The sequence below is a fragment of the Clostridium sp. OM05-9 genome (assembly GCF_003481465.1).
GTDB classification, from domain to species: Bacteria; Bacillota; Clostridia; order Lachnospirales; family Lachnospiraceae; genus Coprococcus; species Coprococcus ammoniilyticus.
In genome coordinates this window covers 1-57,671 of record NZ_QULF01000005.1, presented here as the reverse complement: position 1 = coordinate 57,671, position 57,671 = coordinate 1, and the positions used below count along the sequence as shown (strand labels likewise).

The 57,671-nt window shown below is 42.7% G+C and carries 48 protein-coding genes and 1 tRNA gene (1 of these 49 running past the window's edge); 29 read left to right on the top strand and 20 right to left on the bottom strand.

The window, feature by feature from the left end; translation table 11 throughout:
* Positions 1 to 32: the 3' end of an acyltransferase gene (locus DXB77_RS09195; protein WP_182439469.1), read on the top strand. Its footprint begins 1,213 nt before the window's first position; 32 of the gene's 1,245 nt are visible here — the last part of the coding sequence; its start codon lies beyond the left edge, outside the window; its stop codon occupies positions 30 to 32.
* A gap of 79 nt (positions 33 to 111) precedes the next feature.
* Here the strand turns inward: DXB77_RS09195 and DXB77_RS09190 are convergent, their stop codons facing one another.
* Complete coding sequence (locus DXB77_RS09190; protein WP_117807881.1) at positions 112 to 2,595, bottom strand: glycosyl transferase; 2,484 nt, start codon at positions 2,593 to 2,595, stop codon at positions 112 to 114.
* A gap of 288 nt (positions 2,596 to 2,883) precedes the next feature.
* On the opposite strand from DXB77_RS09190, the gene DXB77_RS09185 reads away from it, so the two are divergent.
* On the top strand, positions 2,884 to 3,669 hold the full coding sequence (locus tag DXB77_RS09185; protein WP_118482900.1) for a hypothetical protein: 786 nt from the start codon (positions 2,884 to 2,886) through the stop codon (positions 3,667 to 3,669).
* Positions 3,670 to 3,971: 302 nt separating this feature from the next.
* Here DXB77_RS09185 and DXB77_RS09180 read toward each other — a convergent pair whose 3' ends face one another.
* Complete coding sequence (locus DXB77_RS09180; RefSeq protein ID WP_118663081.1) at positions 3,972 to 4,973, bottom strand: aldose 1-epimerase; 1,002 nt, start codon at positions 4,971 to 4,973, stop codon at positions 3,972 to 3,974.
* A gap of 336 nt (positions 4,974 to 5,309) precedes the next feature.
* On the opposite strand from DXB77_RS09180, the gene DXB77_RS09175 reads away from it, so the two are divergent.
* Both DXB77_RS09175 and DXB77_RS09170 read left to right on the top strand, forming a co-directional pair.
* Positions 5,310 to 6,326: a GDSL-type esterase/lipase family protein gene (locus DXB77_RS09175; protein WP_182427497.1), complete on the top strand. Its 1,017-nt coding sequence runs from the start codon at positions 5,310 to 5,312 to the stop codon at positions 6,324 to 6,326.
* A gap of 69 nt (positions 6,327 to 6,395) precedes the next feature.
* Positions 6,396 to 6,884: a DUF4358 domain-containing protein gene (locus tag DXB77_RS09170; protein ID WP_117784610.1), complete on the top strand. Its 489-nt coding sequence runs from the start codon at positions 6,396 to 6,398 to the stop codon at positions 6,882 to 6,884.
* A 93-nt stretch (positions 6,885 to 6,977) separates the two neighbouring features.
* Here DXB77_RS09170 and DXB77_RS09165 read toward each other — a convergent pair whose 3' ends face one another.
* Positions 6,978 to 7,319 (bottom strand): helix-turn-helix domain-containing protein, encoded by a 342-nt coding sequence (locus tag DXB77_RS09165; RefSeq protein ID WP_117807874.1) that lies wholly within the window; start codon positions 7,317 to 7,319, stop codon positions 6,978 to 6,980.
* A 207-nt stretch (positions 7,320 to 7,526) separates the two neighbouring features.
* On the opposite strand from DXB77_RS09165, the gene recJ reads away from it, so the two are divergent.
* The 12 genes from recJ (at position 7,527) to DXB77_RS09105 (ending at position 22,342) form a co-directional block, all read left to right on the top strand.
* Positions 7,527 to 9,404 carry a single-stranded-DNA-specific exonuclease RecJ gene (gene recJ, locus DXB77_RS09160; protein WP_118663080.1) on the top strand — a complete coding sequence of 626 codons (1,878 nt, stop codon included), beginning with the start codon at positions 7,527 to 7,529 and terminating at the stop codon, positions 9,402 to 9,404.
* A gap of 90 nt (positions 9,405 to 9,494) precedes the next feature.
* Positions 9,495 to 10,019: an adenine phosphoribosyltransferase gene (locus tag DXB77_RS09155; protein WP_021944329.1), complete on the top strand. Its 525-nt coding sequence runs from the start codon at positions 9,495 to 9,497 to the stop codon at positions 10,017 to 10,019.
* Between the two features lie 191 nt (positions 10,020 to 10,210).
* Positions 10,211 to 12,475 carry a bifunctional (p)ppGpp synthetase/guanosine-3',5'-bis(diphosphate) 3'-pyrophosphohydrolase gene (locus tag DXB77_RS09150; protein WP_334296762.1) on the top strand — a complete coding sequence of 755 codons (2,265 nt, stop codon included), beginning with the start codon at positions 10,211 to 10,213 and terminating at the stop codon, positions 12,473 to 12,475.
* Between the two features lie 9 nt (positions 12,476 to 12,484).
* Positions 12,485 to 13,117, top strand: a complete 633-nt coding sequence (locus DXB77_RS09145) for an MBL fold metallo-hydrolase (protein WP_118663079.1) — start codon at positions 12,485 to 12,487, stop codon at positions 13,115 to 13,117.
* A gap of 24 nt (positions 13,118 to 13,141) precedes the next feature.
* Positions 13,142 to 14,695, top strand: coding sequence for a coproporphyrinogen dehydrogenase HemZ (gene hemZ, locus DXB77_RS09140; protein WP_118663078.1), 1,554 nt, complete (start codon positions 13,142 to 13,144; stop codon positions 14,693 to 14,695).
* The gene (locus DXB77_RS09135) at positions 14,692 to 15,312 is read left to right on the top strand and encodes an HD domain-containing phosphohydrolase (RefSeq protein ID WP_117807866.1); all 621 of its coding nucleotides are present in this window, start codon (positions 14,692 to 14,694) and stop codon (positions 15,310 to 15,312) included. The genes hemZ and DXB77_RS09135 overlap by 4 nt, the downstream gene beginning before the upstream one ends.
* 41 nt (positions 15,313 to 15,353) lie before the next feature.
* Entirely contained in the window at positions 15,354 to 16,604 is a 1,251-nt protein-coding gene (gene hisS, locus DXB77_RS09130) for a histidine--tRNA ligase (RefSeq protein ID WP_118663077.1), read from the top strand.
* Between the two features lie 23 nt (positions 16,605 to 16,627).
* Complete coding sequence (gene aspS / locus DXB77_RS09125; protein WP_118663076.1) at positions 16,628 to 18,433, top strand: aspartate--tRNA ligase; 1,806 nt, start codon at positions 16,628 to 16,630, stop codon at positions 18,431 to 18,433.
* Positions 18,434 to 18,621: 188 nt separating this feature from the next.
* On the top strand, positions 18,622 to 19,434 hold the full coding sequence (locus DXB77_RS09120; RefSeq protein ID WP_118663075.1) for a hypothetical protein: 813 nt from the start codon (positions 18,622 to 18,624) through the stop codon (positions 19,432 to 19,434).
* 110 nt (positions 19,435 to 19,544) lie between these two features.
* Positions 19,545 to 20,084 carry a DUF4342 domain-containing protein gene (locus DXB77_RS09115; RefSeq protein WP_117807858.1) on the top strand — a complete coding sequence of 180 codons (540 nt, stop codon included), beginning with the start codon at positions 19,545 to 19,547 and terminating at the stop codon, positions 20,082 to 20,084.
* A 95-nt stretch (positions 20,085 to 20,179) separates the two neighbouring features.
* Positions 20,180 to 20,863, top strand: coding sequence for a response regulator transcription factor (locus DXB77_RS09110; RefSeq protein WP_117807856.1), 684 nt, complete (start codon positions 20,180 to 20,182; stop codon positions 20,861 to 20,863).
* Between the two features lie 111 nt (positions 20,864 to 20,974).
* Positions 20,975 to 22,342 (top strand): HAMP domain-containing sensor histidine kinase, encoded by a 1,368-nt coding sequence (locus DXB77_RS09105; RefSeq protein ID WP_243100170.1) that lies wholly within the window; start codon positions 20,975 to 20,977, stop codon positions 22,340 to 22,342.
* A gap of 133 nt (positions 22,343 to 22,475) precedes the next feature.
* Here DXB77_RS09105 and DXB77_RS09100 read toward each other — a convergent pair whose 3' ends face one another.
* From DXB77_RS09100 to DXB77_RS09050, 11 genes are all read right to left on the bottom strand, one after another.
* A complete protein-coding gene (locus tag DXB77_RS09100) occupies positions 22,476 to 23,843 on the bottom strand; it encodes an MATE family efflux transporter (RefSeq protein WP_118663074.1) in 1,368 nt (455 codons plus the stop codon).
* Between the two features lie 15 nt (positions 23,844 to 23,858).
* On the bottom strand, positions 23,859 to 24,335 hold the full coding sequence (locus DXB77_RS09095) for a dihydrofolate reductase (protein WP_117807852.1): 477 nt from the start codon (positions 24,333 to 24,335) through the stop codon (positions 23,859 to 23,861).
* 60 nt (positions 24,336 to 24,395) lie between these two features.
* Positions 24,396 to 24,842, bottom strand: coding sequence for a hypothetical protein (locus tag DXB77_RS09090; RefSeq protein WP_118663073.1), 447 nt, complete (start codon positions 24,840 to 24,842; stop codon positions 24,396 to 24,398).
* A 69-nt stretch (positions 24,843 to 24,911) separates the two neighbouring features.
* Positions 24,912 to 25,463: a histidine phosphatase family protein gene (locus DXB77_RS09085; protein ID WP_118663072.1), complete on the bottom strand. Its 552-nt coding sequence runs from the start codon at positions 25,461 to 25,463 to the stop codon at positions 24,912 to 24,914.
* Positions 25,464 to 25,564: 101 nt separating this feature from the next.
* A complete protein-coding gene (locus DXB77_RS09080) occupies positions 25,565 to 26,446 on the bottom strand; it encodes a helix-turn-helix transcriptional regulator (RefSeq protein ID WP_117807846.1) in 882 nt (293 codons plus the stop codon).
* A gap of 108 nt (positions 26,447 to 26,554) precedes the next feature.
* On the bottom strand, positions 26,555 to 27,220 hold the full coding sequence (locus DXB77_RS09075) for a type II CAAX endopeptidase family protein (RefSeq protein WP_117807844.1): 666 nt from the start codon (positions 27,218 to 27,220) through the stop codon (positions 26,555 to 26,557).
* Positions 27,221 to 27,428: 208 nt separating this feature from the next.
* The gene (gene rlmD / locus DXB77_RS09070) at positions 27,429 to 28,883 is read right to left on the bottom strand and encodes a 23S rRNA (uracil(1939)-C(5))-methyltransferase RlmD (protein WP_118663071.1); all 1,455 of its coding nucleotides are present in this window, start codon (positions 28,881 to 28,883) and stop codon (positions 27,429 to 27,431) included.
* A 19-nt stretch (positions 28,884 to 28,902) separates the two neighbouring features.
* Positions 28,903 to 29,844 (bottom strand): HD domain-containing protein, encoded by a 942-nt coding sequence (locus tag DXB77_RS09065; RefSeq protein ID WP_021944344.1) that lies wholly within the window; start codon positions 29,842 to 29,844, stop codon positions 28,903 to 28,905.
* A gap of 16 nt (positions 29,845 to 29,860) precedes the next feature.
* Positions 29,861 to 30,490: a uracil phosphoribosyltransferase gene (upp, locus tag DXB77_RS09060; RefSeq protein WP_117807840.1), complete on the bottom strand. Its 630-nt coding sequence runs from the start codon at positions 30,488 to 30,490 to the stop codon at positions 29,861 to 29,863.
* A 205-nt stretch (positions 30,491 to 30,695) separates the two neighbouring features.
* Positions 30,696 to 31,301 carry a transglutaminase family protein gene (locus DXB77_RS09055; RefSeq protein ID WP_117807838.1) on the bottom strand — a complete coding sequence of 202 codons (606 nt, stop codon included), beginning with the start codon at positions 31,299 to 31,301 and terminating at the stop codon, positions 30,696 to 30,698.
* 63 nt (positions 31,302 to 31,364) lie between these two features.
* Complete coding sequence (locus tag DXB77_RS09050) at positions 31,365 to 32,564, bottom strand: class I SAM-dependent rRNA methyltransferase (RefSeq protein ID WP_021944346.1); 1,200 nt, start codon at positions 32,562 to 32,564, stop codon at positions 31,365 to 31,367.
* A gap of 221 nt (positions 32,565 to 32,785) precedes the next feature.
* On the opposite strand from DXB77_RS09050, the gene uvrB reads away from it, so the two are divergent.
* From uvrB to DXB77_RS09035, 3 genes are all read left to right on the top strand, one after another.
* Positions 32,786 to 34,774 (top strand): excinuclease ABC subunit UvrB, encoded by a 1,989-nt coding sequence (uvrB, locus tag DXB77_RS09045; protein WP_117807834.1) that lies wholly within the window; start codon positions 32,786 to 32,788, stop codon positions 34,772 to 34,774.
* 233 nt (positions 34,775 to 35,007) lie between these two features.
* Complete coding sequence (gene uvrA / locus DXB77_RS09040) at positions 35,008 to 37,845, top strand: excinuclease ABC subunit UvrA (RefSeq protein ID WP_118663070.1); 2,838 nt, start codon at positions 35,008 to 35,010, stop codon at positions 37,843 to 37,845.
* A 118-nt stretch (positions 37,846 to 37,963) separates the two neighbouring features.
* Positions 37,964 to 38,392, top strand: a complete 429-nt coding sequence (locus DXB77_RS09035; RefSeq protein WP_118663069.1) for a hypothetical protein — start codon at positions 37,964 to 37,966, stop codon at positions 38,390 to 38,392.
* A gap of 47 nt (positions 38,393 to 38,439) precedes the next feature.
* Here the strand turns inward: DXB77_RS09035 and DXB77_RS09030 are convergent, their stop codons facing one another.
* Complete coding sequence (locus DXB77_RS09030; protein ID WP_118663068.1) at positions 38,440 to 39,747, bottom strand: MATE family efflux transporter; 1,308 nt, start codon at positions 39,745 to 39,747, stop codon at positions 38,440 to 38,442.
* A gap of 251 nt (positions 39,748 to 39,998) precedes the next feature.
* Here DXB77_RS09030 and DXB77_RS09025 point away from each other — a divergent pair, with 251 nt between their 5' ends.
* The gene (locus DXB77_RS09025) at positions 39,999 to 41,036 is read left to right on the top strand and encodes a YeiH family protein (RefSeq protein WP_117784623.1); all 1,038 of its coding nucleotides are present in this window, start codon (positions 39,999 to 40,001) and stop codon (positions 41,034 to 41,036) included.
* 562 nt (positions 41,037 to 41,598) lie between these two features.
* Here the strand turns inward: DXB77_RS09025 and fba are convergent.
* On the bottom strand, positions 41,599 to 42,468 hold the full coding sequence (gene fba / locus DXB77_RS09020; RefSeq protein ID WP_021944348.1) for a class II fructose-1,6-bisphosphate aldolase: 870 nt from the start codon (positions 42,466 to 42,468) through the stop codon (positions 41,599 to 41,601).
* A 306-nt stretch (positions 42,469 to 42,774) separates the two neighbouring features.
* Between fba and DXB77_RS09015 the strand changes: the two genes are divergently transcribed.
* The 5 genes from DXB77_RS09015 to DXB77_RS08995 all read left to right on the top strand — a co-directional run bounded on the left by DXB77_RS09015 (position 42,775) and on the right by DXB77_RS08995 (position 50,673).
* Positions 42,775 to 45,408, top strand: coding sequence for an ABC transporter ATP-binding protein/permease (locus tag DXB77_RS09015; RefSeq protein WP_118663067.1), 2,634 nt, complete (start codon positions 42,775 to 42,777; stop codon positions 45,406 to 45,408).
* A gap of 19 nt (positions 45,409 to 45,427) precedes the next feature.
* Complete coding sequence (locus DXB77_RS09010; protein ID WP_118615140.1) at positions 45,428 to 46,132, top strand: ABC transporter ATP-binding protein; 705 nt, start codon at positions 45,428 to 45,430, stop codon at positions 46,130 to 46,132.
* 9 nt (positions 46,133 to 46,141) lie between these two features.
* Positions 46,142 to 48,697, top strand: coding sequence for an ABC transporter permease (locus tag DXB77_RS09005; protein ID WP_182430043.1), 2,556 nt, complete (start codon positions 46,142 to 46,144; stop codon positions 48,695 to 48,697).
* Positions 48,698 to 48,833: 136 nt separating this feature from the next.
* Complete coding sequence (locus tag DXB77_RS09000; protein WP_117807821.1) at positions 48,834 to 49,988, top strand: FprA family A-type flavoprotein; 1,155 nt, start codon at positions 48,834 to 48,836, stop codon at positions 49,986 to 49,988.
* Positions 49,989 to 50,064: 76 nt separating this feature from the next.
* Positions 50,065 to 50,673, top strand: coding sequence for a phosphoribosylanthranilate isomerase (locus DXB77_RS08995; RefSeq protein ID WP_118663066.1), 609 nt, complete (start codon positions 50,065 to 50,067; stop codon positions 50,671 to 50,673).
* A gap of 113 nt (positions 50,674 to 50,786) precedes the next feature.
* On the opposite strand, the gene DXB77_RS08990 is transcribed toward DXB77_RS08995, so the two are convergent.
* Positions 50,787 to 51,515: a LytTR family DNA-binding domain-containing protein gene (locus DXB77_RS08990; RefSeq protein ID WP_118663065.1), complete on the bottom strand. Its 729-nt coding sequence runs from the start codon at positions 51,513 to 51,515 to the stop codon at positions 50,787 to 50,789.
* Between the two features lie 17 nt (positions 51,516 to 51,532).
* Positions 51,533 to 52,855 (bottom strand): ATP-binding protein, encoded by a 1,323-nt coding sequence (locus tag DXB77_RS08985; RefSeq protein ID WP_118663064.1) that lies wholly within the window; start codon positions 52,853 to 52,855, stop codon positions 51,533 to 51,535.
* Positions 52,856 to 53,147: 292 nt separating this feature from the next.
* Here DXB77_RS08985 and DXB77_RS08980 point away from each other — a divergent pair, with 292 nt between their 5' ends.
* The 4 genes from DXB77_RS08980 (at position 53,148) to DXB77_RS08965 (ending at position 56,545) form a co-directional block, all read left to right on the top strand.
* Positions 53,148 to 54,260: an FtsX-like permease family protein gene (locus tag DXB77_RS08980; RefSeq protein ID WP_182439468.1), complete on the top strand. Its 1,113-nt coding sequence runs from the start codon at positions 53,148 to 53,150 to the stop codon at positions 54,258 to 54,260.
* 215 nt (positions 54,261 to 54,475) lie between these two features.
* Complete coding sequence (locus tag DXB77_RS08975; RefSeq protein WP_182439467.1) at positions 54,476 to 55,483, top strand: ABC transporter permease; 1,008 nt, start codon at positions 54,476 to 54,478, stop codon at positions 55,481 to 55,483.
* A gap of 1 nt (position 55,484) precedes the next feature.
* Positions 55,485 to 56,162 (top strand): ABC transporter ATP-binding protein, encoded by a 678-nt coding sequence (locus DXB77_RS08970; RefSeq protein ID WP_118663061.1) that lies wholly within the window; start codon positions 55,485 to 55,487, stop codon positions 56,160 to 56,162.
* 110 nt (positions 56,163 to 56,272) lie between these two features.
* Positions 56,273 to 56,545, top strand: coding sequence for a hypothetical protein (locus tag DXB77_RS08965; RefSeq protein ID WP_173783713.1), 273 nt, complete (start codon positions 56,273 to 56,275; stop codon positions 56,543 to 56,545).
* 313 nt (positions 56,546 to 56,858) lie between these two features.
* On the opposite strand, the gene DXB77_RS12950 is transcribed toward DXB77_RS08965, so the two are convergent.
* The gene (locus DXB77_RS12950; RefSeq protein WP_147353809.1) at positions 56,859 to 57,056 is read right to left on the bottom strand and encodes a hypothetical protein; all 198 of its coding nucleotides are present in this window, start codon (positions 57,054 to 57,056) and stop codon (positions 56,859 to 56,861) included.
* A gap of 291 nt (positions 57,057 to 57,347) precedes the next feature.
* A tRNA-Pro gene (locus DXB77_RS08960) sits at positions 57,348 to 57,421 on the bottom strand.
* Positions 57,422 to 57,671 lie beyond the last annotated feature (250 nt).

Here is a 57,671-nt window from a genome sequence, read left to right as displayed (position 1 = left end):
CAGTTGAGATTACAGAAACGGAAGATGAATAGAAATAAAAATGAGACACATATGATCTGCAATATACAGTCATATGTGTCTCGTTTTTTATATCAATATCTGATATATGGATTAACCCATTACTACTTCTACAGCATGAGTCTTGCCATCACCAAATACTGGAAGAACATTGCTCTCGATAGCATTGCCATCTACAGTAACACTCTTGATACCCTTATTTACATGATCCGGATTTGTAACCTTGATATCATATGTAGCACCACGGAACTGACGTGTAGCATTCAGACCATCCCATGCAGCAGGAATAGATGGATCGATCTTAAGACCATCAAAGTCTGCTGAGATACCTAAGATGTACTGTGAAATAGCTACCATGTTCCAGGCTGCAGTACCTGTAAGCCATGAGTTCTTACCCTGACCAAAGTGGTTACCCGGCTTTCCAATATCGGAACCGGCATCCTTACCACCGATCATCTGACCATATACATATGGTTCAGTCTTGTGAATATCGGATGTCTCCTCAGTGAAAGCAGGAGCGATCTCTGAGTAATATTTGAATGCCTGATCGCCGGCGCCTGCGTAAGCAGCAGCACAGATGATCCATGCATTGTTATGTGTGAAGATACCGGCATTCTCTTTGTATCCGCCTGGGTATGTTGAGATCTCACCATACTGGATGTAATACTTTGTGAATGCAGGATTGTTAAGTACAAGTCCGTGCTGTGTATTCAGACGCTCATCAATAGCAGCAAGTGTCTTCTTGTCGCAGCCCTGATCTTTACCGATGTCTGACATAATAGCGAAGCCCTGTGGCTCGATGAAGATCTGTCCTTCTTCACATTCCTTAGATCCCATCTTCTCACCATTTGCATCGTATGCTCTTAAGAACCAGTCACCATCCCAAGCGGATTCCATGATGTTAGCTTTCATCTTATCGATCTCAGCCTGAGCAGCTTCTGCTTCAGCGTCCATTCCAAGGTGTTTAAGAATAGCAACATAGTTAGGACCTGCATATGTAAAGAGTGTAGCAACCATAACTGACTCAGCAACCTTTGAGTATCCGCCTTCAGCAGCGAACTTAGGGTTGGTGTATGTCTGGAAGCTTTCACCCGGTGTATCGGAGAAGCATGAAAGGTTGATACAGTCGTTCCAGTCAGCTCTCATTGCAAGTGGAAGTCCGTGTGGTCCAAGGTTGTTTACGATCTTGTAGAAGGAAACCTTTAAGTGGTCAAGCATTGGCTTAGCGATGGACATATCGTTGTCATATGGAACCATCTCATCAAGAATACCCCAGTCGCCTGTCTCCTTGATGTATGCAGATACAGAAAGGATCAGCCATAATGGATCGTCTGAGAAGTCACCACCGATATCTGCATTACCCTTCTTTGTAAGTGGCTGATACTGATGATAGCATCCACCATCCGGGAACTGTGTAGAAGCGATATCAATAATTCTTTCTCTTGCACGATCAGGAATCTGATGAACAAATCCAAGTACATCCTGGTTGGAATCACGGAATCCCATACCACGGCCGATACCGGACTCGAAGTATGATGCTGAACGTGAAAGGTTGAATGTAACCATACACTGATACTGATTCCAGATATTAACCATACGGTTAACCTTATCATCAGGAGTATTAACATTTAAGATGCTTAAGAGGTTGTTCCAGTGTTCTTTGAGTTCTGCCAGACCTGCTGCAACCTTCTCAGGAGTGTTGTATTTCTCCATCATCTCAAGAGCCTTAACCTTGTTGATCGTCTTGCCATCAGCTTCGAACTTCTGGTCAACAGGCATCTCAACATATCCAAGAATAAATACAAGAGTCTTTGTCTCGCCCGGAGCAAGAGTGATCTTTTTATAGTGTGAAGCGATTGGTGACCATCCATCTGCAAATGAATCATTTGACTTGCCGGCTTCAACAGCCTGTGGGTTGTGGAAACCATTGTAAAGTCCGATGAATGAATCTCTGTCTGTATCGTAACCGTCGATCTCGTCATTTACTGTGTAGAATGCGAAATGATCACGTCTGTCTCTGTACTCTGTCTTGTGGTAGATTGTTGAACCAACAACCTCTACACGACCTGTACTGAAGTTCCTCTGGAAGTTTGTGCAGTCATCCTGTGCATCCCAGAGACACCACTCTTCAAATGAGAAGAATGAGAAAGTCTTCTCTTCTGAGCTTTCATTTGTAAGAACAACCTGCTGAACTTCTCCGGCATAATTCTGAGGTACGAAGAAAGTAACCTCTGCCTTTAAGTTGTTCTTCTTACCGGTGATCACTGTGTAACCCATACCATGACGGCATTCATATTCGTCAAGCTCTGTTTTAACCGGTGACCAGCCCGGATTCCAGATTGTACCATTCTCGTTAATATAGAAATAACGACCACCCATATCGATAGGTACATTGTTATAACGGTATCTTGTAATTCTACGAAGACGAGCATCTTTGTAGAAGCTGTAACCTCCCGCTGTATTTGAAATCAGTGAGAAGAAATCCTGTGTTCCAAGGTAGTTGATCCAAGGATAAGGAGTTCTAGGAGATGTGATGACATACTCCTTGTTGGCATCATCAAAATAACCAAACTTCATGTAATATATACCTTCCTTTCATGTGTATTAAGATAAGTAGTGTCTGCCGTTATCAGGCAGTATCCACTGCTCCATGATCTCTCCCTTACAAAGGACATAGTGTGCCCCTTATAAAAACAGCCATATGGGCATATTATATAATAAAATAGGATATTTGACAACAAAACCCATGATAAAATGTGGAAAAATAATCATTGTAAAAAGAAGCCTCATCTGATACACTCAAAATGTGAACAGACATAAAATGTTCACATATATATTATTTTTTACGTTTTAGGAGGAGAGATTATGAATTGTCCAAATTGCGGAGCAGAGACAAATGGTTCAGTTTGTCCTGTATGTGGAGCAGAAGTAGGTACAAGTGGTGGGTTTACACTTGCTGGGAATGATCAGCCACAGCAGCCGGAAAATGCAGCATATGGTGCGCAACCACAGCAGGGAATGGGGATGGATCCACAGTATGGTGGATCACAGTATCAGGGAGATCCAATGCAGAATGGTTATGCAGGAAATGCATATGGTACACCGGGATTTGATACTGGCGCAGGTTATCAGCAGCCACCAAAAAAGAAGAAATCCGGTGCAGGAGCAGTTATTGGAATCATTGTTGCACTTGCAGTAATTGCAGCAGCAGTTATATTCCTGTTTTCAGGTTCGCTTGGGGGAGCCAAGAAGAGCAAGAAATTAGTAGATCAGTTTATGACCGGAATTGAAGAAGCAGATACAGATAAGATCGTATCACTTGTTGATGAAGACTGTGTTGCTGACAATGATGTAGAAACATTATCCAGCAGCTTTGAGCTTCTGACCTCTATGGGGGTTGAGTATTCTATTGATTACAAGATCACATCAACAGAGAAGGCAAACAGAGCAACTATCAAGAATATGTGCGAAGGTCTGTATGGTGATACGTCTGTAGCAAGCAAAGTAAGATGTGCTTATATCTGTGATGTTGATTATACCATGACAATAAACTACCTTGGAGAGACAGAGACAGAGGATGACAAGATGTCACTGATCTGTTACAAGAAGGGCGGTAAATGGTATATCGGCGGAACGGTAGAGTCCGAATAAGACCGAGCCTTATATGAAAACATGGCATATGCTATTCCTTACACAGAATACATATGCCATGTTTTTTATAAATCTATGTCTACCGGATGTGTCCTTTCAGAGAAACGGCTCTGCTATAAAATGACATTAGCGTGGATTTCGTAGTAAGATGCACATTGCCAGTAAATACGGGTGCTTGTTTGAGCCGAAGGCGAGTTAGCACAGGAGTATTTACAAATTAGGCATGTGCAGCGAACAGAAATCGCAGCGAGTCATTTATAGCAGAGCCATTTCTCTGAAAGGACATATCCCGATAGACTTTTTTATCTTACAAAGATTCGCTCGGTTACGGTTTTGGATTCGCCGGGAGCCAGTTCGGTGTAGCCGGTTACGGCAGGATCACCGGAAAGGTTTGGAGCATCAATGTTCCAGCTCATAGGTTCCGGACAGAAGAATTCTTTCATGCCGTGATCATTCCACATGATCCAGTATTTCATAACATCACATACTTCGTAGCAGACACGGACGCCTGTAACTTTATCGGTTACGATGACACCATAGAATGGCTTGCCGTCTAATTCGTTCATTTCAGCGGTATAGAGGTCGTTGTCGATGCCCTGAAGAACAGGAACCATGTCACCCTCTTTGTACATCATATCATATCTGGTAAGCGGCAGTGTTTTCTCGGTTGGAATACAGGTGTCGCTGAGTTCCCATTTGTCACCGATCGGAACCTGCAGACGCACATTTGCGCCGCTTCCGCCATTTGTAAACGGTGCTTTGAATGCGATATGGTTACATACACCATAAGGCATCTGAACCTTGGAAAGGTTAGTCAGTGTAAAGGAATAATCCAGTCCGTCTGCTGTCAGTGTAAAGACAAATTCTGCCTTGAAGCTGACAGGGAAAGTTTCGAAAAATTCATCATTTTCATCATATACATAAGAAGTCTTTGCAACAGCACTTTCACCCTCTACATACATGTCATCAATTGTATGGCAGCGTTTGTGAAGAAAACCATGCAGATGGTTGCCCAGCGGATCGTTGCAAGGGAAATGATACATGGCATCTGAGGTTTTCAGATCTCCATGAGATAATCTGTTTGGAAGATATAAAGTAGGCATACCGTATACCTCGGCAGCAGCCTTCAGTTCTTCCGGTGAAAGTGACAGATCATTTCTTAAGATATCAATATTAAGAGCTGTGTTTTCCAGCTTCATTACATTACTTCCGTTAAAAGGTGCGATCAATGCACGAAAATCTCCTGCGATAAGTTCGATACAGGTTTCGCCTTTAAAATCATAGTTTTTTGCGCTAAAACTCATAGTAACCTCCCATATAAAGTGATAAGTATTTGTATTTAAGATACATAAAACGGAAAAAGTCTGCAAGATAATATTATGTATGTGTAAGTGCGAAAACAGACCCATCTCAAAAATCTAATAGAATAGTAACACTTAAGTTAAAAAGTGTCCATAAAAATGAAACAAGATTTGTTAATTTCAACAATCAGAAAAGTCGAAAAACGACTAAAACTGCGAATTATGTAGAAATTTCAAAATCTGTACACTTATGTAAAGTGGTATGTTATAATCGAAGCTAACGGGATAAGACCCTTTCCTTTTATAAAATGTAATGCAAAAAGAGGAATGAACAAGAGAATGGACAATGAGAAAAGATATAGCACCAGGATAAAAAGTGAGCGGTGCGATAAGATAAAGATCAGCAGTGTGGCTGCCGTATTTCTGGTATGTTCAATAGTGATATTTGCGACAAGATACAGACAGGATATATGGAACTTTGACAGAGAAAATGGAAATGACCATCAGATAGAAAATGTTGCGACCGGATCGGATGCATCGGAGGAGGCTTCCGAGGAAAAAACGACGGAGAAGATAACAACGGAAGCAGCGACAACAGAGAAACCGACTACGGAAAAGGTAACAACGGAAGCATCGGAAACGGAAGAAACAACGACTGCCGCATCATCCGAAGAAGGTGGTTCAACAGTAAAATATGTGAATATCAAGGACCCGGATACATCATCTAAGGGAAATGACTGGTACGATAAGAAACTGTATACGCCGGGAAATGTAACGGATGATGCTTATTTTGATACAGCGGTACTGATCGGTGATTCAAGAACCGAGGGACTTAGTCTTTATACCGGAATGTCGAATCTGGACGCGTTCTGTTCCAAGGGGCTAAATATCGAAAAGGTCATGACAGAGCCGATCGTTTCTACAAGTGACGGAATGTTGACGGCACTGGAAGCGCTGAAGCAGAAGGATTATGAGAATATATACATTTCATTTGGTGTTAACGAGCTTGGATGGATCTATGAGGATGTATTCATTGAAGACTATAAAGCATTTATTGATGCAATAAGAGAGATACAGCCAAATGCAACGATCTATGTTGAGAATATTCTTCCGGTATCCAAGGCTTTATCAGATGAAGATGAGATTTATAATAACTCCAACATTAAGGCATTCAACAAGCTGTTGAAACGGATGTGTAAGGATTATGGCGATATCATTTATCTGGATGTTGCAAGCAGTGTGACGGTAGACGGAGTTCTTCCGGCAGATGCCAGTACCGATGGACGACATTGCAATCAGGAATATTGCGAGAAATGGCTGGATTACATCCGACAGAATGTATATATAAAGAAGTAAATGCCCGGATAGAGATATTCGGATCATCATAACAGTATCAGACAGAAGTAACAGGAGAGAATAAACAAGATGAAGAAATTAGTAAAGTTATGTGCAATTTTTAGCCTGGCAGGAATGCTTGCAGGCTGTGGAACAACGGTTGGTGGAGCAGGTGGTTCAAAGGAAGACCTGAATATAAATGTTAAGGACATGGCAAATGAACTGAAGAGCGGGCTGACATTTGAAGATACGCTTTCAGAGCTTGATACAGGCATGGCACTCACATATTACGGAATTGATGCAGACAGCGTAAAAGACAGCGTGATAATCGTATCGACCGGAGCAACTGCTGAGGAGATTGCAGTATTCGAGGCAGCAGATTCAGATGCGGCTGACAAGGTAAAAACAGCCTGTGAAGACAGAAAAGAAAAACAGACAACATCATATGCAGATTACAAGCCATCCGAAACCGGACGTCTTGACAAGGCGATCATAAAAGAGGACGGAAATTATGTTGTATACTGTGTAACAGATGATACGGATAAGGCAAACGAGATCATCAACAAATATTTCAAATAACAGATATAAAAAACGAACCTGTAAGCAAAAGGCTTTCAGATTCGTTTTTTGTTATGATATGGAAATATGCCATTATATCAATAGGAATAGCTGTTAATCAGAATTGGAAATGGAATTGAACATTTCTATGTATTCTATAAATAATTGCTTCCTTTTTTCGTCGTCAGAAGTCATGACCTCGACTACGGTATGTGGAATGCAGGATAAAATTGTATCCGATTTTTTGATCCCGCGGATCAGATAATCAAGATCTACGCCGAAATGATCACAGAAATCAATCATTTTTTCAAGGGACAGACTGGATTTTCCCCGTTCTATGGCGCTGCAATGTTTGACAGAGATATCGAGCATCTCTGCAAGCTGGTACTGCGTAAGGTTATTTGAGCGCCGGATCTGTACGATCCTCTGACCGATCTGTGCGTATAAGTTCTCCATAAAAATACCTCCAAACTACATTATATTTTGAATAAAAAAACAAATAAACAACCTGTGAGGTGTATAAGAACACAACCTGAAAGGTAAATTACGGTATTACAGCAATGCGGCGGAATGTAAGAAGTTGACGGTCGATTTTTTACTGGTGTATAATTCCTTTGCGATCAGGAATAGCGGAAGAATAGATATGGATGGGAGTAAGAGTAAATGGCAACAGAGATAAAACCTCCGATAAAATATGATATGGTGTGGACAATGTATGGAAAGCGGGCTGATTTCTTTGGGATCGCAGAGCGTTTTCATATTGATCCGGTAACTGCAAGGGTGATTCGGAACCGGGATGTGATAACAGATGAAGAGATTGATACCTATCTGAATGGGGGGCTTGACCGGCTGCATGATCCTGCGATGATGAAGAATATGGAGAAGGGCTGTGGCCTTATGCTGGAGGAGATCCGGAGTCGGAACCGGATACGGATCATTTCGGATTATGATGTGGATGGTGTAAGTTCAAACTACATATTGTATAAAGGCTTACAGCGTGTGTGGGAGCATGAAAATGGTTCGCCTGCAGGAGACGGGATCGATTATGATATTCCGCACCGGATCTATGATGGATATGGAATCAATATCCGTATGGTAGATGCGGCGGCAGCCGATCAGGTCAGTATGATCATTACCTGTGATAACGGGATTGCGGCATTTGATGCGGTGAGAAAAGCAAAAGAATATGGGATGCGGGTAATCGTGACGGATCACCATGATATTCCATATGATACAGATGAAAATGATATTCGGGTATACAAAGTACCGGAAGCGGATGCGGTGATCGATCACAAGCAGCCGGGCTGTGAATATCCGTGCAAGGAATTGTGCGGAGCGGGTGTGGCATACAAATTTATCCAGTTGTTATATCGGATGTGCGGGATACCGGAAGCGGAGTGTGAGGCATTTATAGAGATCCTTGGAATTGCAACCGTCTGTGATGTTATGAATCTGGTAGATGAGAACCGTATCATTGTAAGAGAGGCACTTCACCGGTTATCTGACAGTAGTAATTATGGTTTGAAGGCACTGATCACAAACAGCGGCAGGGATGGTAAGAAGCTGTCAGCATTTGATCTGGGATTTATCATTGGACCGTGTATCAATGCAGCGGGCAGACTTGGAGATGCGAAGACCAGCCTGGAATTCCTGCTTGAAACAGACAGCTTTAAGGCAAATGAGCGTGCGATCGAGCTGTTAAATATCAATAATACCCGAAAAGATATGACAGAGCAGGGAACAAAAACGGCAATCGGGCTGCTTGAAACTTCGGATCATCTGCTTATGGGGGCAGTCCCGGAGACAGGAGTTGCGGCATTGTCGGACCGGGTACTTGTTATGTATATCCCGAAACTGCATGAAAGTCTGGTCGGGATTATCGCAGGCAGGATCAAGGAACGGTATTATCGTCCGGTGCTGTTATTTACGGACAGCGAAGAAGAAGGAATCATCAAGGGCTCCGGTCGTTCGATCGAAGGCTATAATATGTATGATGAGATCAATAAATGCAGTGATTATTTCACGAAGTTCGGAGGACATGAGATGGCAGCGGGCTTTTCCATGGAGAAGCGGAATCTGGCCAGACTTCGGGAAAAAATGAATGCGAATTGTACGCTTGACGAAAAACTTCTGACACCGAAGCTCCGGATCGATGTGCCGATGCCGCTCGATTATGTAAGTATTCCACTGACCGAAGAACTGGAGGTTCTGGAGCCATTTGGAAAAGGCAATGAGAAGCCGGTATTTGCACAGAGTGGTGTGCGTGTAAAAAGCGCAAGGATCATGGGAAAAAGACAGAATGTTCTGCGGGTTTCGTTCCTGATGGAGAACGGCGGTACGATCGAGGGCATAAGTTTTGACCCGGAAGTGTTTATTTCTAACATAAAACAGTGGTTTGGAACAAATGAATGTGATAAAATACTAAAAGGAATGCCCGGTCATGTGGTGTTGGATGTTGCCTATTATCCGGATATCAATGAATTTGCTGGAAGAAGAACTTTGCAGATCCGGTTGCTGGAATATCGGAAACATGAGGAATAAAGGCTTTGTTGATAGTTTGATATCATGTGGGCAGAAAAGGAAAATGTAAATAATTGTAGAATATACATATATATATGCAGGAGGAAGATTATGAAAAAGATAGAAGAATACGTTACAAGTATACCGGATTTTCCGGAACCGGGAATTATTTTCAGAGATATTACAAGCGTGATCGGAGATCCAGATGGATTGAAGCTGGCGATTGATTCATTAGATGACCTGCTTGAAGGCGTAGATTATGACGTAGTAGCCGGAGCAGAGTCCAGAGGCTTTATCTTTGGAACACCACTTGCATATAAGAATGGAAAAGGATTTGCATTGGTAAGAAAGAAAGGCAAGTTACCAAGGGAGACGATTGAAGCATCTTATGATCTGGAATATGGCAGTGCAACGATCGAGATGCATAAGGATGCGATCAAACCGGGACAGAAGGTTGTCCTTGTAGATGATCTGATCGCAACCGGAGGAACCATGGAAGCCGCTGCAAGGCTGGTTGAAGAACTTGGCGGTAAAGTGGTAAAGATCATATTCTTGATCGAACTTGCAGGTTTAAAGGGCAGAGAGAAGCTTGCCAAATATGATGTAGCGTCTGTTATCTGCTATGATGGCAAATAAAAATAATCATATGATTTATGCGGAAAAAGAACCGGTATCTGTATGTGGATGGAATCGGACGGCTACCGTGATGATCGAAGAATAAGACAGAAAAATTCGAATTGGGAAAAGTGGTGAAGATCATGGAAAACGTAAAAGATAAAGCAGGAAGCATGGATGAATTAAAAGAGCTTGCGGCAAAGGCGGGTGCAATGGAGAATAAACCAATGCGGGAAAAACGGGATATCGATCTGTCTACACCTGCGGATTTTACTCCGCCGGAGGATCTGTATAAGGAGCTGATCAAAAAGATCCTGACCTATCATCCATCAACAGATATTTCGATGATTGAGAAGGCATATAAGGTGGCATCCAAGGCACATGAAGGACAGCTTCGTAAGTCGGGAGAGCCATATATCATGCATCCACTCTGTGTTGCTATTATTCTTGCAGAACTGGAGCTGGATAAGGAGACGATCGTTGCCGGAATCCTTCATGATGTAGTAGAAGATACGGTCATGACTTCAGAGGAGATTGCAGCAGAGTTCTCGGAAGAAGTGGCATTTCTGGTGGAAGGTGTTACCAAACTGACCCAGTTGAAGATGACAACGGATAAGATTGAGGTACAGGCAGAAAACCTGAGAAAAATGTTCTTATCGATGGCAAAGGATATTCGCGTTATCCTGATCAAGCTGGCAGACAGACTGCATAACTTAAGAACATTACAGTATCAGTCTCCTGCGAAACAGGTGGAAAAAGCGCGTGAAACAATGGATATCTATGCACCAATCGCACATCGTCTTGGTATCAGCAAGATCAAGGTAGAACTGGATGACCTGTCCATGAAGTATCTGATGCCGGAGGTATATAAGGATCTGACAGCACAGATCGATGCGAGAATGCATGAAAGGGAAGCCTATATCAAACGTATCGTTGCGGATGTAAAGAAGCATATTGACAATGCGCATCTGGATGCAGAGATCGACGGTCGTGTAAAGCATCTGTTCAGTATTTATAAGAAGATGAAGAACCAGAACAAGACACTGGATCAGATTTATGATATTTTTGCAGTCCGGATTAAAGTGGAGACCGTCCGGGACTGTTATTCGGCACTGGGAATCATCCATGAGATGTACAAGCCGATTCCGGGACGTTTTAAAGATTATATCGCAATGCCAAAGTCCAATATGTATCAGTCCCTTCATACAACACTGATCGGACCGGAGGGACAGCCATTTGAAATACAGATCCGTACATTTGAGATGCACCGGACGGCTGAATATGGTATTGCTGCACACTGGAAATATAAAGAGAACATAACCGGTACGGTTATGCAGAAGGAAGAGGAGAAGTTATCATGGCTTCGTCAGATTCTGGAGTGGCAGAGAGATACTTCAGATAATAAGGAGTTCATGAACTTCGTTAAGACAGACCTGGATCTGTTTGCAGAACAGGTATATTGCTTTACACCGGCAGGTGATGTCAAGAATCTGCCAAGTGGATCGACACCGATCGATTTTGCTTATGCCATTCATACGGCAGTCGGTAATAAGATGGTTGGTGCGCGGATTAATGGAAGACAGGTTCCGATCGATACCAAGTTAAATAATGGTGACCGGGTAGAGATCATAACATCCCAGAATTCGGCAGGACCATCAAGAGACTGGCTGAATATCGTAAAGAGTGCACAGGCAAAGACGAAGATCAATCAGTGGTTCAAGCATCAGTTTAAGGATGAGAACATCAGCCGCGGTAAGGAACTGATCCTTGCATACTGTAAATCAAAGGGACTGGATTACTCCCTGTATTCCAAGCCGGAATATCAGGAACGTGTCTATAAAAAATATAATTTCAATGACTGGGAAGCTACAATGGCGGCTGTTGGTCATGGGGGAATCAAGGAAGGTCAGGTTGTCAACAAGCTGATCGAGGAATACAACAAGGATCATACGGAACAGCCGGATGACAAGGAAATTCTGGAGGCATATGCACTGAAGCGGGCACCGCATTCCTCCCACGGACAGGGTGGAATCATCGTAAAGGGTGCAGATGATGTAGCGGTTCGTTTCTCCAAATGCTGTTCACCGGTACCGGGTGATGAGATCATCGGATTTATCACCAGAGGACGAGGCATCTCGATCCATCGTACAGACTGTGTTAATGTGCTCTGTATGAGCGAGGAAGACAGAAACAGGATCATTGATGCGGAATGGCAGCAGGATGCAGTTGCAGAGAATACTTACCTTACAGAAATCAATATCTATGCGGATGACAGAAGCGGAATCCTCTTTGATATAACGAAAATCTTAAGTGAGGCAAATATCAGTGTAAACAGTATTAACAGCCGTACAAGCAAGCAGGGTAAGGCAACAATCACGATCAGCTTCTCGATCAAATCGGTCGACCAGTTGAATACGATCATTGCAAAGATACGAAATGTGGAGAGCATTATTGATATAGAGAGAACAGTGGGATAGGAGATCCGGATGGCAGAATTAGAAGTGAAATTATATCAGTTGGGTGATTTGGGAACCAATTGTTATATCGTAAGTAATAAAGAAACAAAGGAAGCAATCGTAGTTGATCCGGCAGATAATGCAGATTTTATTTATAGGAGTCTGGCAGATGCAGGACTTGCCTGTGTAGGAATCTTCCTGACACATGGACATTATGATCATATCGGAGCATTGGATGATCTGAGAAAACTGACAGGAGTAAAGGCATATGCTTCCGAGGACGAGAAGCAGGTGCTTGAGAGCAGGACAGGAAATCTGTCTGCGGTGTTTGGCCATCCGCTTGAAACATCAGCGGATATTTATCTGCAGGATGGACAGGAGGTTGCAGTTCTAGGAACTGTGGTACGGTGTATCAGTGTGCCGGGACATACGATAGGTGGCATGTGTTATTATTTCGCAGAAGAACATCTGCTGTTTACCGGAGATACATTATTTGCATCGTCAGTTGGCAGATCGGATTTCCCAACCGGAAATGAACAGGATTTGTTAGAGGCGATCGAGACGAAGCTTCTTGTATTACCGGAGGAAACAGCTGTGTATCCGGGACATAACGGAACTTCAAGGATTGGCAGAGAAAGAAAATTCAATCCATTTTTTTCATAAATAACGATAAGGAACTTGGTTGACATGATTTGTCTGATTCAGAATGTAGAAGATTATAATAATGACCTGAGAGTGATCCTCATGGCGTTTTACATGGGTGTGAAGATCATCACACCGGAGAATATAGAAAAGAAGCCTGAACTTGGGGCAGATGTTGCTGCAACCCTTGTGGCAGAATTTGCAGAAGGTCAGACAAAAATCTGGATGAAGGACGGCGGTCTGGATGTGAAATCAGAAGGAGCTTCTGAGGATAAACAGCAGGACTGGTCTGCGAGAGAAGTCTGTGGAAAACCGGATATCGTGATCGATCAGGATTATCATGACAGAAAGGTATTCCGTAATGTTCTGAAGCGTGCCATGTACCGGATGTTGTCAGAGAGAACCGGAAGAGTTCTGCCATGGGGTAGTCTGACCGGCGTACGTCCGGTGAAGATTGCAATGGAAGCGGTAGAACGTGGATGTACAGATGAGGAGATACAAAAGCTGTATCAGGAAACTTATGTGGCAAGCCGGGAAAAGGCAGAAGCCTGTGTGAAGATCGCCAGACGTGAGAAAGCAATTATCGAGACGATCGATGAGCGAAATGAATACTGCCTGTATATCGGCATACCGTTTTGTCCGACGAGATGTCTGTACTGCTCCTTTACCTCTTATCCGATCGGTGTTTATAAAGATAAGGTCGATGCTTATCTGGATACAATGGAAAAGGAAATGGAGTATATTGCGGAAAGTTATACCGAGAAGAAACTGGCATCCATTTATATTGGTGGCGGTACGCCGTCTTCGATCAGTGCAGAGCAGATGGATCGTCTGTGCAGCATGATCGAGAAGCATTTTGACTTGTCGCAGGTTCGGGAATATACGATCGAAGCAGGTCGTCCGGACAGTACGACAGCAGATAAGCTGCAGGTGATGAAAGCGCATGGCGTTGATCGTATCAGTATCAATCCGCAGACGATGAATGGAGAGACACTGAAGCTGATCGGAAGAGCACATACACCGGAGCAGGCAGAAGAAGCATTTATGAGAGCCAGAGAAGCTGGCTTTGACAATATCAATATGGACTTGATCGTAGGTCTTCCGGGTGAAGATGCAGAGATGGTGAAGCGGACACTGGAAAAGGTGAAGAAGCTTGCACCGGAGAGCCTTACGGTTCACACACTTGCGATCAAACGGGCAGCGCATCTGAAACAGGAGATGGACAAATACAGCTTTGCAGGTGATGTGGATGAGCAGTTGTCACTGGTTGGACAGGCCGCAGAAGAACTGGGACTTGCACCATATTATCTGTACAGACAGAAGAATATGGCGGGAAATCTGGAAAATGTCGGATATGCAAGACATGGACTGGAATGTCTCTATAATATTCTGATTATGGAAGAACGGACAGACATTATAGGAATCGGTGCGGGAAGCTCCAGCAAGCTGATCCGCCGGGAGGGAGATCTGGATCCGGTTACAGGAGAGACGATCACAGGAAACCGGATCGACCGTGTGGAAAATTGTAAGAGTGTAGACGATTATATCGCAAGAATTGATGAAATGATTGACAGAAAAAAGCAGGCGTTTGCAAAATGACAGATAAAGTTATAAACTTAGACACAGATAAAGAAACAGAATACTATGAACAGGATCTGGATGATGCCATCCGTCATGGAATGTGTGTCAGCCGGTTGTCTTCGGAGCTTGCCAGAGAACTGGGGCTCCCGGAAGAAGAGATTCATAAGATCGCAGTTGCCGGTATGATCCATGATATCGGAAAGCTCCGCATCACACCGTATATATATGGCCGTGGCAATTCCATGAAGATTGAGGAAATGCGGTATGTGAGACTTCATGCGAAGCTTGGGGCAGATATCGCAAGGCAAGAAGGCTACGGGGATGATATTGCAGATATTATTCTGTATCATCACGAGAACTATGATGGTTCCGGTTATCCGTACTGTCTTCAGGGAGAGGAGATCCCGATCGGAGCAAGGATTATTCGTGTGTGTGATGTATTTGTCGCGCTGATCAGTGACCGTGCATACCGGAAAGCATTTGAACCCAAGATCGCATTATTGATGGTGATCGATGAGGTGCGGCATTTTGACATGAAAGTATTTCTCGCATTTCAGAGAATTATAAATACAACTGATATTTTAGATGAGATTCAGTTAATTTTAAAAGGGAGCTATGAATCACGGATCAGTTGATGTATAGTATAAAAATATGAACAATAGATGGAGGATGGAATATGATAACCCAGGCACCAAGAGGAACCAGTGACTGGTTCGGTGACAAGATGAGAACACGTACACAGGTAGAAGCAATGGCGAGAAATCTGTGTGAGAAATTCAATATAAAGGAAGTAATCACACCTGTATTTGAGCATACGGTGCTGTTCCAGCGTGGTGTTGGAGAGACAACCGATGTAGTACAGAAGGAAATGTACACCTTTGTTGATAAAGGTGGAAGAAGTATCACATTGAAGCCGGAAGGTACATCAGGTGCGATCCGTGCTTATGTTGAGAATAAATTATATGCAGAACCACAGCCAATTAAGATGTTCTATATCACGCCGGCGTTCCGTTATGAGAAGCCGGAAAGCGGAAGACTTCGTCAGCATCACCAGTTTGGCGTTGAGTTTGTCGGATCTCCAAATCCAATGGCAGAAGTAGAGGTTATGACACTGGTATCAACTCTCATCAAACAGATTGGTCTGTCAGATGCAAAACTGCATATCAACAGTATCGGATGTCCAAAATGTAAGAAAGTGTACAATGATGCACTGATTTCTTATCTGAAAGGTCATGAAGAAGGACTCTGCAATACCTGTAAAGAGCGTATGGTTAAGAATCCGCTTCGTGTAATCGACTGTAAAGAGCCGGGTTGTAAGGCGATCGTAAAGGATGCTCCAAGAACAATTGATTATCTGTGTGAGGAATGCGATGCTCATTTCAAGGAGCTTCAGAGACTTCTGACAGAGCTTGAGATTCCATTTGAGGTTGACACCGGAATCGTTCGTGGCCTGGATTACTATACAAAGACAGTATTTGAATTCGTAAATAAAGAGGGCTTCACCTTATGCGGTGGGGGAAGATATGACAATCTGGTATATGAGATTGATGGAAAAGAGGCACAGCCATCTGTTGGATTCGGTATGGGAATTGAAAGAATCCTGTATTTCCTTGAGAAAGAAAATATCAATCTCGCGCCGGAAAAAACGATTGATTTATATGTCGGCATCATGGGTGATTCCGCAAAGGCAAAAGCGTACAAGCTGGTATATGATCTTCGTCTGGCCGGTTATATCGTAGAGACAGATTACATGAATCGAAGCGTAAAGGCGCAGATGAAATATGCAAATAAATTAAATGCGAGATACACGATCATTATTGGTGATAATGAATTAGAGACCAATACCGGTCGTATCAAGAATATGGAAACGGGCGAGCAGACCGAGATTGCGCTGGATCAGCTTGCAAGTGTATTAGAAGAAAGATAAGAACCATAGGAGGATATAGAAAAATGGCAGAATCAATGCAGGGATTGAAGCGTTCCCACAGATGTGCAGAGGTTTCAAACGCTCTTGAAGGACAGAAAGTAACCGTAATGGGCTGGGTTCAGAAGAGCAGAAATAAAGGTGGAATCATATTTGTCGATCTCAGAGACAGAAGCGGTATTCTTCAGATCATATTTGAGGAATCCAAATGCGGAAGCGAGTGCTTTGAGAAAGCAACAAAGCTTAAGAGTGAGTTTGTAGCAGCGATCGAAGGTATCGTCTGCAAGCGTGCCGGTGCAGTAAATGAGAATCTGACAACCGGAGATATTGAAGTTGTGGCAACTTCCCTTCGTATCTTATCAGAGGCCGAGACACCTCCATTCCCGATCGAAGAGAACAGCAAGACAAAAGAAGAATTACGTTTGAAATACAGATATCTGGATCTGAGAAGACCGGATCTTCAGAGAAATCTGGTTATGAAGAGCAAGGTTATGACTATTGCCAGACAGTTCATGGCAAATGAAGGTTTCCTTGAGATTGAGACACCTATGTTATGTAAGTCAACACCGGAGGGCGCAAGAGATTATCTCGTACCAAGCCGTATCCATCCGGGTACATTCTATGCATTACCACAGTCTCCACAGATCTACAAGCAGCTTCTGATGTGCTCCGGTTATGACCGTTATTTCCAGATCGCAAGATGTTTCCGTGATGAGGATCTTCGTGCAGACAGACAGCCGGAGTTCACACAGATGGATATGGAGTTATCCTTCGTAGATGTGGATGACGTTATTGATGTAAATGAAAGACTTCTTGCAAAATTATTCAAGGAGATTCTGGATGTAGATGTAAAACTTCCAATCCGCCGTATGACATGGATCGAAGCAATGAACCGTTTCGGTTCTGATAAGCCGGATCTTCGTTTTGGTATGGAATTAAAGGATATCAGCGAAGTTGTTAAGGGCTGTGGATTCGGCGTATTTACAGGTGCACTTGAAAATGGCGGATCTGTCCGTGGTATCAATGCAAAGGGACAGGGAACAATGCCTCGTAAGAAGATTGATGCTCTGGTTGAATTTGCAAAGACATACGGAGCAAAAGGTCTTGCATATATTGCCATTAATGAAGATGGCACTTACAAGTCATCTTTTGCAAAGTTTATGACTGAAGATGAGATGAACAATATCGTAGCAGCACTTTCCGGTGAACCGGGAGACTTGCTGTTATTTGCAGCAGATAAGAACAAGGTTGTATGGGATACACTTGGAGCACTCCGCTGCCACCTTGCAGACCAGATGGGACTGCTTGACAAGAATGTATTTGAATTCGTATGGATCACAGAATTTCCACTTCTTGAGTGGTCAGATGAACAGAACCGTTTCACAGCTATGCACCACCCATTTACTATGCCGATGGAAGAGGATCTGGCGATCATTGATACAGATCCGGGTAAGGTTCGTGCAAAGGCCTATGATATCGTATTAAATGGTAACGAGATTGGTGGTGGATCTGTCAGAATCCATCAGGATGATATTCAGGAGAAGATGTTTGAATGTCTTGGATTTACAAGGGAACAGGCGTATGAAAGATTTGGTTTCCTGTTAGACGCATTCAAATATGGAGTACCACCTCACGCAGGACTGGCGTATGGTCTGGATCGTCTGGTCATGCTTATGGCAAAACAGGATTCTATCCGTGATGTGATCGCATTTCCTAAGGTAAAGGATGCATCCTGCCTGATGACAAATGCTCCGGACTATGTGGATGAGGCTCAGCTCAAAGAGCTTGGTATTGACATTACAGTTTTAGACGAACAGAAGACGGAAGAATAAAAAATAATGAAACTGCACACTGTATATCCTTATTGTGTGTAAGCAACGAACCAGAACCTGTGTTTGTACCGGGTTATGGTGACTGCCTGGGATATACGGGGTGCGGTTTTGTTTTATAATAGGGCGCATCGGTTAAGGATAAAGCGGATGGGTTCTGGTTTTGAAAGAAATGTGGAGGATAAATGATTATGAAAAGAGGACATTGTATTCTGGCGGCAGGTTTGTGTATTCTGGCAGGGCTTGTATCCGGATGCGGAGATAAAAAGCAGCAGACCTCCGAAGAGATAACAACGGCAGAGGATGGAACGGTTGCAGTAGAAGTGCTGGATAATGATCAGATTGCACTGGTATATAATGGATATGATCCGGAAGTTCATGGAATGATGTTTACGATTACAAATAAATCGGATGATCAGATGGTAAATGTGTATTTCAGTGATGTAGTGGTTGATGGAGAGACGCTTCAGCCAATGTTTGGACTGGATGTGGAAGCACAGACAAGTGAGGATCAGATTTGTCTGGTGGATTGTGATGCAGCGCCGGCTTCTTTGACTGGTATTGTATGTGTGGATGACATGGAAGGTTATACGATCGGTACATATGAGATCGATGACGTTGCCCTTTCAAATGAAAAAGATGATACAAAGGAATATACCGTAAAAGAGGGAGCTGTAACGATTCTTGATAATGACAAGGTTACAGTATCTTATATTGGAATTGAGAATGACAGTGATGGCGATGACGCAGAACAAGTACTGGCATTTGAGGTTTACAATAAAACGGATAAAAAGATACAGGCAACATTTGACACAGTTCTTGTAAATGGAAAAGAAGAGGAAATTTCTTATGTGGCAGATGCAATGGGGCATACATATGCAACCTTATTCTGTGACGTGTCCGACGTGAAAGCAATGACAACGCTGACTGGTGAATTTGCTGTTTATGATGAAGATGATGAGTTGATCGGAAGCTATTCGATCGAGAAAGCTGCATTGAAATAGAAGGTTAATTTATTAATCTGATTTTAATCTTTCTCCTATTTTAGATTAATTCGTGGCTGGTATAGTAAAACCATCAGCTGAGGAGAGAATAGAGAAAGAAGGAAAAAGATATGGATAATTTAGAAAAAGTAGAAAAGATAAGAGAAAAAACAGGTGTCAGCTATGAAGAAGCCAAGGCAGCTTTGGAAGCAACGAATTATGATGTGCTGGATGCGATCATTTATCTGGAAAAGAACGGTAAGGTGAAAGCACCGGAGGTAACCAGTTACACGACGGAACAGGCACAGCAGACATCAACAGAATTCGAACAGGCACAGCAGGAATATACCAGAGACTGCAATAAAAAGACCTTTGGTCAGATGATGGATCAATTTTTTTCCTGGTGTGGAAGACTTTTAAAGAAAAGCGTGGATTCCAAGTTCATCATAGAAAGACGCGGCAGCACTATGGTGAATGTACCTGTTCTGGTGTTGATACTTGCGATCATCTTCGCATTCTGGATCACGATTCCATTATTAGTGGTCGGTTTATTCTGTGAATGTAGATACCATTTCGCAGGAATCGACAATATCAATGTAGATTTGAACAGTGCCTGTGACAAGGTTGCGGATACGGTAGAAACTATTAAGACAGACATTAACAAGAACTAATGTGAGAGATTAATTTACAATACACAGATTTATTTTAAGGGACATAGGTACTCAAGATACTCCCTTAAAATAAATCGTCACAACAAGGAGTAGAGATGAGCCGGAAGATTTTGATTGTAGAGGATGAAGAAAAGATTGCCAGATTTGTAGAGCTGGAATTGGTTCATGAAGGCTATGAAGTAATAAAGGCATTTGACGGGCGGACAGGTCTGGATCTGGCACTATCAGAACATGCTGACCTGATCGTGCTGGATGTTATGCTTCCAAGGCTAAATGGTCTGGAGGTTCTTCGCCGTATTCGTAAAGAAGGAAATAATGTACCGATCCTGCTGCTTACTGCAAGGGATGCGGTAATGGACAAGGTGTCCGGGCTGGATGCGGGAGCGGATGATTACATTACGAAGCCATTTGCGATCGAAGAACTTCTGGCTCGTATCCGTGTAGCGCTGAAGCGGAAAAGCACAGACCGGCAGGAGACACATAAGCTAGAGATCCATGGAGTCAGCCTGGATACTGACCGGCATGAGGTTATGGTGGCGGGAGAACCGGTGGAGCTTACCAATCGGGAATTTGAACTGCTGCATACGCTGATGGAGAATAAGAATATCGTCATGGATCGGGAAAAGCTGATGAATATTGTCTGTGGTTATGAGTATGTCGGTGAGACAAATATCATAGACGTATATGTCCGTTATCTTCGTACGAAGATTGATGACCGGTTTGGGATCAAGCTGATCACAACTGTCCGTGGGGTTGGATATGTGATCCGGGAATCGTAAGGATACAGACTGGCATAAAGGCTGCAGGATATCGTCGGATGTCTGCTTTGAATACAGTGCGTGCAATTGCCATCTTGATTAGTTCGCAATGCATACATGAAATATTTGTTTTTGAGAGCAGGGCGCGAGCCAGAGCTGTGCATGTATGGATGTAAGAATGTAGAAGAAAAGGTATCACAGATGAATGAAAATAAGAGAGTGACCTCGATTGCGAGAAAAATAAATATCAGCTTCTGGCTGAAGGAAGTGGGCAATGTAATAGGAATCAATATTATCATTGCCCTTCTTATTATGGGAACATGGATGTACTGGTGTACAACAAAGCTTCCGGATCAGGTAACAGGTGAGCATTATTATTTTAATGTCAATCAAGAAAAGCATACACTGGAATATGTGATCGATGGAAATGACCGGAAATCATATGCATATGATTTCCGGGATGTAAGGGATTTGGTAGCTGTACCGGGAACCATACTGTTATCGGCAGAAGGATTTGTGTTGTTTTTTGCGTTATTCCGGACTTCTGTTGTCAGAAGAAAGCTGAAGCCGTTAAATGATCTGGCGGTAAAAGCAGAACAGATCAGTAAGATGTCATTTGAGCAAAATGGTATGGAGGATCGGAAGAAGCATTCTGATTCGAAGACGACAGAAACGATCGCTCGGGATCAGATGGCTCATCTGGAACAGGCAATATCACATATTTCTCCGGATGATGCCGAACAGGGAATCCATACCGGTGACAAGGAACTGAAAAGTATCGAGATCGCATTGAATAATCTGCTTCGGAATATGAAAGAAAATGAAAGGCGGCAGGTACGGTTTGTATCGGATGCGTCGCATGAGCTTCGGACACCTATTGCTGTGATCCAGGGATATGTGAATATGCTGGATCGATGGGGAAAAGAGGATGAAAAGGTTCTGACAGAATCCATCGAAGCCCTTAAGAATGAGTCCCAGCATATGAAAGAACTGGTAGAACAGCTTCTGTTCCTTGCGCGGGGTGACAGCGGAAGAAATACCTTGAATAAAGTGAAACTGGATCTGAATCAGATGGTCAGTGAGGTCTGGGAGGAATCCCAGATGATCGATGGGAAGCACCGCTATCTGTTCCGTGGAACAGATCCTGCATATATGACAGGTGATATAGCCATGATCAAACAGTCCATCCGGATCTTTGTACAGAATGCGGCAAAGTATTCTTCGGATGATGCGGATATTATATTAGGAGTTATGCTGGAATCCGGTTATGTCAGTTATATGATACAGGATGAGGGAATCGGAATGGAATCGTCAGATGTCGTTCATATCTTTGAACGATTTTACCGGTCGGACGAAGCGAGAAATGGCGAGACCGGCGGTTCCGGCCTTGGTTTGTCTATCGCCAAATGGATCATCGATGCTCATTCCGGCACGATCCAGGTCGTTTCCCGTCCGGAGATCGGCACTCGCTTTATTGTCCGTTTCCCGATGTGTGAGTAAAAAGTAAACTTGCCTGTGTGAACGGTGCCTGGTGATATCATCATATATAAAGACCATTGTGAGTTATAGAACAAAATGTGTTGATAAAAACCGTCTTTAACCCTGATAAAGGGCTGGAGACGGTTTAATCTTTTTAGCGGAAAGGTTTGGTGCGGAATTCATTCCAGACCATGAAAATGGCGACCGCTCCAGCAAGTCCATCGGCAATCGGACCAGAATACATAATGCCATCAATGCCCATAAAAAGCGGCAGAATAATTAATAATGGTAGAAGGAACAGGATCTGTCTGGTCAATGACAGGAATGTTCCTTTTTTCGGTTTGCCAATCGATGTAAAGAAGTTCGAAGTGATCGGCTGCATAAAGTTTATAAACGTAAAGAACAGAAAAATACGAAAATAGCTGATTGAAAACTGAAAGTAGCTTTCGGAGCCGTTTCCGAAAATGGATATGATCTGCCTTGGCACAAACTGGAACAGCAGAAATGCAATAAGCGCGATCACAAATCCACAGGTAGAAGCAAACAGATAGGCAGATTTCACCCGTTTGTATTTCCCTGCACCATAGTTATAGCTGGTGATCGGCTGTAAGCCCTGTGATATACCGATGATCAGGGATAGGAATACCTGGTTTACTTTTGTGATGATTCCGGCACAGGCGATAGGGATTGCTTCGCCATAGATAGAAAGGGAGCCATAGTATTTGAGAGATGTGTTCATAATGATCTGTACGATCATCATGGCAAGCTGGTTGCTGCAAGGAGCAGTACCAAGGGATGAGACTCTTGCTATGATCGATCTGCTGATGCGGAGATGTTTTTTTCTTATCGTTACAGTCTTGCAGTGGGATAAAAACCAGATGACAAGACCGGCGGAGATTACCTGACCGATAACGGTTGCGATGGCTGCACCTGCCATACCCATCTGAAGAACGGATACAAACAGTGCATCTAAGATCGTATTGATCACGGCTCCGGTGAGGTTACAGATCATGCTGATCTTCGGTCTCCCATCAGCTCGGATCAGATGACCGCTTCCGGTTGTGAGGATCAGAAAAGGAAATCCGATTGCAACAATGCCTGTGTAAGTTTTTGCATAGGAAAGTACATTGTCGGGAGATCCAAAGAAGCGGAGCAGAGGCTCTAAGAACAGCAGGGTGATCGTAGTTAAAATCACACCACAGCCAAAGAGCATAACAGCGGAATTGCCGATATAATAAACAGCTTTTTCCTTTTCTCCTTTTCCCATAGCCAGATTAAAAGCAGATGCGCCGCCGATGCCGAACAGCAGAGCGATCGCGATACAGGATATGGAAAGTGGAAATGAAATATTGGTCGCAGCATTACCAAGTTCGCCGACATTTCGCCCAATGAAAAACTGGTCAACAATGTTATAAAGAGAGCTAACCAGCATGGCTACTATACTTGGAATGGCAAATTGCATTAATAATTTTTTTACGGGCTGAGAGCCGAGAGGATTTTCATTTGTTGTCTGTGTATTCATATGGGTTGTCCTTGTTTACAGTTTCTTGCGGGTGTAGGTCATACGGGTAAATGTAATGTCGTCACCGCCGGATTCACCAGTTGTAATATCGAATTCATCTGCGTTGAATTCTGGGAAGAAGACATCTCCATCTTCAACGACAGTATCAACTTCTGTGATATACATGGTATCAACCAATGGAAGTGCTTCTTTGAACAGCCCGTATCCACCGGAGATATAGACATTTCCCTCTTTTACAGCATCAAGAGCTTCCTGTAAAGAATGAACGGTAAGCAGGTTTTCGCCGGAGTAATTGGCAGTATTTGATACAACGATATTCATTCGGTTCGGGAGAGGATGTCCGATCTCTTCATATGACTTACGTCCCATAACCACAGTATTCCCTGTTGTCAGTTCTTTAAACTGTTTCTGTTCTCCTTTGATCCGCCATGGGATCTGTCCATTTTTTCCGATTACATTATTTTTTGAACGAGCAACGATTAAACCTATCATAGTCCGGGTTCCTTTCTCAGATGTCATATTTATTTTTCAGCATACCTGATCTTACGAAAATCAGCAAGTGGATTGCTGGTTTAAGCATGCCAGTTGTTGTTTCAGATATTCATATCTTAAATGTTTTTCTTCTTTTGCAAAATGTACTTCACGGAACTGCTCAGGATTGTTCTTATAAGAAAGAGTCTCATCACCAAACTGTTCACTGGTCAGGTCAAATATATGACCGTTGACATCGTTATAGCAATGATAGTTTCCGCCGGGACGCAGGATGCCATATACTTTGCCGCCAAAGATGTCCTGAACCAGAAATGCTGTGATAGAGCACTGCCCCAAGGTTTTATTCTCCGGTGTCCAGCCGTCACGCAGTCTTGGTGCGCAGGTATCAGCACACCAGATATCAGATAATCTGTCGTACAGATCCTGTGGGGTATGGATTCCGTTATATTTGTTTGTTATGGCAGGAACGGTTGCCTGTTCCCAGCCGTAGAAGTTGTAGGTCTTCATTTCAAATATCTCCTCATTTGTTATTGAACGAAATGTGCGTTTTTGTTTGTTTGGATTTTTGAATATTATTTATAGTATACATTTTAGTTTGCAGTTCTCGATTCCTGCGCTCCAGAATTCTGACAGCGGGATCCCTTTGACCTGACAGATGATACTGGAATTCATAGCTCCATGTCCGACGATCAGGACATCCTTTCCCTGATCTAATTGTGGTTTTACAACCTCTTTCAGAAATTCTCCTGTTCTCGCAAATAACTGTTCAAAGCTTTCTCCACCATCCTTTGGAACTTTATAGTTTGCCGGATCAAGAAAGAGATCCTTTATTGGACAGCCGGGAGTAGTTATGCAGTTTGCGGTTCCTTCATAGCTGCCAAAACTCATTTCTTTTAACCGGTCGTCCGTTATGATCGGAATGTTCCGCCCTTTTAATACGATCTCGGCTGTTTCCTTTGCTCGGATAAGGGGAGAGCAGTAGCAGGTATCAAAATGGATATCGGCATATTCTGTTCTGGCATGCTCCGCCATCTGGCGTCCTTCTTCATTTAATGGAATGTCTGTCCGACCTTGTAGTTTCCGCATGGCATTCCAGTCTGTTTTTCCATGTCGCATGATGTATAACATTGTTGTATCTCCTGTGGTTCATTTGAATATTCGGATTGACAAATAGCATTTCTTATTGTACCATAGCATCATAAAGGAAATGGGTTTTCACCGGGTAGGGATTATTCCTGACAGGACTTGCTCGTTTCTTTTTTTATTTTCAAGACATCATACAAGTACATTTTTCCTGAAGATGCATGTCTAATTAATATTCTCGCACTGAATACATTGTATCGCTCAACATCTCCATTTTCATCATATACTGGCAATGCAAATCTTGTGTCATAACGGTACCATCCATTTTTTGCGTGTCTGCTGTGCTTATTTTTCTTATTATCTTCAAAAGTCTTTGATGTTGCGATTTCTATCATCTCTGGGATAGCCTGCGCAGCATTGGCTTTCGCTTTAGCAATAGTTCCCTTTATATGCTTTGTGTAATTTGAGCCAGAATATTCATCAGGAAGATCTGTACCGATATAAATAATATCTTCTGTTTCAGCTATTCGATAAATGTCTCCCACATACTGCCTAAGATATTTTTCAACATCACTCCACTCTACAGAACGTTTTCCTTTAAATGCAATATCGTTAATCATAACAATATTGTTGCCGTCAGCATCCTGAATAACTGAAACATTTCGCTTAATATTTTCTAACTCATTTTCCTGATTGATTTCTCTGCAGATTTCAATCAATTCAAAATATCTTAGTAATCTTCTTTTTGTTTCTAAATCTGAGTCCATAAATAATTCAATAATATGTTGACCATCAGACACAAAGTCTGTTTCGATTGATTGCTCTACTACTTTCTCATCACAAAGCAAATCCACAAGTGACATATCTAGAGCCTTGCAAATAGAAACCAATTTATCTGCCTGTGGATTAATCTTTTTCTTACGCCAGTCGCTGATTGTACTGGTAGCAATACCAGTTCTTCGTGATAATTCAATTTGGCTCATATGTAATTCTTCTAGTCTGGCAAAGATTTTTTCATATATGTTCATACTATAATATCCTTCTATATTTTCCGCATTTTCGGATATTTTATCATAAAGCTATAATCGAATCAAGAGATTCCAAATCCAAAAACCATGTGGCAATGGTCGGAAACCTCATAACAAAGCAGATGCGAAAACAGTAATTAATGCATCATATACACCATGTCCAATGATCAAGGATAAAGTAGAACTATTTTTAATCTTTAATCTGCAAAAACAGAAAAATGCTCCTATACACGCTGTCATAACCATTTGTACAAGATTTCCACTGAAGAAATGAAACACCCCGAAAAAGATTGATGAAATAATAACTGCTATGATATCCTTACCAGCAACACGTTTGATTTTTTCAAAAATGAATCCTCTGAATACAAACTCTTCAACAAGACCAATTGCAAATATACAATAAAAGAATTCATAAATGAATTGCCATAGGTATTTATATCTTTTTCCACTATCTACAAATTCACCAAAACCAATTTGATGTGGTATTAATGTCAGCAAAACCGACATTACAGTTCCAATTAGGATGCCAACAATAATCTGCATTCCTATTTTCTCTTTGCTAAACCCATAATCTGTCAACTTGTCTTTATTAACAATCATAACTATGGCTGGAATCAATGCAATTAACCAGTAAGTCAGAATCATACATACCATTCTTATTCCTATCGGTAATGACATCAATACGAACCGGTTAAATGACATAACACCATACAATCCAGCCACAGCTCCCACAAAACCTATTATCAAAGAAATAATTTCTTTTTTCTTACTCATCCTTCTTATGGCCTTTCTTAATTCATTCGATTTTTTCTAAAGAAACATATATTATTCGCACACGTCTGGAGGCCTATACTATTCCGGCGCATGTCTGGTGTTTTCGCAAATTTTGGCACCCCTCTTAAATTTCTATTTTCTATCTACATTTTTTCTGTTAAAAACACAGATACATAATCTTCAAAAAAGCCCGCTAACCCCCATAAGCTCAAAGTTTCTTCGACAGCAAGCAAACATTTTCACAATGCCCGGTGTGGCCAAATTGGTCGACGACAGCGACTTTTTCGAGGTGGTAGCCGGCGGGAGTGAGGATGGCGATGTCACGGGCAAGGGTTGCGGGATCGCAGCTTACATAGACAAGCCGTTTTGGATTCATCCGGATCAGGGTGTCAAGGAGTACCTTGTCACAGCCTTTTCTTGGTGGATCGACAACGACGACATCTGCATGGGACCCGTCGCCCCCTTTCTCATAAATGGCAGGAACAACTTCCTCCGCTTTTCCGGTAAAGAATTCGACGTTGTGGATATCGTTAAGTTCCGCATTTTTACGGGCATCCAGGATTGCCTGAGGAACAATCTCCACACCGTATACCTGTTTTGCTTTCTGAGCAAGAAATAGGGAGATGGTTCCGATGCCGCAGTACATATCCCAGACGGTTTCCTCGCCGTTCAGATCTGCATATTCCAATGCTTTTTCATAAAGTACCTTAGTCTGCACAGGGTTTACCTGATAGAAGGACAGAGGTGAGATCCGGTATTTTACATTGCCGATATAATCTGTGATGTATGGACTGCCCCACAGTGTTTTGCAGGTTGGTCCAAGAATCTTATTTGTTTTTTCTGTATTGATGTTCAGGCAGATTGAAGTCATTCCGGAAATTTTTGTCAGACGGGAGATGAGTTCATCTGCATGAGGCAGTTTTTTTCCATTTATGATGAGACAGACCATGACCTCGCCGGTTGTAAAACCAACACGGGTCAGAATATGACGTACCAGACCCTGTCCGGTTGTTTCGTTATAAGTGGAAATGTTATATTCCGTGAGAAATGCGCGGATGATCGGCAGAATCTGATCATTTACTTCTGCACCGATCGCACAGGTATCGGAATCGATGATCGAATGGGTTCTGCCGGCATAGAAGCCGATCACGATATTGCCGTTTTTATCTCTGCCAACCGGAAACTGTGCTTTATTTCGATAGTGGTATGGTTCTTTCATACCATAGATCGGTTCCATCAGAGTATCGGGATTCTCAATCTTGCCGATCCGGCGCAGACATTCTCTTACCTTGTTCCATTTGTATTCCAGCTGCTTCTCATAGGAAATGTGCTGAAGACTGCATCCGCCACAGCTCTTTGCGACCGGGCAGACCGGAGTTACGCGGTAAGGGGATGGTGTGATCAGGCGAACCAGCCGTCCGTAGGCGATCGATTTCTTTGCCTTCATGATTGAGATCTCGGCTACATCACCGATTACCGTATCTTTGACAAATACAGTGATATTCTGCACGTTATTTCCATCTTCGGATGAAGCTTTCGTGGAAATGTCTGTGCCTGTTTTGTTATTTGCTACATCAGAAAGAGAGAGATGACCGATGCCTTCTCCCTCATTTCCCATGTCCGTTATTTCTATTGTATATATACTGTTCTTTTTAAGTTCCATAAAATAAATATCGTATCCTTTATTTTGTAGATCTGCGGATATTACTTTCTATCATTTTATTGTAACCAAGCCAGCCGGTCTCGTCCTTGCTGTCTAATGCTTCCATGAATGTCTGGATCTTGGCATCTGTATTATCGGCAAATGATAATGCAAGTGCTTCGATCAGGGCAGGCTTCTTTGGAGAGCCGTATTCCAGTTCGCCGTGGTGGGCGAGGATACAGTGCTCCAGTTCGTTTGCTTCCTTTGCAGGAAATTCCGGAACAGAATCACGGATCTTGTCGCGGATCATCATAGTACCCATTACGATGTGACCAAGTAACTGACCGGAATCTGTGTAATCGTTTTCCGGGAATGTTGAAAGCTCATAGACTTTACCGATGTCATGAAGCATGGCAGCAGTCAGGAGCAGGTCACGATTTAAGATTGGGTAGTATGTAGTGTAGTAGTCGCACATGCTGGTAACTGCCAGAGTGTGTTCTAACAGACCACCGACAAATCCATGATGAATGGATTTGGCAGCCGAATGCTTTTTGAATTCTTTTGCAAGAGCTTTGTCCTCTACAAAGAAGCTTTCCAGAAGCTTTTTGTAGTAAGGCTTTTCGATCGTTGCGATAATGCCAAGCAGCTTGTCAAACATTTCATCGACATTTTTCTTCGTGCATGGCATATAGTCGTTGATATCGTATTCCCCTTCTTCAGCGATACGGATCTTCTTAATTGTCAACTGGAGAGTGTTGTTAAATGAGGTAACCTGGCCGTCAACCTTAACATAGTTCATGGATTCAAAATGCCCAATTCCGCTGTTCAGTTCCCAGATCTTACCATCCATTGTTCCGCTGGCATCTACCAGTTGCAGAGAATAGTAGGATTTACCTGATTTTGTCTTTCCTGTGATCTTGTTTTTGCAGAGGTAAACCTCTGAAACCATTTCGCCTTCGCGAAGCTCGTGTATATATCTCATAATGTAAGCCTTCCTGTTATTTTGTTCCGAAAATTCTGTCGCCGGCATCACCGAGACCCGGGCAGATGTAAGCATTTTCATTTAAGCATCTGTCAAGCTGACCAACATAGATCTGGATGTCCGGGTGATCCTTCTGAAGTCTTTCCAGACCTTCGGGAGCAGCGATGATACACATGAATTTGATATTCTTGCCGCCGTGCTGTTTGATAAATGAAACAGCTTCGGAACCGGAACCGCCGGTTGCTAACATTGGATCAACAACGAGGATTGTTCTTTGCTCGATTGGATCCGGCAGTTTACAGTAATATTCATGTGGTTCGTGTGTTTCCGGATCTCTGTAGAGTCCGATGTGTCCAACTTTTGCAGATGGAACCAGAGCAAGGATGCCGCTTACCATACCAAGACCGGCACGAAGGATCGGTACAACTGCCATCTTCTTGCCTGCGATCATAGGAGATTTGCAGGTTTCAATCGGAGTCTTGATCTCTACATCTTCTGTAGGCAGATCACGAAGTGCTTCGTAGCCCATAAGCATAGCGATTTCTTCTACAAGTGTACGGAATTCATTTGTTCCGGTGTTCTCGTTTCTTAACATTGATATTTTGTGTTTGATCAAAGGATGATTCATAATTGTGACATTACTCATATCGGTAACCCCTTTTCGTAAAATTTTTAACTGTGTATAATTCTACCATAAGACAACAGGAAATTAAACCCTGCGATACCGGAAAAATCAACGGAAATCATTTCAGACAGACATAAAAAATCATCGACCGCGCCAACAGAACAGTTTTTAGAATAATCAGGAAAACTGTCGGTCGGCAGGACCGATGATTTTGTATAATATGATATTAATCGTTGTAGTCCGGCAGATCGTTATAGTACATTTTGATCGCATTTGTGCTCTTTTCCAGAACGGCCATTGTCGATGGAAGAGGAACCGCAATCAGATCGTCGAATTCAAATTCACCAAGCTCCGGTCGGAGCTCATATCCAAGATGTCGTTCGTTGATCGAGAAATCAGCCTGAAACTGGTAATTGTTTCCTCTGGCGTCCAAGCGGATCCATTTCTTGACATCCGGTTCAAATACCGCATTCAGTGCATGAAGTGCCAGCTTGTTATCATATGTGAATCGTTTGATCCTCTGGTAGCAGAATCCGGTGTAAATACCGTTTGCACGCATCAGTGCGGCTAACAGATTTGCCTTTGAATAGCTGATGCCGGTTTTCTTTTCCAGAACATCTGACGCAGAGATTGTGATCGTGGAATCTTTGGCGTCCCAGGTGTGATCAATTTCATCTCTGACAAAATAATATATGGTTTCTATTTTTTCGTAAACAGATCTGCAGTTTTTGGTAAGATCCATAGCCTTCTCCATAACCATGGGATTGTCGAAATCGACATATTTATCATACTGTAGATATGCTGCATCCCTATTTCTCTGTATTAGCTTCATGTTTACCTCCCAAAAGTATTACAAGTAAGATAAATGACAGAGGACCAATCTCTGAAACTCCAGCTATTTGTCGCTGGTTACTTGAAATATGTAGAACTTCAGATAGTATGATTCATCTGCAGCCCACAGAATCGGATGATCAGGAGCCTGAGTACGGAATTCAACCTGTCTCAGTCGTTTGTGAGAGTTGGAAGCAGCCTGTCCGATGGTTTTTGTAAAGAGTTCATAGTCCATGAAATGGGAGCATGAACAGGTGGCAAGAAAGCCGCCATCTTTAACGAGCTTCATGGCTCTCAGATTTATTTCCCGATAACCTTTTACAGCGTTTTTAATTGAGTTGCGTGATTTTGTAAATGCAGGTGGATCCAGAATTACAACGTCGAATTTCTCGCCCTGTTCTTCCAGTTCAGGAAGCAGATCAAAGACATCTTTACAGATAAATGTAACCGAATCCTCCAGATGGTTCAGCTTTGCATTTTCCTGTGCCTGTCTGACCGCAAGTGCGGAAGCATCTACACCCAGTACGCTTGCGGCACCGGCAATTCCGGCGTTCAGCGCAAAAGAGCCTGTGTGTGTGAAACAGTCAAGAACTTTTGCATCCTTACAAAGACGCTGGATTGCAAGTCGGTTGTATTTCTGATCAAGAAAGAAGCCGGTCTTCTGACCGTCTTTTACGTCAACAATATAGTGTACGCCATTTTCAACAATTTCCACGTTCGTGTCGAATTCATCCCCAATGAATCCCTTGAATGGCTGCATCCCTTCATTTATTCTAACTTTAGCATCGCTACGCTCATAAACACCTTTGATTATTATACCATCCGATTTAAGGACATTTTTTAAAATATTTATTAACAAATTTTTAACTCTGTCAATTCCAAGTGCAAGTGACTCAACGACCAGCACATCTTCAAATTTGTCAATCACAATACCGGGCAGGAAGTCTGCCTCGCCAAATACGATACGGCAGCTGCTTGTATCTACGGTTTTCTTACGATAATCCCATGCTGCCTGCAGACGCATGCGGAAGAAATCTTCATTGATCTCGGTATCGACGTGACGTGTCAGCATACGGACAGTGATCTTGGAATTCGTATTGATAAATCCCTTTCCCATCGGATATCCGTCAAAGTCTTTTACAATGATGATATCCCCGTTTTCAAAACTTCCCATGATGGTATCTATTTCATTGTCATAAATCCAGGCGCCGCCGGCTTTGATGGTTCTGCCCTCGCCCTTCTTTAATGTTACGATTGCGCTCATGTTACACCTCGTTCATTTTTTTGATAAGACATAGTATACCATGGATGGCATGGTTTTTAAATCCGCTTTGCGGATGACACAGTGGGAAGCGGAAGGTTCTTATAGAATAAAGAACAAATATTCGATTTGCTCTGTACTTTTTTTAAATGGAATGATATATTAGACAGAGAACAATAATAAGAATATTGATTGTATTTAGATAGATATATCAGGAGAACATAATGGATCATTTCAAATTAGTATCAGAATATCAGCCGACCGGTGATCAGCCGCAGGCGATCAAAGAGCTGGTGGATGGATTTAAAGAAGGAAATCAGTTTGAAACCCTGTTAGGTGTAACCGGTTCCGGTAAGACATTTACCATGGCAAATGTAATAGCACAACTGAATAAACCGACGCTGGTGCTTGCGCACAACAAAACGCTGGCGGCACAGTTATATTCGGAAATGAAGGAATTTTTTCCGGAAAATGCGGTAGAATATTTTGTTTCTTATTATGATTATTACCAGCCGGAAGCATATGTGGCATCGACTGATACTTATATAGCGAAGGATTCTGCGATCAACGATGATATTGACAAGATGCGTCACAGCGCAACTGCGGCATTGATAGACAGAAAAGATGTTGTGGTCGTATCCTCGGTATCCTGTATTTACGGTATCGGTGATCCGGATGAATACCGGGAGCAGATGCTGTCGCTCCGTGTCGGCATGATCAAGGATCGGGATATGGTGATCGATGAACTGACGGATATCCAGTATGTCAGAAATGATATGGATTTCCACCGTGGAACATTTCGTGTACACGGGGATGTGCTGGAGATCCTTCCGGTATCGACATTTGAAGATGCTGTGCGGGTTGAATTCTTTGGTGATGAGATTGATCGTATCTGTGAATTTGATCCGTTGACCGGAGAGATCAGGCGTAGCCTGAATTTTACCTGTATCTTTCCTGCTTCTCATTATGTTGTCGGACATGAGAAGCTGGAACGTGCACTTACAAAGATCGAAGCGGAATTGGCTGAACGGGTACAGTATTTTAAGGAAAATGATAAGTTGATCGAGGCACAGCGAATTGAAGAACGGACAAATTTTGATATAGAGATGATGCGGGAGACAGGCTTCTGCTCCGGTATCGAGAACTATTCAGGGCCATTATCCGGCAGAGAATCCGGGGAGACTCCGAGTACATTGCTGGATTTCTTCGGTGATGATTTCCTGTTGATCATAGATGAGTCGCATATGACGATTCCGCAGGTCGGAGGAATGTATGCAGGTGACCGTTCCAGAAAACAGAATCTGGTAGATTATGGATTCCGTCTGCCATCCGCATTGGACAACCGTCCGTTAAATTTTGAAGAATTTGAATCGAAGTTAGATCAGGTGTTATTTGTATCGGCGACACCATCAAAATATGAAGCAGAGCATGAGCTGCTTAGGGCTGAGCAGATCATCCGGCCGACCGGATTGCTGGATCCGCCAGTGGATGTCCGTCCGGTAGAAGGACAGATCGATGACCTGATGTCAGAGATATTGAAAGAGACAGAACAGGGACACAAGGTTCTGGTTACAACACTTACAAAACGTATGGCAGAGGATCTGACAGATTTCCTGCGTGAGAATGGTATTAAGGTCAAATATCTTCATTCCGATATTGATACAATGGAGCGTGTAGAGATCGTGCGTGATCTCAGAATGGGTGTATTTGACGTATTAGTTGGTATCAACCTCCTTCGTGAGGGACTTGATATTCCGGAGATCACACTGGTGGCTATCCTGGATGCAGATAAAGAGGGCTTCCTGCGTTCGGAGACTTCATTGATCCAGACGATCGGACGTGCTGCGAGAAATTCAGAAGGTCATGTTATCATGTATGCGGATACCATGACGGATTCCATGAAGCATGCGATCTCGGAGACGAATCGACGCCGGAAGATACAGGATGCATATAATAAAGAACATGGGATCATACCGAAGACGATCCAGAAGAGTATCCGTGATCTTATTACAAATGAAGTCACAGAAGATAAACCGGTTGTGGATGCAGAGAAAGATATTGAATCCATGACAAAGAAAGAGCTGAAAGCAATGATCGATAAGCTGACAAAGAAGATGAACATGGCAGCCGCTGACCTGAACTTTGAAATGGCAGCGATCGTCCGTGATGAGCTGAAGAAGTATAAAGAAGCACTTCGGGACTATGATAAGTAGAAAATACAATACAAATCATGCTGTCGTACTAATTGAAAGTGTATAAACATGTATGATCATAATATTATTATGGAACAAGCCTGCCCGAGCGCCGGTACTTAGACTGCGTATTTTGCAGTCTTATGTACCGCTGCGACGAGGGTAGGGTGAGAACGTCTTGTGTAATAATAAATATAATGATCATACATGTTTATAAGATTCAAATAAAATGAGCAGAAAGAAGGTCAACCGAAATGGGTGATATTAAGTATATTACGATTAAAGGTGCAAAAGAACATAACCTGAAGAATATAGATGTGAAGATTCCGAGAGATAAATTTGTCGTTGTGACAGGTCTGTCCGGTTCGGGCAAATCCTCACTGGCATTTGATACGATCTATGCCGAAGGTCAGCGACGCTATATGGAGTCCTTATCTTCCTATGCAAGACAATTCCTTGGACAGGCAGAGAAGCCGGATGTCGAGAAGATCGAGGGCCTGTCGCCTGCGATATCGATCGATCAGAAATCGACGAATAAGAATCCGAGATCCACAGTCGGAACAGTAACAGAGATCTATGATTATTTCCGTCTGTTATATGCAAGAGCAGGAATCCCACACTGCCCGAAATGTGGAAAAGTGATCAGCAAACAGAGCGTGGATCAGATGGTAGACGATATCATGCAATTGCCGGAACGGACAAAATTCATGGTACTCGCACCGGTTATAAGAGGCAGAAAAGGGGAACATGTGAAGCTGTTGGAGAAGGCGGCAAAGAGCGGTTTTGTCCGTGCGATCATTGATGGCAGCATGTATGAGTTATCCGAGGAGATCAAGCTGGATAAGAATAAGAAGCATAATATTGATATCGTTGTGGATCGTCTGGTCGTTCGTCCTGATATGGAACGAAGACTGACAGATTCTGTAGAGACAACGCTGCGGATGGCAGAAGGTCTGATGAAGATTGAGGTTATAAATGCAGATGGAGAAAATGAGATCTTGAATTTCTCTGACAGCTTTTCCTGTCCGGATTGTGGAATCAGCATTGATGAGATCGAGCCCAGAAGCTTTTCATTCAACAATCCATTTGGCGCATGTCCATGTTGTGCCGGTCTGGGATTTAAGATGGAATTTGATCCGGATCTGATGATCCCGGATACCAAGCTGTCGATCAATGAAGGGGCAATTGTTGTGCTGGGCTGGCAGTCCTGTAATGATGGAAAGAGTTTCACAAATGCAGTACTTCGTGCATTGGCAGAGGAATATCATTTCTCACTGGACACACCATTTCAGGATTACAGTGATGAGATCAAAGATCTGTTATTATATGGCAAGAACAGCCGTCCGGTAAAGGTTCACTATAAAGGACAGCGTGGAGAAGGCGTCTATGATATTACATTTGAAGGTCTGATCAAGAACGTCCAGCGAAGGTACCGGGAGACCGGAGGTGAGACGACCAAGGCAGAGTATGAGACTTTTATGACGATCACGCCATGTGAAGAATGTAAGGGAAAACGTCTGAAACCGACAGCACTGGCTGTTACGATCGCCGATAAGAATATTGATGATCTGACCAGAATGTCGATCGAGGATCTTACAGACTTTATGGATAATATTAAGTTGACAGACCGGCAGATGCTGATCGGCGGGGCAGTTTTAAAGGAAATCCGTGCGAGACTGCATTTTCTGATCGATGTAGGCCTTGATTATCTGGCACTTTATCGTTCTACAGGCACATTGTCCGGTGGCGAGGCACAGCGAATCCGTCTGGCGACACAGATTGGTTCCGGGCTTGTGGGCGTTGCTTATATTCTGGATGAACCAAGTATTGGTCTGCATCAGAGAGATAATGATAAGCTGATCGGAGCATTGGAGCATTTGCGTGATCTTGGAAATACTCTGATCGTAGTAGAGCATGATGAAGACACGATGCGTGCTGCGGATTATATTATAGATATCGGCCCGGGAGCCGGTGAAAATGGTGGTTATGTCGTTGCGGAGGGTACGGCAGAGGAGATCATGAAAAATGAGAACTCGATCACCGGTGATTATTTAAGCGGAAGAAAAAAGATTCCGGTACCGGAGGTACGAAGAAAGCCAACGGGCTGGCTGACCGTTCAGAATGCTTATGAGAACAACCTGAAGCATATCGATGTGAATATACCACTGGGTATTATGGTATGCGTGACTGGTGTGTCCGGTTCGGGAAAGAGCTCACTTGTAAATGAGATCTTATATAAGAAGCTGGCGAGAAGACTGAATAAGAGCCGTATCAAACCGGGGCATCATGATCATATTGTGGGTTACGATGCACTTGATAAGGTGATCAATATCGATCAGTCTCCAATCGGAAGAAGCCCGAGATCGAACCCGGCAACCTATACAGGTGTATTTGACATGATCCGTGACCTGTTTGCAAATACAAAGGATGCCAAGGCAAGAGGATATAAGAAGGGAAGATTTTCATTCAATGTATCGGGTGGACGATGCGAAGCCTGCCGTGGTGATGGTATCATCAAGATCGAGATGCATTTCCTGCCGGATGTCTATGTTCCTTGCGAGGTATGCGGTGGCAAGCGGTACAATCGTGAGACGCTGGAAGTAAAATATAAAGGTAAGAGCATTTATGATGTTCTGGATATGACTGTGGATGAAGCTTGCGAGTTCTTTGCAAATGTTCCAAGTATCCTGCGCAAGATCGAGACGTTAAAGGATGTTGGTCTGGGCTATATCCGTCTGGGACAGCCATCTACTACATTATCCGGCGGAGAGGCACAGAGAGTGAAGCTTGCGACGGAGCTTGCCAGACGTGGAACCGGAAAGACGATCTACATTCTGGATGAACCGACGACCGGACTTCATTTCGCCGATGTTCATCGTCTGGTGGATATTCTTCGCAGACTTAGTGACAGCGGAAATACCGTAGTTGTTATCGAGCATAATCTGGATGTTATAAAGACTGCCGATTATATCATCGACATGGGACCGGAAGGCGGTGTCCGCGGTGGAACAGTGATCGCACAGGGAACACCGGAGGAGATCGCAGAATGTGAGAATTCATATACCGGACAATATCTGAAGCGGTATTTATAAAGTGTGAAGATAGAGAATACAATTAAGCTCTTATATAGATATCAGTTTTATAGAATGTGTAGAATTGATATAGAGGAATTAGAGATATAGAAATTTGGAAACATAAGGAATTAGCAACATGAGGAATGATAAGATCATTGGCGCATTGATCGGCCTTGTAGGTGCGGCCGGTAATTCCGGCTGGACAGAGAAAACAGATCAGACGATCGCAAGTGCGTTATTACAGGAAGACAATGATGAGACAATAGAGGAAATACACCGGGAGAAATACCGGCTTTCTCCCGGGTGTTCCACCTGTACGGCTCCATGCGGGAATACATCTGATTATGATATGAGCTGTTTCTGGAATGGCAGCCTGGAAGAACAGAAGCGTAAGCATGACATAATCAATGAATTACAGCAGGTGGCAGAACAGTATAATAACGGAAAACTTAAGAGATTACCTGAGGTCTGTTTCCGTGCACTTGCATGCTTTTCTTATGGCATGGACGAAGCTGCATACGAGTCTTTAATGAGCGACTTCCATAATATAGCCGAAACTGTTTAAGAGCAGAACTGCAGATAGAGTTACAGTTATATCTTAGCGTTTATGTTCTATATAGATTTGCTTTTCAGGCAGCCAAGGCTGACAAATAACACTACGACTTCAACGATCGGCATAACAAACCACAGGCTGGATGCACCCAGACACAATGGAAATACAAGGATACAGATACTGCTTAAGATGATATTTCGGAGCAGTGAGATGCACAGGGATTGTGCAGATCGCAGTATCGCCTGTAAATAGTAAGAAGTCAGCAGGTTAATGCCAAATGGCAGGAATGCAAAAAAGTAGGTTCGTACACCCAGATTTGCAATATCAGTCAGTGTTGGATTCATTTTAATAAAAATACGACAGACCGCAGTCGGGAATAAGATTCCACTAAGCGAGAAGATGGCACCCATTATAAGGATAGTGGTATATGCCATCTTTTTTATTCCTTTGATTCGGACCCCATTTCCTGCACCATAATTAGTAGAGATAACAGGCTGGATCGACTGACCGACTCCGGTAAACAGGGAGTTGAACAGGATTACACAGTTTGAGATCACGCTGTAGATCGAGAGTGCATTTTCACCGCAATATTTCAGGATCTGGATATTAAACAGCAGTACGATGAATCCATTTGCAAATTCATTGAAAAAACTTGGGATACCACCGACAATAATATGACGGATACTGGGAATCGTGTGAATCGGTCGGATGAAATGAAGACCGTTTTTGCGTGAGAAAAAGTGTGAGCCACCGACAATTACCTGGATAGTCATACCGAGAACGGAAGCGAATGCGGCACCGCCCATTCCCATATGCATAGGAAATACAAAAATGATATCCAGTGCGATATTTACGACGCCGCCAAGCAGAACTCCCGCCATTGCACGGTTTGGATCATTGTCGGCACGGATAAAGATTGCTACATAATTTGAAAATACAGCAACCGGAAGGAAAATGTTGATATAACGCATGTAGGACATGGCGTATGGGAATAAGGTGTCATTTGCTCCCATCAGATGAAGCAGCTTAGGCATGCAGGTGGCATAGATCAGCCATAAAAGGGCAGTAACAGCCGTAATCAGGAAAAAAGAAATCGTAAAATAACGATTGGATTTCTGATGATTACCACTTCCCCTGTGAACACTCATCTGTACAGAGCCGCCGACACCAAACAGGATTCCGGTTGACATCAGGATGCAGAGAAGTGGTGTTGTAATACTTAGGGCAGCAAGAGCATCTGCGCCGACACCTTTTCCAATGACGATCGCATCTGTCAGTGTATAAATAGACATAACCATGGCACTTCCAAGTGATGGTATCAGAAATTTAAAGTATAATTTTTTCAGATTGTCTTTTAATAAATCCATTATAAGTCCTCCTATGCTGTGCTGTTCACAAAAAAAAGAGCCAGATAAGATAATCTTATCTGGCTCATAACATTCATGTCCATCCGGGAATCCTGAATAACATTCAGAACACCTTGCAAGGTATATCATATATACCGTCCGATTCGTGCCTATTATACCAAGTTGATAGAAAATGTCAATCAATTTTATGGCATTTTTAGTATGCAGGTGTTATAATAGCATCCGCAAAAAACACAGTGAGGTAGGAATAAATGAATTTTATTAAGAAAAACTGGATAGGAATTCTGGTGTGTTTTATCATAGCAGTTCCTTCATGGTTAATTGGAAAACGGTTTCCGGTTGTCGGTGGACCGATCATTGCGATATTAGCCGGTATGTTGATCGCGCTTGTATGGACGGATAAGGGAAAGGCAGAAGCCGGTATCAAATGGACATCAAAGATTGTTTTGCAGACAGCCGTTGTATTATTAGGATTTGGCATGAATCTCGGAGTAATCCTGCAGACAGGAAAACAGTCGCTTCCGATCATTATCTGTACGATCGGTACATCCTTATTGATCGCATGGATCCTTCGAAAGGTGATGAAGGTTCCGGCAAATACTTCGATTCTTGTCGGTGTTGGATCTTCTATCTGTGGTGGTTCTGCAATCGCAGCAACAGCACCGGTTATAGATGCAGATGACGATGAAGTCGCACAGGCTATTTCTGTTATCTTTTTCTTTAACGTGCTTGCGGCTATCTTCTTCCCAATCATTGGAAAAGTAATAGGATTTGACACGGCATCCGGTGATGCATTTGGAATATTTGCGGGAACAGCCATCAATGATACATCTTCTGTAACAGCGGCGGCATCAACATGGGACAGCATGTGGAATCTTGGAAGTGAGACTCTCAATAAGGCAGTAACGGTAAAACTGACCAGAACACTGGCAATTATACCGATCACATTAGTGCTTGCGGCAGTTCGTGCAAGACAGGCGGCAAAGACAGAGCAGAAGACAAATGGATTCAGCTTGAAAAAAGCATTTCCTATGTTCATTCTGTATTTTGTGATCGCATCTATAATCACAACGATCTGTATCAGTCTGGGCGTAAATGCGGATGTATTTGCACCGTTAAAGGAGCTGTCCAAATTCTTCATTATCATGGCTATGGCGGCGATCGGGTTAAACAGCAATGTTATTAAGCTGATCAAAACCGGTGGCAAGCCGATTTTGTTAGGTGCATGCTGTTGGATCGGCATTACCTTGGTCAGCCTGCTTATGCAGCATGTTATGGGAATCTGGTAAAGAGGTACAGGAGAACGTCCCCGAGCATAGCTGCCAGCCGGCATAATACCCGAAAAATAACTGCGGTTTCTATGAACTGCATATATCCTATTCGCAAATGTTCCTGTGCCAACTCGCCCGTCGGGCTCAAACAGGCACCCACATTTGCTGATATATGCAGTTCATCACGAAATTCTCGCAATATTTTTCAGGTATTATGCCGGCTGGCAGCTATGCCCGGGGACGTTCCTGAATGAAAATATTTATGTAGCATGAGAGAAAATTCTCCATAGCACAGAATATCATAACATAGTACAAGCCGGATATGGTTTATGAAGCAGAACGAGATTGTAAGGCAGTTGTCAGATGATACATTCACTATTATGAAGCAAGCCTTTTTCAACGTCGGTTCTTAGCAAACTACCACAGGTAGTGAGGTTAGAACCGCTACGTTGAAATAGAGCGAAAGCGCCTTGCGGAATAATATGTGAAATGTATCAGCTGGCAACTGTTATACAGAACCTCAATCTGCTACATAAAGCCATATCCGGCTTGTATTATGTTACGATATTCGTACTATATACTAGTCGTTAGCTTTGCCAACTGATCCGAAAAGTTCCATCTTTTCTTTAACAGTAGCCTTGATAGCTTCGAAACCAGGAGCAAGAAGCTTTCTAGGATCAAATCCCTTACCTTCAAGATCCTTACCAGCCTCGATGTACTTTCTTGTAGCATCTGCGAATGATAACTGGCACTCTGTGTTAACATTGATTTTTGAAACGCCAAGTGAGATAGCTTTCTTGATCATGTCAGCAGGGATACCTGTACCACCGTGAAGAACTAATGGCATAGTACCTGTCTTCTGCTGGATAGCATCAAGTGTTTCGAATGAAAGACCCTTCCAGTTTGCTGGGTACTTACCATGGATGTTACCGATACCGGCAGCAAGCATATCTACGCCAAGATCAGCGATGATCTTACACTCTTCTGGATCTGCGCACTCGCCCATACCAATAACACCGTCTTCTTCACCACCGATTGAACCAACTTCACACTCGATAGAAAGACCAAGCTGATGAGCAACATTAACAAGCTCTGTTGACTTAGCAAGGTTCTCTTCGAATGGATAGTGTGAACCATCGAACATGATAGATGTGAATCCGGCCTTAACACACTTGTAGCATCCTTCATATGTTCCGTGATCAAGGTGAAGAGCTACAGGAACTGTAATTCCTAAAGAATCGTGCATAGCCTTAACCATAGCTGCAACTGTTTCAAATCCAGTCATATACTTTCCAGCGCCTTCTGAAACACCAAGGATTACAGGAGACTGAAGTTCCTGAGCTGTAAGAAGAACAGCCTTTGTCCATTCAAGGTTATTGATGTTAAACTGGCCAACGGCATATTTTCCAGCCTTAGCCTTTTCCAACATTTCTTTTGCTGAAACTAACATTATAAATTCCTCCATTAAAAAAATTATTTTGGGCTTTCATCTGCCCGAATTGTCCACATTTATAATGTAAAAATCCGGTTAGATAACCCTACTCTGTCGCCATTATACATTATTTATTTCCAAAATAAAAGCCATTTACAAAAACTTGATAAAAATAAAAAAATACTGCGCCATAATAACCCTGATATCGCGGCGTAGTATTTTATCATTATGTAAAACATTTATAAAAGAATCCGCCATTTCCTTGAAATGTTAAAACCGGGATGGTAAAATTTTTTATAATATAATTCATGGAGGAAACAATATATGCTTCAGTTAAAGAAGATTGTGAAGGACTATCAGACTGGAGATGAAGTGGTAAAGGCGTTAAAAGGCATTTCCATTAATTTCAGAAAGAATGAATTCGTATCGGTACTTGGTCAGTCCGGTTGTGGTAAGACAACGCTTCTTAATATTATAGGCGGACTTGATCAGTATACGAGTGGTGATTTGGTTATCAATGGCAGATCAACAAAAGAATTCAAGGCAAGAGACTGGGATTCATACCGGAATAATTCGATCGGTTTTGTATTCCAGAGTTACAATCTGATTCCGCATCAGACGGTTCTTGCAAATGTCGAGCTGGCGCTGACCTTATCCGGTGTATCCAAATCCGAGCGTAGAAAACGTGCAAAAGAGGTGTTGGAAAAGGTTGGTCTGGGCGATCAGATCTATAAGAAGCCGAATCAGATGTCCGGTGGACAGATGCAGCGGGTAGCGATCGCCAGAGCATTGATCAATGATCCCGATATCCTGCTTGCAGATGAGCCGACCGGAGCCCTGGACTCCGAAACCAGTGTCCAGATTATGGAGCTGTTAAAGGAGATCGCAGAAGAAAAGCTGGTCATCATGGTAACACACAATCCGGAGCTTGCAGACAAATATTCTACAAGAATCGTGAAGCTGTTAGATGGTAAGATCATAGATGATTCCGCACCATTTTCAGATGAAGACGAAGCGAAAGAATCAGAAGAAGCATATGCACCGAGAAAGACATCTATGTCTGTATTTACGGCATTTTCCCTCAGCTTTAATAACCTGCTGACGAAGAAAGGACGAACCCTTTTAACGGCATTTGCCGGAAGTATCGGTATCATCGGTATCGCGCTGATCCTGTCATTATCCAGTGGATTCCAGGGCTATATCAATGATGTGCAGGAGGAAACCCTGTCATCCTATCCGATTGAGATCCAGAAAAAGGCAATGGATTATTCTGACCTGATCTCGGAAATGGCGGGTAATACAAAGGAAGAAAATCTGAGTGATCATGACCCGGATCGTGTATACTCCGGTGATGTCATGGGCGACATGATGGTGTCCATGCTCTCAGAGGTAAAGGAAAACGATCTGGAAACATTTAAGAAATATATTGAAGATGATACAAATGGATTCAAGGATATCGTGAGTGATATCAAGTATACCTATGATACTCCGATGTATGTATTTAACGAAAATGCAGCAGGCGGTACACAGCAGGTAAATCCAAGTATCATGATGCGAGAGATGGGATTTGGCGATATGGAAGAATCCCAGAAATCCCTGTCAGGCTTCATGTCGGCGTTCAGTTACGGAAATAATTCCATGGATATGTGGAAGCAGTTAATGAGTAATCGGGAGCTGTTGGAACAGCAGTACGATGTGCTCGCAGGACACTGGCCTCAGAATAAAAATGAAGTTGTACTGGTCGTTGATAAGAATAACGAAATCAGTGATTTTACCTTATATACATTAGGTGTCAGAAATGCTTCTGATCTTGGAGAGATGGTTCCGAAGATCATGGCAGGTAAAGATTACGATGCACCGGAGGAAATGAGCTTCTCCTATGATGATCTTTTAAATCTCAAATTCAAGCTCATTCTGCCGAGTGACATTTACCAAAAAAATGCAGACGGAACATGGGCAGACAAGAGTTCCGATGAAGATTATATGGCAGATGTGATCAGCAAAGGTCTGGATATTCAGGTCTGTGGTATCATCCGTCAGAGCGAATCCTCTTATGCAGCATCGATCGATGCGGGAATGATCGGTTATACCGCTGAACTTGCAGAGTATGTTGTATCCGAAAATGAAAAATCGGAGATCGTAAAACAGCAGCTTGACAATCCGGATACCGATGTATTTACAGGACTTCCGTTTTCAAACGGAGAAGATATCGACATGAGTCAGGTGGACATGCAGCAGATCGTTGCATCCATGAACCTGTCAGAGGAACAGCAGGCGTATATTTCACAGATGTCTGATGAGCAGTTATTTGAAATGTTAAAGGAGCAGGGGTATTTTGCACAGTCTTCGGCAACCTATGATGATAATATCGAGAAGCTTGGATTTGCAGATCTGGCGAAGCCATCTGTGATCAGTCTGTACTGTTCGGAATTTGCAGATAAGGACAAGCTGACAGACCTGATCGATGAGTATAATGCTTCACATTCAGACAGCGAGATCACTTATACCGATTATATCGGGCTGATGCTATCTTCCGTTACGAAGATCATCGATGCGATCACTTATGTATTGATCGCATTTGTAGCTATCTCGTTGATCGTATCATCGATCATGATCGGAATCATCACCTATATCTCTGTGCTGGAGAGAACGAAGGAGATCGGTATTCTTCGAAGTATCGGAGCGTCGAAAAAGGATATTTCCCGTGTGTTTAACGCAGAGACATTTATTATCGGACTGGTATCCGGTGCGATCGGTATTCTGGTTACGGTGCTGTTAAATATCCCGATCAGCAAGGTGATAGAGAAATTTGTAAATGTGCCAAATGTATCTTCACTTCCGGTAAAGGGTGCGGTGATCCTTGTGATCATTAGTGTTGTGCTTACTCTGATCGGCGGCCTTGTCCCATCTAAGATGGCAGCGAAGAAAGACCCTGTAATAGCACTTAGAAGTGAATAACAGAAAGGAGCGAGGCGGCATGAGTGCATATGTTGAGTTTAAGGATGTTAAGAAAACATATAAGACCGGCGAGGTTGAGATCCATGCTCTGCGGGATGTGAACTTCGAGATCGAGAAAGGAGAATTCTGTGTCATCGTTGGAGCGTCAGGAGCGGGAAAGACAACGATTCTGAATATCCTGGGCGGAATGGACACGCTGTCCGGCGGCAGTGTATATCTGGACGGAAAAGAAATCTCCGGGCTGAACAAGCGGCAGCTTACGGCATACAGGAGATATGATGTAGGATTTGTATTTCAGTTCTATAATCTGGTGCAGAATCTGACGGCACTGGAAAATGTAGAGCTTGCGGCACAGATCTGTAAGGACCCGTTAGATGCGGCAACGGTATTAAAGCAGGTAGGGCTTGAGGATCGTATGGCAAATTTCCCTGCACAGTTATCCGGTGGAGAGCAGCAGCGGGTAGCGATCGCCAGAGCACTTGCAAAGAATCCGAAGCTGCTTTTATGTGATGAACCGACCGGTGCACTGGACTATAATACAGGAAAATCCGTACTCAAATTGCTTCAGGATACCTGTAGGAACACCGGAACTACGGTTATCGTTATCACACATAATCAGGCACTTACAGCAATGGCAGATCGTGTGATCACAGTTAAGAGCGGAACAGTAGAGAAGGTTGTTCTGAATGATAACATTAAAAATGTAGAAGATCTGGAATGGTAGGTATGTCTTATGAAATCAATGATGCGTCGTACGACATTTCGAGAAATTAAAAACAGTTTTGGACGGTTTGCAGCGATTCTCGCGATCATAGCGTTAGGTGTTGGTTTCTTTTCAGGCCTGAAGATGACCAAGCCGGCTATGGTGAAGACGATTACGGATTTCCTCAGTGATTCGGAATTCTATGATCTGCATCTGGTGTCTACGCTTGGCTATACAGATGAGGATGTGGAAGCATTTGCGGGTGAGGATGATGTCCGGTATGCAGAGGGCAGCTATTCATTTGATGTGCTTTATGATGGTATGGGTGATAATGAACGTGCACTCAAAACCTTGTCATTGCCGGAGCATGTGAATGACATCCGTCTGGTGGATGGCAGACTGCCGGAAGCGGATGATGAATGCGTAGTGGATGACAAGCTGACAGATGTGAGAATCGGTGATGTCATTACCGTGGCAGATACGAATGGTGATGCCACTGAGACAAAGCTCCGCTATAGGGAATTTACGGTTACCGGAACCGTACAGTCCTCCCTTTATATTAATTTTGAACGTGGAACGACTACTCTCGGGACCGGTAAATTAAGTGGATTTGTATATATGAAGCCGGAAGCATTTGACTGTGAATGCTACACTGACGTCTATGTCAGGTTTGATCAGGACTATGCGTTATACGATGATGCGTACGATACCTATATGGACGAGAAAAAGGATGCCTGGGATGCTATCTGTCATGACCGTGTTACGAAACGATATCAGGCGCTTTTGATGCAGACCGGGCTTACCGAAGATATGGTTGCCGGCGTAACCATAGATGACGCACCGGATGTCAGTTATTATATTCTTGGCAGGGAGACGAATGTCGGTTATGTCTGTTTTGAGAGTGATTCCGATATCGTGGATGGTGTAGCAAAGGTATTTCCGGTGTTCTTTGTATTGGTTGCTGTGCTTGTCTGTATGACGACGATGAATCGTATGGTCGAGGAACAGCGAACAATGATCGGAATGCTAAAGGCACTTGGATACAGTGAGCATACGATCATGAGCAAATATATGATCTATTCAGGGCTGGCAGCAGTTATCGGATGTATAGGAGGCTTTTTTGCAGGGACGTATGCATTCCCACGGGTAATCTGGAAAGCATATCATATGATGTATCTGAATATTAGCTTAAAATATATTGTAGACTGGAAGCTGGCAGGAATTGCTATGCTGGTATCTCTGGCATGTTCGGTAGGAACAACATGGTTTACCTGCCGGTATGAACTGTCGGAGACTGCGGCAGGTCTGATGCGGCCGAAGGCACCGAAGGCGGGCAAACGTGTATTTCTTGAGAAAATATCATTTGTATGGAAACGGTTAAAATTCCTGCATAAGGTATCGGTTCGAAATATCTTCCGGTATAAGAAGCGTTTCTTTATGATGGTAATAGGAATCAGCGGATGCACAGCCCTGCTTCTGACCGGATTTGGTATCAATGATTCGATCGCCGGCTTTGCAGATCGTCAGTATGATGAGATCCAGATCTTAGACGGAACGATGACCCTTGCAGAGAGTGTTGATGATGTAAAGAAAACGAATGCAGCTTCTGAGGAAAATCAGAAGGATCAGCAGGAAGCAACGCAGACGGGTTCGGAATCAGCGGCAGCCGGTGATCTGTATGATAAATTAGACAAATATATGCAGGACTATGATTTTGTTGGTGAGACAAGCTGGGATCTGATAGAGTCCGATGGCATTAAGAGCATTAATCTGGTTATTATGAAGGAACCGGAGCATTCGGACAAATACATGGATTTTCACAACAGTAAGAATGAGAAGGTCGCTTATCCGGGCAAGGATGAGGCGATTATCAACAGTGCTCTGGCAACCCGGTATGATCTGTCCGTTGGAGATACCATTACGATCCGGAACAGTGATATGAAAGAGATCAAGGCAAAGATTTCCGGCATCTTTGAAAATTATGTATATAATTATGTATATCTGTCGCCGGAAACATACATGGATCAGATGGGAGAAGCTCCGGTATATCATTCCGTCTATTTCAATCTGAAGCCTGATATGGATGCACATGAAGTGGCTGCCGATCTTATGAAAGAAAATGTAGTTTCTGCAGTAGTCGTGAATGGAGATATGCGCGAACGTATCAGCAATATGATGAAGAGTCTGGACTATATCGTTCTGGTCGTTATCCTGTCGGCGGCAGCACTGGCATTTATCGTGCTGTATAACCTGACAAATATCAATATTACAGAACGAATCCGGGAGATTGCAACCGTAAAGGTGCTTGGATTTTTCAGAAATGAAACCTCATCTTATGTGTTCCGTGAAAACTGGGTGCTGACGGCAATCGGAATAGCGGTCGGTCTGGTGCTCGGAGTATTTCTGCATAGCTTTGTTATGGATCAGATTCGTGTGGATATGGTTTCATTTGACACTTACATTTCACCGCTTAGTTATGTGTACAGCATTATCCTGACGTTTGCTTTTAATGGCTGTGTCAACCTGTTCATGTCGGTGAGACTGGAGCGGATCAATATGGCGGAGTCCTTGAAGTCTGTGGATTAAAGCGGATAAGATAAAAATGCAAAGAACATATTGTATCGGGTTCTGTGTTGATACCATATGTTATAAGAAAACTGCAGGTGTATAGAGTGATTGCAGGCAGAAAATATATAAATGAAATGACAGGAGGAAGAAAAGAATGACAGTTACAAATGATATTAAGTACATCGGTGTGAATGACCATGAGATCGATCTGTTTGAGGGACAGTATATTGTGCCAAATGGCATGGCATATAATTCTTATGTGATCATGGATGAGGAGATTGCCGTTATGGATACGGTGGATCAGAATTTTACAGATGAATGGTTTGCAAAGCTGGAAACGGAGCTTGCAGGCCGGACACCGGATTACATCGTAGTTCAGCATATGGAGCCGGATCATTCGGCGAATCTTGCAAATTTCATGGAGAAATATCCGACAGCAACAGTTGTTGCAACAGCGGCAGCATTTAACATGATGAAGAACTTCTTTGGAAAAGATTATGCTGATAGAAGAATGATGGTGAAAGAGGGAGATACCTTATCACTTGGAAAGCATGAGCTGACATTTGTCATGGCTCCGATGGTACACTGGCCGGAGGTTATGGTGACCTATGACAGCACAGATAAGGTATTATTCTCCGCGGACGGCTTCGGCAAATTCGGAGCCTTGGATGTAGAGGAGGACTGGGCATGTGAGGCTCGCCGTTACTACATCGGAATCGTAGGAAAGTTCGGTGCACAGGTTCAGGCATTGTTGAAGAAGGCAGCAGGACTGGATATCCAGATCATCTGTCCGCTTCATGGACCGGTTCTGACAGAGAATCTCGGATACTACATCGGTTTATATGATACATGGTCATCGTATGGAGTGGAAACGGATGGCGTAGTGATCGCTTACACATCTGTTTATGGACATACAAAAGAAGCAGCAGAGCTTCTTGCAAAGAAGCTGACCGAAAAGGGATGCCCAAAGGTAGCAGTCAATGATCTTGCCCGTTGTGATATGGCAGAGGCAGTAGAGGATGCGTTCCGTTATGGCAAACTGGTGCTTGCAACAACGACCTATAACGGTGACATTTTCCCATTTATGAGAGAGTTCATCAATCACCTGACAGAGCGTAATTTCCAGAACCGCACGATCGGTCTGATCGAGAATGGTGCATGGGCTCCAATGGCTGCAAAGGTTATGAAGGGTATGTTTGAAAACAGCAAGAATCTGACATTTACTGATACAACAGTTCAGATCAAGGCGGCATTAAATGACGCAAGCCTTGCACAGATCGATGCACTGGCAGATGAACTGTGTAAATAATCGATTCTTATATAGAAGTATTGTTCTACCACTATGATAAAGAGGTCGTACATATAAATGATAGAATGGAGAAGCTATGAGTCTGGTAAAAATCTGTGGAATCACAGAAGAACAGGAAGTTGAATATGTAAATGAAGCCGGTGCGGACTTTATGGGAATGGTGATGTTCTTTCCGAAAAGCAAGCGGAATATCACAGTAGAAAAAGCATCTTCCCTTATAAAGATACTGAATCCTGAGATTACATCCGTAGCGGTAACGGTAGAACCGACGCTCGATCAGATACGGGAGATCGAAGCGACCGGAATCCAGATGATCCAGATTCATGGGGATGTCAGCGAAGAATTGCTGCAGGAGATCCGTATTCCTGTTATCAAAGCATTTAATGTACATGATCTGTCTTCTTATGAGAGATATCATCAGGCGGACATAGTAAAAGGATATATCTTTGATGCACAGACACCGGGCAGCGGGAAGACCTTTAATTGGTCTGTGCTCTCCGATATTCCGCACGATGAGAAGTTTGCCCTTCTTGCCGGTGGTTTAAATCCTGACAATGTGGCAGAGGCATTTGCCGCAACTCATGTGGATGGTGCAGACACCAGTTCCGGTGTGGAGAACGACACCGGAATCGGCAAAGACCGGGAGAAGATCCTGAGATTTGTGGAGAATGTGAAGAAGCAGTAGAAGATGTATTATTTCAGGCACTCTGTGGGCAGTGATACGTTTTTGAGCAGACATTGGTTATTTTCATTGACTGCTTGAAAGGTATCATATCATCATGCTTATAGGGTGCTGTTTTATTGTGCGATTCGCAGCAATGCTTTTCGTACGTCATCCAGATAATTTCTTCCGACCATCTGGGTCTGTTTATTTGCAAGATAGATCGTGGAGCCGGATAATGAGGTGACATGATTTATATTGACAATGCAGGATTTGTGACACCGTATAAATGGTTCGGGCAGATGCTGTTCCATGTTTTTCAGCGAGGTTCGTTCTGTGTATAGGCCGGAAGGTGTTGTGATACAGCAGTCATGCCCCAGCCTGCTTATGGAAATGATATCATTGAACGGAATCCGTGTGATGTTATTGTCCTTATGCAGGCAATAGTAGTCTGAAGAATGCAGTGAAATATACTGATCCAGGCAACGCTCGATCGCTTCAGGTGAAACAGGTTTTAATAAATAGTTGATCGCCTGTGCCTGATATCCGTCAAAGACATATTCACGGAAGGCTGTAAGAAAAATAATATCTCCTTGATATCCGTTTTTCCTTAATTGTGTACAGATATCGATTCCATTTTTGATGTGATCATCGGCAGGTATATTCGTGTCGGCATTTTTCAGTTCAATATCGGAAAACAGCAAATTACAATCTTTCATAAATGCTGATCCTAAAATAGAAGTTTCATCGTGAAACCATTTGACAGAAACAGCATATTCCTTTTTCTCAGCCCAGTTATGTATAACTTCCGCTAATTGTTTATAATGTTTTGGAATGTCTTCCAGTACAGCGATATTTATATTCATCCGATTGGTTCATCCTTTCATTTAAGTGGTAATAATATCTGGATCATAAAGGTATCCGTCGTTGGTTGAATGTTAAAAATACCGTTATGATCGTTTACAATACTTTGGATTCTCGACAGCCCCAATCCATGTTCGGGTGTATCCTCTATGGTTTTCGTTGATAGGAAATGATTCTTCTTATCTATTCTGTAATTTCCATTTGTCCGGTTGCTTATGACGATGGAAAGCATATTCTGAAATGGTTTCATCGAAAAATCAATCGAGCGTTGTTCTGTTTCCGGAAGCTGTTCACATGCTTCGATGGCATTGTCAAATAAATTACCAAGTAAGGAACATAATTCAATATCTGATAGCGGAATGCTGTCCGGCAGAAATACCGAGTATTCAACCTGAATCTGTGCAGATTTACATTGGATCAGTTTATTTGTGAGGATGCTGTCTACCGTGGAGTTGCCGCTCGCAAGAATGTAGTGGTTGTTATTTACGGTTGTGGTTAGGTCCCGGATAAATGCCTCTGCTTCCGGATATGCATGATTTACCATCAGGGCATGAAGGGTGTCCAGATGATTGCTGATGTCGTGCTTCAGATAGCGAAGCTCTGATATGGAGCTGATGATCTGGTCGTATTGCTTACGCTCCATTTCTGATAGGAGCTGTTGCCTGGACAACTGGATATTTTTCTCACGTTCTATGCCGAGATGGTACAGGTATATTGTCAGGGAGACAAATAAGATCAAGATCAGGAAACAGATGGCAGACAGAAGATCTGCATAGGTTTCCGGGCTTCCGGTATGGATATTTACCTGACCGGCAACAATAAGATTTTCAATCACGATGCATAAGACTGACAACAGAACGAAGATTATTTTTTCTGTTCGTGAGAGCTTGAAGGCTCTGGATGAGAAACAGAGCAGAATGGATGTCAATACCGTAAGGGTCAGAAGATACAGGATCGTAACCGAGCTTTGTACTGCATGATCCGTCAGCATCCCATCGGCATCTGTGTGCAGCCATTCTACAGGGAATATGGTCGCTGTGAATTTGGAAGCAAGTTCTACTATGCAGAATATAACGACCCAGAACAGATTGCTGATCTGGAACGTAAAGAATATACAGGTATACAGGTAATGTAAGACCAATAGTATAGTCAGGGATTTGATGATAACGGGAGCCTGCATGACATCCAGTAATAAGGCACATTCTGCCAATACGAGAACCGACAGGATCTGTAACAGATAAGAATATCTGAAGCTTCGCCGGTTTAATTTTCCATTTGCAAGTATCAGAAAAAGAAATGATACCCAGATATTTATAATAAATTCTGCAATATAGTCACTCAAAAATATCCCCTCGCATTCCCATATCGTTTGTGTTTATTTTCGATAAATCTACACTTCTACAATATTTATTGTAACATACCAGTCTTTGCTGTGAAGACTATAATTTCATTTCTGTATGTTGTTTGCATCCGGCAGGATGTTGTTTGCGCCGGCGTGCCTTGAACAGGGGAATGTAGATGGTATGATGATGAAAAATCATTTACTTGCAAGGGATGATCTTTCAGGTGTACGGGGTGAGAGGTGGCTGCAAAATCATTTACTTGCATGGTTATTTAGGAAGGAGGGCATATCTATGATATTCGGACATGTATTAAAGAAACACATAAGCATGAATCCTGTCATATCCGGGTTGTTATTGTCAGGCGTTGTCATATGTGTATATTGCATCAGTATCATGCTGGGGTTGGCAGTTGGACAATATCAGTTGGCTACCTGCAGCAATACGGAAGCATCTCTGACGATCGATATAGACGGGAAAAACGGTGTAAATATGGATGAGTTGTCTGCATATCTGAACAGCATCTCAAAAAAAGGAATGGTAAATGTATTATATTTCACAAGATTGGAAAGTAAAAAAATATTGGTAGGCTGGGATGGAACAAAAGGAAACAATTGGTTTCCAATCACTTCAGGAAATTTTTTTAACAAAGAGGAACAGGTAGCAGGTGAATATGTTGGTTTTGTATCTGATAATATGAAAAATGCAATAGCCGGAAGCGGAAGTTTTGAGGCAGGAGAGCATACATATGAAGTAATTGGTATGGGCTGGATCGTTCCATGGTCCTTCGCTTCAGCCAGATCATCACAGTCACAGATCGACATTTTAGGGGAAGAAGCCGGTGAGGAAATGCAATATATGTTGATCCCATATAAATGTTATAAAGAAGAATTTCAACCGGAACAGATACTGGCGCAATTCAATTATGCATCTTATGAGGATTTGCAGAAATATGCAGAAAAAATACAGGATATGTTTCCATCGACGCAGGTATATTTACCCGATAGCAATTCCGATGATGTGCTGGAAGAAGGACGGACGCAATATGAAATACTTGCATTTCTTTTGTGTATGATCGCCGGGATAACAGTGATCAGACTCATGGCAGAGTGGATCACAACTTATAAAAAAGAGATCACCGTTTTGTGGTTGTGCGGGATGCCAAAAGTACGGTGCATGTTATTGATATATGGACACTGGCTTTTATATTATGGCGTTGGCAGTATCATTGCGATTATTCTGCAATATCTGACATTCCCATTACTTCAATATGTCTATGGAAATGCATTCCCAATGCCTGACAGCCTGATATATATATTAGCTGTTATGTTTGGATTTTCGATATTATGTACGTTAAGACCAATGGGAAAAGTCGTTCGTTTATATACAAAGGGGGAGATCGTATGAATTTTCTTCGGATATGCAGGTATTTATATACAAAAAGGTTATGGGGGGAGTTTGTTTTATTTGTTCAATTAATATGTATGTTAGAAATGTCGTTTGTTGTATTAAAACCGGTTGATTCATATTTAATGGAGAAAAAACAATTAAGGGCGGCATATGTATCAGACCTCGATTCTATGGTGCATTTTAGTAAAAATAATTTGATATATGAACAAGAGATGAAAGGAAATAGAGCTGCGGCACAGGAAATCTATAAACTTCTGCTGGAGGCAGACGATGTTGAAAAAGTGGATCGATGTGCATTTGAAAATGGTACTTATATGCAGACGGATGGGAAGATGAGCAGTGCAAATCTGGTTTTATATTCGAGTGAAATGTTAGATATTATCAGATTAAATATAGAACCGGAAATTCAGGAAAATGTATCAGCAGGATGCATTCCTATATTGGTTAGCAGTTCAATGGCAGAGGAATTACCGGTTGGAACAAGGACAGAAATCAGTCTTGCTTTTGATGATACAATAAAAATATCATGTGAAGTAGCAGGCATCTTGCAGAGAGACAGTGCAGTTCCGGTGGTTTTTAGTTACGGAGATACCATGGAATTGGGGAATATGGCAATTCTGCCAGAGGCTTTGTCAGAATACAAATTTGTTGTATTTGCTAAGGATATGGATGAATTGTTTGACCAACTGACAAATGTTAATTTTCTGATAGAACCGAAAAACAACATATCTGGGGAAAAGCTGGCAGTTTCCTTACAAGATAGAATGAAAAACTATGGAACGGTCAATACATATAAGACAATAGCGACAGGGGCGTTAAAAAATAGGTTGGAAGAAAATGCGTGGCATATTCTGGCATTTGCTATGTTAACATTAATTGCAGTGTTTGGATATGGAGGGTATCTGTATCTTATGATTGCACAGAAGAAAAATGAGTTTACAGTATTTTATATATTAGGAATGACAAGAAAGAAGATGATAGCGGTTATTTTCTCATCCGGTGCAATTTTGCTGGCTGTGTCATTTGGAATAGCGGCACTTTTATATCCATGGTTTACAAAAACGGTATTAAAAATACAGGAGAGTTACGGATACACAGGGATATTTAGTTATGGATTTTCAGCAGGTGTGCTTTTGTTCATTCTGCTATTGAGCATATGGATGGGATTCCGGCGAACCGGAAAACAGGCAGAGATCGAATTATTAAAGGGTGGTGACTGATATGATCGAATTAGAAAAGATTGAAAAAATATATAATGCAGGAAAAGCAACCGAGACGCATGCATTAAAGGATATTAATCTGAGAATAGAAGGGGGGGATATGGTTGCCATTACTGGACCCTCCGGTTCCGGGAAATCAACTCTGCTGCATATTATTGCAGGAATTGATTCGCCGAGTTCCGGGGAATATCGTTTTTGTGGAAAACTGGTTTCTGATATGTCTGATAAAGAAAGATGCAGAATACGCAATCAAAAGATAGGGATGATCATGCAGGATTTTGGACTCCTTGGAAACGATACAGTTCTGCGGAATGTATGTCTGCCCGAAGTGATCGGAGGACGATATAATCGTAAATTTGAAAATAAAGCAAAGGAAATATTGTCGGCTGTTGGGCTTTCGGGGTTAGAGCAAAAAAAGACAAATCAGTTATCGGGCGGACAAAGACAGCGGGTTGCGATCGCCAGAGCATTGGCAATGGATGCAAAAATAATCATTGCAGATGAACCAACGGGAGCGTTAGATTCTGAAAATACCGATAGTCTTATGGATTTATTGTTGGAACTAAACAGACAGGGGATAACGATCATTATCGTATCGCATGATCCAAAGGTTGCGATGCGGTGTCCGATCCGGTACAGGATAGAGGATGGAAGAATTGAACGAACGAAAATATATTGACATTACACAATTGTTGTGTACAAATAGTATTATAAGGCGGGATAATACTGGGTGAAAAGATCGGATTTAATTAGACAACTTGAGGCAATAAGGATGAGAAATGTATATCCATGGAGGATGATAAAGAGGATATTCCTGATCCATCCAGAATAACAGAGTTAGATATTAGTAGTGGAACATTTGCTGAAGAAGGTGAGACCATTGTTTCTTTTGTGGATGTTGATTCGGCAGAATATAGACGAAAAATTGATACAAGAACTGTTAGAAGAAATGTAGCGCTTCCAAGCTGGTTAAATTATGAAGCGGAGCGGGCAGGCGTAAATGTATCAAGGATTTTGCAGGAAGCATTAATAAGTACATTACATTTAAAAAGAAAAATTTAAATTATTTCAATAAAAGGGCTATAACTATGAACTGTGTATTATTCAGAGCAGTTATAGCCTTTTTGTATTATGAAGCGGGTTATTTTGCGCACTGTATATAATTTGAGCAAAAAATACTTTGCGTACTGTATATAGTTTCAGAAATTTACTTCAACACCGTTTCCGTTTTGGGCAGAAGAAGTGACGGTTGCATTTTTGATCGTAACAGTTGCACCATCCACCCGGAGAGCATTCTCATCATCGCCGGTAGAGTTATAAGATTCATTGCTGTAGGTTTCGTCGGAATCAATCGTATTTGCGCTGTCACCTTGAGTTATTTCGCCTGAACTGCCAAATCCGCCGCCGGGCTGACCTGCGTTGTCACCATCCGGCTTATCAGGAGGAGTGCCATTGGAATCTTCCGGTGCATTGTCGTCGTCCGGTTTTTTCGGTGGAGTACCATTCGAATCGGATGGAGCGTTCTGGTCTCCAGACTGACCGGAAGAAGCGTCAGATGCTGTTGAACTATCATCCGTGGATGCAACAGCTTCTGTTGTTAAAAATTCGCTTACCTGTATGCGCGGTTATAAAACAATCCGTTTCTTGTGTTGAAATACAAAAATGGAAGGATACATTACTATTATGCAGCAAGCCTTTTCTAACGCCGGTTCTTAGTGAGCCGCCAAAGGCGGGGAACTTAGCACCGTTGCGTTAGAATAGAGTGCAAACGTCTTGCGTAATAATGGGTAATGTGTTCTTCCATTTTTAAGATTCGGAAAAACGGATTGTTTTATAACTGTGCGTAAAAAAGAGCACAAAAAAATCGGCGCGACAGGATTTGAACCTGCGACCTCTTCGTCCCGAACGAAGCGCTCTACCAAGCTGAGCCACGCGCCGAAAGAAAATCCATACTCAAATGTATGGTTCCCAACACCTGTATTAGTATAAATATTTCTCCTGAAAAAAGCAAGTGTTTTGTTAGAAAGAATTAAAAATTATAAAAAAGCGTGCAACACTAGCCGTTTGTCCAGTGTACAGTGTACTAAAACAAGTGATATAATGAGTGAATAACCCCGGCAAGCAATTACACAGCATGCCTGCTAGCAGGCGAAGCTGTGTAATTATTTGCCGGGCAAACAGACATGAG

Excerpts from the sequence above, each read along its gene's own strand:
- DXB77_RS09190 (WP_117807881.1), bottom strand. The coding sequence starts at position 2,595 with ATGAAGTTTGGTTATTTTGATGATGCCAACAAGGAGTATGTCATCACA.
- DXB77_RS09185 (WP_118482900.1), top strand. The coding sequence starts at position 2,884 with ATGAATTGTCCAAATTGCGGAGCAGAGACAAATGGTTCAGTTTGTCCT.
- DXB77_RS09180 (WP_118663081.1), bottom strand. The coding sequence starts at position 4,973 with ATGAGTTTTAGCGCAAAAAACTATGATTTTAAAGGCGAAACCTGTATC.
- DXB77_RS09175 (WP_182427497.1), top strand. The coding sequence starts at position 5,310 with ATGGACAATGAGAAAAGATATAGCACCAGGATAAAAAGTGAGCGGTGC.
- DXB77_RS09170 (WP_117784610.1), top strand. The coding sequence starts at position 6,396 with ATGAAGAAATTAGTAAAGTTATGTGCAATTTTTAGCCTGGCAGGAATG.
- DXB77_RS09165 (WP_117807874.1), bottom strand. The coding sequence starts at position 7,319 with ATGGAGAACTTATACGCACAGATCGGTCAGAGGATCGTACAGATCCGG.
- recJ (WP_118663080.1), top strand. The coding sequence starts at position 7,527 with ATGGCAACAGAGATAAAACCTCCGATAAAATATGATATGGTGTGGACA.
- DXB77_RS09155 (WP_021944329.1), top strand. The coding sequence starts at position 9,495 with ATGAAAAAGATAGAAGAATACGTTACAAGTATACCGGATTTTCCGGAA.
- DXB77_RS09150 (WP_334296762.1), top strand. The coding sequence starts at position 10,211 with ATGGAGAATAAACCAATGCGGGAAAAACGGGATATCGATCTGTCTACA.
- DXB77_RS09145 (WP_118663079.1), top strand. The coding sequence starts at position 12,485 with ATGGCAGAATTAGAAGTGAAATTATATCAGTTGGGTGATTTGGGAACC.
- hemZ (WP_118663078.1), top strand. The coding sequence starts at position 13,142 with ATGATTTGTCTGATTCAGAATGTAGAAGATTATAATAATGACCTGAGA.
- DXB77_RS09135 (WP_117807866.1), top strand. The coding sequence starts at position 14,692 with ATGACAGATAAAGTTATAAACTTAGACACAGATAAAGAAACAGAATAC.
- hisS (WP_118663077.1), top strand. The coding sequence starts at position 15,354 with ATGATAACCCAGGCACCAAGAGGAACCAGTGACTGGTTCGGTGACAAG.
- aspS (WP_118663076.1), top strand. The coding sequence starts at position 16,628 with ATGGCAGAATCAATGCAGGGATTGAAGCGTTCCCACAGATGTGCAGAG.
- DXB77_RS09120 (WP_118663075.1), top strand. The coding sequence starts at position 18,622 with ATGAAAAGAGGACATTGTATTCTGGCGGCAGGTTTGTGTATTCTGGCA.
- DXB77_RS09115 (WP_117807858.1), top strand. The coding sequence starts at position 19,545 with ATGGATAATTTAGAAAAAGTAGAAAAGATAAGAGAAAAAACAGGTGTC.
- DXB77_RS09110 (WP_117807856.1), top strand. The coding sequence starts at position 20,180 with ATGAGCCGGAAGATTTTGATTGTAGAGGATGAAGAAAAGATTGCCAGA.
- DXB77_RS09100 (WP_118663074.1), bottom strand. The coding sequence starts at position 23,843 with ATGAATACACAGACAACAAATGAAAATCCTCTCGGCTCTCAGCCCGTA.
- DXB77_RS09095 (WP_117807852.1), bottom strand. The coding sequence starts at position 24,335 with ATGATAGGTTTAATCGTTGCTCGTTCAAAAAATAATGTAATCGGAAAA.
- DXB77_RS09090 (WP_118663073.1), bottom strand. The coding sequence starts at position 24,842 with ATGAAGACCTACAACTTCTACGGCTGGGAACAGGCAACCGTTCCTGCC.
- DXB77_RS09085 (WP_118663072.1), bottom strand. The coding sequence starts at position 25,463 with ATGTTATACATCATGCGACATGGAAAAACAGACTGGAATGCCATGCGG.
- DXB77_RS09080 (WP_117807846.1), bottom strand. The coding sequence starts at position 26,446 with ATGAACATATATGAAAAAATCTTTGCCAGACTAGAAGAATTACATATG.
- DXB77_RS09075 (WP_117807844.1), bottom strand. The coding sequence starts at position 27,220 with ATGAGTAAGAAAAAAGAAATTATTTCTTTGATAATAGGTTTTGTGGGA.
- rlmD (WP_118663071.1), bottom strand. The coding sequence starts at position 28,883 with ATGGAACTTAAAAAGAACAGTATATATACAATAGAAATAACGGACATG.
- DXB77_RS09065 (WP_021944344.1), bottom strand. The coding sequence starts at position 29,844 with ATGAGATATATACACGAGCTTCGCGAAGGCGAAATGGTTTCAGAGGTT.
- upp (WP_117807840.1), bottom strand. The coding sequence starts at position 30,490 with ATGAGTAATGTCACAATTATGAATCATCCTTTGATCAAACACAAAATA.
- DXB77_RS09055 (WP_117807838.1), bottom strand. The coding sequence starts at position 31,301 with ATGAAGCTAATACAGAGAAATAGGGATGCAGCATATCTACAGTATGAT.
- DXB77_RS09050 (WP_021944346.1), bottom strand. The coding sequence starts at position 32,564 with ATGAGCGCAATCGTAACATTAAAGAAGGGCGAGGGCAGAACCATCAAA.
- uvrB (WP_117807834.1), top strand. The coding sequence starts at position 32,786 with ATGGATCATTTCAAATTAGTATCAGAATATCAGCCGACCGGTGATCAG.
- uvrA (WP_118663070.1), top strand. The coding sequence starts at position 35,008 with ATGGGTGATATTAAGTATATTACGATTAAAGGTGCAAAAGAACATAAC.
- DXB77_RS09035 (WP_118663069.1), top strand. The coding sequence starts at position 37,964 with ATGAGGAATGATAAGATCATTGGCGCATTGATCGGCCTTGTAGGTGCG.
- DXB77_RS09030 (WP_118663068.1), bottom strand. The coding sequence starts at position 39,747 with ATGGATTTATTAAAAGACAATCTGAAAAAATTATACTTTAAATTTCTG.
- DXB77_RS09025 (WP_117784623.1), top strand. The coding sequence starts at position 39,999 with ATGAATTTTATTAAGAAAAACTGGATAGGAATTCTGGTGTGTTTTATC.
- fba (WP_021944348.1), bottom strand. The coding sequence starts at position 42,468 with ATGTTAGTTTCAGCAAAAGAAATGTTGGAAAAGGCTAAGGCTGGAAAA.
- DXB77_RS09015 (WP_118663067.1), top strand. The coding sequence starts at position 42,775 with ATGCTTCAGTTAAAGAAGATTGTGAAGGACTATCAGACTGGAGATGAA.
- DXB77_RS09010 (WP_118615140.1), top strand. The coding sequence starts at position 45,428 with ATGAGTGCATATGTTGAGTTTAAGGATGTTAAGAAAACATATAAGACC.
- DXB77_RS09005 (WP_182430043.1), top strand. The coding sequence starts at position 46,142 with ATGAAATCAATGATGCGTCGTACGACATTTCGAGAAATTAAAAACAGT.
- DXB77_RS09000 (WP_117807821.1), top strand. The coding sequence starts at position 48,834 with ATGACAGTTACAAATGATATTAAGTACATCGGTGTGAATGACCATGAG.
- DXB77_RS08995 (WP_118663066.1), top strand. The coding sequence starts at position 50,065 with ATGAGTCTGGTAAAAATCTGTGGAATCACAGAAGAACAGGAAGTTGAA.
- DXB77_RS08990 (WP_118663065.1), bottom strand. The coding sequence starts at position 51,515 with ATGAATATAAATATCGCTGTACTGGAAGACATTCCAAAACATTATAAA.
- DXB77_RS08980 (WP_182439468.1), top strand. The coding sequence starts at position 53,148 with ATGATATTCGGACATGTATTAAAGAAACACATAAGCATGAATCCTGTC.
- DXB77_RS08975 (WP_182439467.1), top strand. The coding sequence starts at position 54,476 with ATGAAAGGAAATAGAGCTGCGGCACAGGAAATCTATAAACTTCTGCTG.
- DXB77_RS08970 (WP_118663061.1), top strand. The coding sequence starts at position 55,485 with ATGATCGAATTAGAAAAGATTGAAAAAATATATAATGCAGGAAAAGCA.
- DXB77_RS08965 (WP_173783713.1), top strand. The coding sequence starts at position 56,273 with ATGGAGGATGATAAAGAGGATATTCCTGATCCATCCAGAATAACAGAG.
- DXB77_RS12950 (WP_147353809.1), bottom strand. The coding sequence starts at position 57,056 with ATGATAGTTCAACAGCATCTGACGCTTCTTCCGGTCAGTCTGGAGACC.